This window comes from Fulvivirga sedimenti (assembly GCF_020328055.1).
Genome location: NZ_JAIXNE010000010.1, coordinates 1 through 57671 on the forward strand (window position 1 = coordinate 1; position 57671 = coordinate 57671).

Consider the following 57671-nt stretch of genomic DNA (forward strand, 5'->3'; position numbering starts at 1 on the left):
GGTCTGCTGAACTATTCCATATCTTACGTATGCGACCCCTGTTGCACAGGGGTCATTCTGACTAACCATCATTTGCTCACATATGCGACCCCCGTTGCACAGGGGTTGGTCTGCTGAACTATTCCATATCTTGCGTATACGACCCCCGTTGCACAGGGGTCGTTCTGACTTACGATCATTTGCTCACATATGCGACCCCCGCTACGCCGGGGGCGGTCTGCTGAACTATTCCATATCTTGCGTATACGACCTCTGTTGCACAGGGGTCGTTTGTCATTAACGCACCTGTTTGGAAAAACATGCCGGGAAATAAGAAGCAGAAGAAGTCCCTGCATTTTTGAATTATCCCAGGATTTCTGCAATGACACATGCGTGAGCGTGGGTCAAATATGTGAGCTCGTGGGTAAAATAAAGAACGACCCCTGCAAAGCGGGGGTCGCATAAAGAATGTGATGGTTATCAGGAAAGGCGTGCCGCAGGTACGCCAAATGTGTAGATTTGATTACCCCTTATTATCAAAAATCTCCGCCAGCTTTTGCCTCAACGCTGCTCCACGAAGGTTTTTGCCGATAATTCGCCCCTCAGGATCAAGGAGAATCGAAAACGGAATGGCTGTAATACCATATGTACGAGCGGCCTCACTGTTCCAGAACTTGAGATCAGAAACCTGGGTCCAGTGCAGTCCGTCTTCTTCAATGGCCTGGAGCCACTTTTCACGGGTCCTATCAAGGCTAACCCCATATACTTCAAATCCCAGGTCATTGTACTGCTGATACACTGCAACAACATTGGGGTTCTCCATCCGGCAAGGACGGCACCACTGTGCCCAGAAATCAACCAATACATACTTTCCGCGTAATGACGACAAAGGAACAATATCACCATCCGGATTGGGAAGTGAAATTTCAGGTGCCACAGCTCCGATCGACAATACTTCCATCGCTTTCACATTGTCGACAAATTCCATCGCAATGGGAGAATCTCCCATGTCCTTTTCCACGCGTGCAGCATAGGACTTCATGTATTCAAAGTGCTGATCAGGATCGATGAACTGCTTATTTTTCAAAATCTCAACGACACCCAGCGAGGTTTCCATGGTATCTGCCGATTTCAATAATTGAGATTTAAACTCAAAATCCATTTCCATATACCGAAGACGCAGTGAATCCATCGCCTCAGAATCATTTTGCTGCTGTGCAGCCACGAACGCCTCGTTCAAACTTCTTACCTGTGCCGATTGCTGAAATTGCTGAACAGCCATTTGTGCCCCTTGAATAAAGTCATGATCAGAGCTGCCATTAACCTCGGCATATCCCTGGGGTTGCTGACCATCGACGTTTACTTCCACATCGTCATTATCCAGAATCAGGTTAACTACCTGCCTTCCGTAAAAATCAAGTTTATAATATCCCGCAGCAGGAACATTTACGCGTTCTTCAAACGTCTTATCACTATTCAACGACAAGGTATCCAGCACTTCGGTCCCACCCGACTGATTCAGATACCTCGATAATATTATATGCCCGTTTTGCTGGGGATTTACCACTCTCCCGGTCAATGTAATCGATCTCCCGTTTGATTCCTGTGAATTGGATTCGGAGGAACACGAATACAGAATCGCCACCGCCACAAGTAAAATGTTCATTTTTTTCATATCGGACTAACCTAGTTTTTTTATTAATAGTTCATTCGCCACTTTTGGATTCACTTTGCCCTTACCACGCCGCATAACTTCTCCCATAAACATGCCAAGTAATCCTTTCTGGCCGCTTTTATATGCCTTCACCTTATCAGGCAGATCCAAAAGCACCTCACTTACCAACGCATCGATCTCATCTTCTCCGGTACTCTGGATCAGATTCAATTCCCCTGCCAGTTTTTCGGCCGGCTGATCCGGTCGCTTAATCATTTCGGGAAAAAGATTCTGTGATGCGATTGAAAAGCTGATTTTGCCCGACTGCACGAGGTCAATTAACCCTGCCAGGGCTTTAGCTTTCAGGGGAAGTTCATTGATTTCAATCGACTTGTCATTCAAATATGACTTCACCGGGCCCATAATCCAGTTGGAGGCCGCTTTATAATGATGTGTCAGGGCAATCACATCTTCAAAATAAAGTGCAATTTCCCTGCTATCGGTAAGAACCTGCGCGTCGTAGGCAGGAAGTTGATATTCCCCAACGTATTTCTCATACAATTCACGGGGCAATACCGGCATATTTGCCGCGATCCTGTTGAGCCATTCCTGTGAAATATGAAGCGGACTCAGATCAGGATCAGGAAAATACCTGTAATCATTTAATTCTTCCTTCGTCCGCATTCCCGACGTTACTCCGGTTGCGGCATCAAAGGTCCGTGTCTCCGACATAATGGTTTCCCCGTTTTCAGCCATCCTTACCTGACGCTCTATCTCGTGATCAATCGCGCGCTGCACATTTCGGATGGAATTCATATTCTTCACCTCGACTTTTTTTCCGTAGGTTTCAGAGCCTTTGGGCATTATCGAAATATTGGCATCACATCGCATGGAGCCCTCTTCCATATTCCCGTCACAGATTCCCAGATACCTGACCAGCCGTCTGATTTCAGTGAGAAAAGCAGATGCCTCCTCCGATGACCTGAGATCAGGTTCTGTTACAATCTCGATGAGCGGCACACCTGCCCTGTTGAAATCAACCAGCGTATCCGTCTCACCGGAAAGGTGAATTGATTTTCCCGCATCCTCTTCAATATGAATACGGTTAAGGTGAACAAGACCCTCCTTACCGTCTTTAAGTGTTATCGGAACCTGTCCGCCTACACAAATCGGTGTTCTGTCCTGCGTGATCTGATAGCCTTTCGGTAAATCCGGATAAAAATAATTCTTGCGGTCAAAGATGTTCACTCGTGAAATTTCAGACTTACATGCTAATCCCATCCGAATGGCATATTCGACCACTTTCCTGTTCAATACCGGCAAGGTTCCCGGATGCCCGAGGGTTATCACACTCACATTGGTATTGGGAGCACTTCCAAATTCCGTGCTGTCGGAATTATATATCTTTGTTTCCGTCTGAAGTTGTGCGTGTACTTCCAGACCGATAACTGCCGTATATTTTTCCCCGGAAGATATCATCCCAGGATTTCCTTTATCATTTCGGTTGCCTTTGAAACCACATTCTTCAGACCACTCAAATCCTTTCCACCTGCGGTCGCATAAAATGGCTGTCCGCCACCACCTCCCTGTATTTCCCGGGCGAGCTCCCTTACCATCGTTCCAGCATGGATCTTACCTTCTGATATGAGAGAATCAGGCGCCATAACAGCAATTTGCGGCTTCCCGGCCACATCCGCTGCCAGTACCAGTACCAACTCGGGGACTTCATTCTTTAACTCAAACGCAAGCTTTTTCAGGGTATCCGCATTCGGAATTTCAACTTCTTCAATGATCACCTTAAATGATGCCAAATCAACCGCCTTATCCTTAAGACTTGATTTAAGGTTGCCGGCCTTATCCTGATGTAATTTCTGAATTTCCTTTTCAAGCTGGTTACGCTGCTCGACGAGTTGCTCCACGGCATGTCGAATATCCTGCGCGCCCTTTAGCAGGCTCTGAATGTCCTTGTTAAGTTGAACCTGATCCTCAACAAACTGCTCTGCCACTTCACCGGTAATGGCTTCAATTCTCCGGATGCCTGCAGAAATAGACGATTCGGAAACGATTTTGAAAAATCCGATGTTTCCGGTGGCATTCACATGCGTGCCCCCGCAAAGTTCAACTGAATAGTCCGGATCGAAGCTGATCACACGAACCAGATCCCCATATTTTTCACCAAAAAGAGCCATGGCACCCATGGCCTTGGCTTCCGCAATGGGAACCGCCCGGTTTTCAACGCGCTGTATGTCTTCACGGACTTTCTCATTCACCCGATGTTCCACTTTCAGAATCTCTTCATCGGTCATCTTCTGAAAATGCGAAAAATCAAACCGAAGTACATCTTCATTTACCAGGGATCCGCGCTGTTCCACATGGGCACCCAATACCTCGCGCAGGGCGGCATGCAAGAGGTGTGTGGCACTGTGGTTTGCCATGATCCTGCTTCGGCGCTTTACGTCAACCTGAGCGCTGAAAATCCCCTTCATATCTTCGGGAAGCTTATCTACCAAATGAACGATTAGATCATTTTCCTTCCTGGTGTCCAGAACACGAATTTCAGCCCTGTCATTTTTCAAGGTCCCGGTATCTCCTACCTGACCGCCGCTCTCTGCATAAAAAGGAGTTTTATCCAGCACAACCTGGTAGATATTTTTTCCTTTTTGCTTTAGAGTTCGGTAACGAAGTATGTGAGATTTGGTTTCAGTGGTATCATACCCAACAAATTCCACGTCCGTATCCGGTGAGAGTATTTCCCAGTCGCCCGTTTCCCGTGCCGCATCGGCTTTGGAACGGTTCTTCTGGATTTTCATAGCTTCCTGAAAGCCCTTTTCATCCACAGCCATGCCATTCTCACGGGCAATCAGTGAAGTAAGGTCGAATGGAAAACCGTATGTATCGTATAATTCAAAGGCAAGATCCCCCGGAATGATTTTATCCCCGGCATGATCAGCCCGGATAATCTCCAGTCTCTTCAACCCGTTCTCCAGGGTATGCAAAAAAGACTCTTCCTCCTTTTTCATGACCTGAATAATAAAGTCTTTCTGTTCCACGATCGAAGGGAATACACCGTCGAACTGATGCGTAAGAATCGGCACCAGTGTATACATAAAGGGCTCATTGAATCCCAGGAATGTATAACCGTACCTCACAGCCCTCCTTAAAATGCGTCTGATCACATATCCAGCCCCGTTGTTGGACGGTAATTGCCCGTCAGCAATCGCAAAAGCAATCGCGCGAACATGATCCGATATTACACGCATAGCAATATCCTTCTGATTATCAGACCCATATGAAACACCGGAGCGGGCGCTGATATGATCAATCAGCGGGGTGAATACGTCGGTATCGTAGTTGGACGTCTTGCCCTGAATCGCCATGCACAGTCGCTCAAAACCCATCCCGGTATCAACATGACGGGCAGGAAGTGAAACAAGTTTACCGGAAGCCTGCCGGTTAAATTCCATAAATACCAGGTTCCATATCTCTACAACCAGCGGATGATCCTGGTTCACAAGTTCCTTGCCTGGCAACTTCTTTAGTTCGCTTTCCGGGCGCAGGTCAATATGAATTTCTGAACACGGTCCGCATGGCCCGGTATCTCCCATTTCCCAGAAGTTGTCTTTCTTACTTCCATTCAGAATACGCCCTGAATCAATGAATTCTTTCCAGTAGGCACGAGCTTCATTGTCCTCCTCCAGGTTATCCCCTTCATCGCCGCCAAACACGGTTACGTACAGTCTGTCCTTTGGCAACTGGTATACTTCGGTAAGTAGTTCCCATGCCCATGCGATGGCTTCCTTCTTGAAATAATCCCCGAATGACCAGTTACCCAGCATTTCGAACATTGTGTGGTGATAGGTATCAAGCCCCACTTCCTCGAGGTCATTGTGTTTTCCGGAAACCCGCAAGCATTTCTGCGTATCTGCGGCACGTTCATAGGGAGCCGGACGGGTTCCAAGGAAATAATCCTTGAACTGATTCATTCCGGCATTGGTGAACATCAAAGTAGGATCATCTTTATTAACCATGGGGGCCGACGGAACGATGGCGTGTCGGCGCTCTTCAAAGAAGTCTAAAAATTTCTGACGTATTATTTTGGATTCCATTATTGGCAAAAATGCTTAAATATCTTACAGGGTACCTGATTTTTTGTAACTAACTCCTATATTCCCGATCTGGAGTCACGAATTACCTACGGGGTTCGAGCCATATTTTTTTACTAATTCGCAATAAAAGCACAAAAATAGCAGTTTTTAGCGAACCTGATTCATGGCAAGAATAAAATATACATACGATACGCAGACATGCCGTTATGAACGTGTGAAACGTACATGGATGGATGTTTTCCTGAATTTTGCGGGTTACCTCGCCACCGCTGCCGTCGTAGCGACCTTTGTCGTACTCATCCGGAATGCCTATTACGAAACGCCACAAACACGGTCATTGACCCGGGAGAATGAATCACTCCGCGAACATCATGAAAACCTCAGGGCAGAACTTTTCGAGGTTTCATCGGTAATCGATGCACTCAACCAGCGTAACAACAATATTTACAGGAAGATCTACGAAGCAGAGCCGCTGCAAAACGGGGCATCAACAACCCGAAGCAATTTCAGTAAGCACTATAAAACAATTCTTCAAAATGGCTGGGATAATGAGGATTATGTGGAAGATGCCGTAGATAAGATTGAAAAGATCCGCAAAGCATCATCCAAACGATCCATGGAAGAAGTAATTCGTCTGGCTCGTGACAATAGTGAAATTTTAACTTCACTTCCTGCCATTCAACCAGTTGAAAATAAGGATCTTAAAAAACTCGCATCGGGATTTGGTATGCGAATAAATCCGTTCCACAAAGCGCGGGTGATGCATTTCGGAATCGATTTTGCTACCCACCGCGGAGACAATGTCCTGGCAACGGGCGACGGCCGTGTGAAGCTGGTAAAATCCAACAGCAAGCTTGAAACGGGTTATGGCAACTATATAGAAATTGATCATGGAAACGGGTATGTTACCCGGTATGCTCACCTGGGAGAAATTGAAGTAGGTCAGGGTGACCGGGTAAAACGCGGCGACACCATTGCCAAAGCCGGTAACAGTGGCGGGTCGATTGCCCCGCATGTTCATTATGAAATTATTAAAGATGGTAATCAGATAGATCCTTTGAATTTTATGATTCAGGGACTTGATGATCATATGTTCAGAACGCTGCGACAGGTAGCGGGACGTGAAAACCAATCATTGGATTGATCATTATGGCGAAGGTTCATTTTTACTACAATACTGAAACCTGCAACTACGAGCGCTACAAGGCGTCCCGGAAAGAAATTATATTGAATATCCTGGGATTCCTGAGCGTTACCGCGATCATCGCAATCGGCATCATATACGTGTATCAGTCAAATTTCAAATCGTTGAAGGAATCCAGGCTGGAAGCTGAAAATCAGCAGCTCCTCCTCGACTGGAATATATTGAAAAAGGAAATTGAAACAGCGCATGCCACAGTTGGTGAGCTGGAATTTACCGATGACGAGATATTTCGTGTAATCCTGGATACCGAACCGATTCCGGCTTCGGTGCGTGATGGTGGTACTGGTGGACACGACAAATACAGTGATTTGGTAGACCGCTCTCTGGAAAAAGCTCCAATGATCCTGTCAACCTATCGTCAGCTGGACGTTTTGCGCAAGCGGCTGTACATTCAGAGTAAATCCTACGACCAGATTTCGGAAATACTTTCCGAAAAAGAGAAGATGTGGTCTTCACGTCCGGCCATTCAACCTATCAACAATAAAGAACTTGTTCGAATTGCCAGTGGATTTAAGCCTAAGCGATTCAATCCGGTACTGAAACGCTGGATGCCGCATAAAGGAATTGATTTCACCGCGTCCAAGGGCACCCCGGTCTATGCAACTGGTGACGGCCGCATTGAACAGATGTACCGATCGTCGAGCTATGGCAATGTTATTTTCGTGGATCACGGATACGGTTATGAGACACGCTATGCCCACCTGAATGAGTTTAATGTTAAACGGGGAGAAACTGTAAAGCGCGGCCAGATCATAGGTTATGTGGGAAATACAGGCAGGTCAGTGAGTGCCCATTTACATTATGAGGTAGTCTACAAGGGTCAGCATATTAACCCGATCAATTTCTTTCAGCGTGACCTGAGTAATGAGGCGTATGAGAAACTTATCGAAATTTCACAGCAATCCAATGAAGTACTGGATTAACCGTTCCATGGGATTATCTTTGCAGGCATGAGCAAATACCTCCGGAACCTTATCATTCTACTGATCCTGACTGTAACAGGTTGTAAAACTGCGCAGCAAACAACCAAAACACCTGACATTCAGCCTACAAAGGTTGACTCCACCTTTACACGCATTGATACCCTTGGTGTTAAAGCTGATACACTGATTATCCTGAAACAAGATTCCGTAGAAATTGGAATTCACAGGATCTTTAAAGATACGGTCCGGATCATTGGTGTCGGAGACATTATGATGGGAACCAATTTTCCGGATGAAAGTTATCTGCCTTCCAACAGGGGCAAAGACCTGCTCCGGGAGGTCACCCCTATTCTGCAGGATGCTGATATTACTTTCGGCAATCTGGAGGGAGTGATCCTGAACGAAGGGGGCGATGAAAAAAAATGCAAGGATCCCAAACTATGTTATATATTCAGGTCTCCTGAATACCTCGCCCAGAACCTGGTGGATGCCGGATTTGATGTGATGAGCACCGCGAATAACCATGCCGGTGATTTTGGGGATCCGGGCCGAAAGAACACACAACGTGTTTTGGATTCGTTAGGACTCTATCATGCCGGGCAGGTGAACACACCATATGTCACGTTTATGCGCGATGGGATGCGATATGGGTTTGCCGCCTTTTCCCCCAACAGCAATACCATGAGTATCAATGACCACGAAGCGGCGGCAGCGATTGTACAACACTTAGATTCGATCAGTGATATTGTTATCGTTTCATTTCATGGTGGAGCAGAAGGAAGCAAATATCAGACTGTTCCGAGGCAGGAAGAAATGTTCTATGGGGAAAACCGCGGCGACGTCTATGCCTTTTCCCATGCAATGATCGATGCCGGTGCAGATGTCATCTTTGGTCATGGTCCGCACGTGACCCGCGCAATAGATATATATAAAAACCGCTTCATCGCCTATTCACTTGGAAATTTCTGCACCTATGCCCGTTTCAACCTGCGGGATGAGAACGGTCTTGCCCCTATTGTGAAGGTTTATACCGGGCCGGATGGTGCTTTTTTATTCGGCGAGATTATCCCTACCATACAGACCGGTGCGGGCGGACCCAGTATCGATGAAAAAGGACGCGTAATTAACACAATTCGTTCACTTACAGAAAAAGACTTCCCCGAGGTTCAAGTATCTATTGATGATTCTGGAAGAATTAATTATCTTCATGGTGAATAACCACTATGCCCTACAAAGAAAAAACCATAGAGAAAAAGTACTTCGCCATCGGTGAGGTAGCAGAAATGTTCGATGTAGCCCCTTCCCTGATCCGTTTCTGGGAGAGCGAGTTTGAAATAATCGCTCCTAAGAAAAACAGAAAAGGAAACCGGCAATTTACCCGGGATGATATTGAGAATGTCCGTCTCATTTATCATCTAGTAAAGGAAAAGGGGTTTACACTGCAAGGAGCCAAGGAAATGCTTAAAAAGGACAGCGGAAAAGTGAAAAGTGATCTGGATATGATCGATTCGCTTAAGCAGGTCCGTTCCTTTCTGGTTGAACTCCGTCAGCAGTTAGGATAATCGAACAATTACCATATGGATCAGAACCGGCTGGACCAGCTGGCCCTGCACTGTATTCCCGGAATCGGAAGCGTAACCATCCGGCAACTGATTGCGCATTGCGGATCCGCCAGTGCTGTATGGGCAGCCCCCAAAAAGAAAATAACGGCAATCCCGGGAATCGGTCCTTACACGTATTCCCTTCTATCCCATCGAAATACCGCCTGTCACAAAGCTGAGAAAATTGCAGAAGCGCTGCCCGGGGAAGAGGTTCGTCTATTATTCCATACCGACGATACATTTCCGGTCAGGCTGCGACAAATTCCTGATGCGCCTTCCCTGCTGTATTTTAGGGGAACTGCAGATCTGAATCAGAAGAAGATCATTGCTATCGTGGGGACCCGGCGGGCCACCAGGTACGGGCTTGACTTCACTTCCGAGCTGATTCTAAATTTATCTCACCACAAACCTCTGATAATAAGTGGCTTAGCCTATGGCATTGATATCTGTGCTCACAAATGTGCGATACGTGAAGGATTAGCAACTATAGGAATTCTGGCAGGCGGGCTGAACAGGATTTACCCGGCGGGCCATAGTGCTACTGCATTTAAAATGATACATAACGGAGGGCTGCTATCTGAACATGCGTTGGATATTGCTCCGGAAGCACACTTGTTCCCCGCACGTAACCGCATTATTGCGGGTATTGCAGATGCCGTTATAATTGTGGAGGCAGCAGCAAAAGGAGGTGCACTGATCACCGCACGTCTTGCCAATGATTACAACCGGGATGTCTTCGCTTTACCAGGCCCGGTAAATGCTCCCTACTCTACAGGATGCAACAACCTGATCAAACGCAATCAGGCACATTTGCTAACCAGTGCGGCAGATATCGAGTATATCCTTGACTGGCAAACAAAAGAGGCTAGTTCAGCACATTTTCGAATTGTTATCGAAAATTTATCGGTTCCGGAAAATCGGATTCTCACTTTGCTTGAAACGGAAAAATATCCGGTGCAACTGGATCATTTAAGCTGGGCAACAAACCTGACGGTATACGAAACCGCCACTGCGCTTCTCCAACTTGAATTTAAGGGGTTGATACGTGCATTGCCTGGAAACCGTTATTGTCTTCCGCAGGAATCTTTATCCAAACACATCTACTGATTTTTTCATCGCAGATTCCAGGGCTGGCTGATCAATGGCCAGGGATACACCTGCATCCTGAAGACATTCAATGATCGTCTCGGTGGCAACATTACCAACAAGATCATCCTTGGCCATGGGACAACCACCAAACCCGCGCAGTGCACCATCAAATCTTCGGCAACCCGCCTTGAAGGCCGACTGAATACGGGAATATGCATCCTGCGGACGTGCATGGAGATGAACTCCAAGCTCCAGGTCGGGGAATTCCAACCGAACACGGGTGAAAGTTGATGAGATAAGTTGATCGGAAGCATTCCCGATCGTATCGCTGAGAGAAAGTATTTGCACTCCTCGCGTGGTAAGTGCACGTATGTGTTCCAGCACGATATCTTCAGAGTATGGATCACCATACGGATTTCCAAAGCCCATGGAAAGATAGGCCACCAGCTGCCTTTCTTTTTTTGCACAAATTTCAAGGATGGTATCCACGGTATCATATGCCTGATCGATTCGCTGATTGGTATTTCGTAACTGAAATGTTTCTGATATCGAAAATGGAAAACCCAGGAATTCTATTTCATTATGCATTGCCGCCTCTTCGGCACCTCGAACATTTGCAATAATCGCCAGAAGTTTGGTAGAGGTAGATGAAAGATCAAGCTGGGCCAGCACTTCTGCGGTATCCTTCATCTGGGGTATGGCCTTTGGTGATACAAAACTCCCGAAATCCAGCGTGTCAAATCCAACTCTCAGGAGGCTGTTCAGATAACTAACCTTCTGAAAAGTAGGAACAAATGACTCCAAACCTTGCATGGCATCACGGGGACACTCAATGAGCTTTACCATAGTATTTCCTTTAATGAACACACCAAATATAGACAAATTAGACCTTTGGTCGGTGAAATCCGCAACTCATCCTTCTTTGCTTTTTGTTAGGAATGTTCTGCCATTGGTTTAATGATGTAGTATTCTTTTTTAATGAAAATACGATGCCTTTATTACCTCTAAATGGAACACTAGGACAACACCGCGCAGCACACCTGTTAAGGCGTGCAGCTTTTGGCGGGACTAAAGCGGATATAGATGCTTTTGCCGGACTGAGTGCCGCACAAGCAACTGCTCAGCTTTTTGTAAACTCGGCTTTTCCGGCTCCCCCTGTAAATCCTGATACAGGGGCAACCTGGATTGGTACGCCCAGAACAGATGGTGAAGGCGATGACCGGCTGTCAATGCTTTTTATCCAGTGGTTTCTGGGAAGAATGATGGGTGTAGACAATCTGCCGATAAATGATATCGTACGGGAGAAACTGGTTTTCTTCCTTCATTCCTATTTTACCACCATGAATTCCAAGGTGAGCAACAGCAGGGCGCTCTACTATCAGAATGAGCTTTTCCGCCGTTTTGCATTTGATGAGAATGATGATGTTCTCGGACCAAGAGACTTCAGAACACTCGTTAAAAAGGTATCACTGGATAACGCCATGATGCTTTTCCTTGATGGACAGCAAAATGTTAAGGGAAGTCCGAATGAAAACTACGCCCGCGAAATGCTGGAATTGTATACGATTGGCCGCGGACTGGAAGGCAATGTGCCTTCAACAGGTATCCCCGGAGACTATTATAATTTTACTGAACAGGACGTTCGTGCGGCAGCCAATGTCCTTACAGGTTATGACTTTGACGAGACATTCACGAACCTGGATCCTGAGACGGGGTTACCCACTGCCATCATCAAAGGGGGCCTTTCCCCTTCCCAGCATGAATCAGATTCCGGTCTGAAGCAATTCAGCAACCGATTCAATAATGCCGTTATCGCTGCAGATCCTGCTTTGATGATTAACGGCGACCCTACCCCGGAGAGTATGGCCGATGAACTTGACCAGTTGATCAACATGATCTTTGGGCAGGAAGAAACGGCGCGTCACATCTGCCGTAAACTTTACCGTTTCTATGTTCATTACGAAATTACTCCTGAGCTGGACAATGATATCATTGCCGATATGGCGTCCAGGTTTATCGCAGGTGGATTCAAAATTCAACCGGTACTGGAAGCCCTTTTTACCAGCAGCCATTTTTATGAGGCAATTGGCGGGGTTGATGATGACAAGTTCGGAGCAATCATTAAATCACCGCTCGACCTGGTTGTCACTACTTTCACATTCTTTGAGATCAGTGTACCATCCTATCAAAGCGACACTGCCCGGTTCTATGAAGCTACAGGTGAACTGTTAAAAGCAATGGAATCGCAGGGGATGACGCTGTATGAACCCATCGAGGTTGCGGGATATCCTGCTTATCACCAATTCCCGAGATATAACAGGAACTGGATATCCACCAACTACCTGGTACGCCGTTACCAGTTTATCAGAGAATTACTTGATGGAAATGAGATGTTCTATTTTAATGTGCGCTCATTTCTGTCACAGCGGTTTGCCATCCAATGGACAGACGCCCGCCAACTGATACTGGCTTTATGTCCGTACATTTTTCCTATGGCTCAAAACCTCAGTTTTACTGCCGGAACCAGTCATTTGACGGCAGAAAGGCTTAATTATTTTCTGTATGCGTTCCTAACGGCAAATCAGTACACCGAGGCTGAATGGACAACGCTTACCGCAGATCCTAATACGAACTACCTGGAGATTGAATCACTGTTAACGAGCCTGCTTAATTCCACGCTCCAAACTCCGGAATACCAACTTTTTTAATCATGAAACGCAGAAGCTTTTTAAATAGAATTCCCCTTATGGCCGGTGCATCCTTCGCGTTGCAGCATGTGCCTATACGTGTAATGAGTCAGCACAGTCCGTTTATGAGATTGGCCGGTCAAAGCACGAATGACCGGGTTATCATCATCCTGCAGATGCACGGAGGTAATGATGGTCTGAATACGTTTATACCTGTGGAGCAATACGACCTGTATTACAGTCGCCGAGCGAACATTGCGATACCGGCTAAAAACAGTATCCGCAGCATGATTCCACTTGACAGTACTCTTCCTTACGCCGACCAGGTAGGCCTTCACCCCGATCTGATTGGAATGAAAGATATGTACGACCGCGGAAGAATGGCTATTGTTCAGGGTGTGTCCTATCCAAATAATAACGGTTCACATTTCAGGGGCCGGGATATATGGCATATGGGCGGAGGTCCTGACGATTACTTCAGCTCAGGATGGGTAGGACGTTACCTGCAGCAGGATATAGCGCCGATGCAATATCCGGATGAATTTCCGAATGCGGCTTGTCCGGATCCGCTTGCCATCGAAATGGGATCGGATGTATCACTCATTTTTCATCAGAATAATAACATTCCGTTATCCATATCCCTGGGAAGCAACCCGGAAGCACTGGCAAATCTCGTTGGTGAGCTGGAAGGATTCACCGATGAAGGATTCGACCCAAGAGGAAAACCGCCTTCATTCCTGGATGATTCACCCTACGGTAAAGAAATGAACTGGATCCTGGGACTCGAAGATAAATCGGAGGATTATGCGGCCAGGCTTTATGAGATCTACAGCCGATCATCTCCTACCCAGGTGTCCTATCCCGAGGTATATCCATTCAATGCCCCCGCCTCGAGCCTGCGCAACAGACTGACGCCACAGCTTCAGATGATCGCACGTCTTCTTGACGGCGGTGGAGCCGGACAAGGCGTAAAAACCAAAGTCTTCCTGGTGAAGATAGGAGGCTTTGATACACATGCCTCACAGGTGGAAAGCTATGATCCTACCATGGGTTCCCATGCGGCACTGCTTTATCATATATCCTCCGCGATGCGGGCATTCCAGGAGGACCTGCGTGTACGCGGACTTGAGAACAAGGTTCTTACCTTAACCACTTCAGAATTCGGACGACGAATCGGATCAAACGGAAGCTATGGTACTGATCATGGTACGGGTGCCCCAATGATGCTGTTCGGAGCGGGTGTGAACCCGGGCGTTTACGGAACAAATCCGGATGTCACCCAGAATAATGTTCAGATGCAATTTGACTATCGTCAGATCTATGCCAATATCCTTAAGGACTGGATGCAGGTGGATGAACAGGTTATCAACAATGACATTTTCTTTGGTGACTTTATCCAGGGCCCTAAACCGGATGGCGGCAATTATGAACCTATTCCGCTTGCCCGGCAGGAAATCACCAGCAATGAAGCATTTTTCTCTGAGAGATTCCGACTGGAAAAGGCGTATCCGAATCCGGCAAGGGATTATACAAATATCCGGTACAGAATCAACTCGCCTGCCGATGTCAAGCTCACACTGTATGATATCCAGGGACGACCTGTAAAAATACTCGTTGATGAACATCGTGAACCGGGAGACCATGAGGTGAAGGTTCATCTCGATGATGTGCCTGCAGGAATTTACATTTATGAAATTGCCGCGGGAATATTGAAGGATTCAAAACGATTGATTGTAAGGAAATAAGCCATGAAAAAACTACTATTTTTTATCCTTTGCGCCCTGCTATTTTTAGGTGCGGAAACGATGGCCCAAAAGAGCCCTTACCCTAAGAAGAAGGGTGAAGGGTATGGTAAAAGGCCGGACCGGAAAAGCCAGTTCCTCAAAACACAATGGTGGCTGGGATTCATTGCCGGTGGTAATTTCACCCAGGCCATATCGCAGGAAAGTTACAGCGGATATGTACCTGTAAATTACCATCCGTCAGACCTGGAGAAGTCGTACGACAGCTTTCTGGGTGGCGGTCAGGCAGGTATTTCTGTGACTTTCTATCACAGGGGCTTTTCATTTGTATTCGAACCGCAGTTCCGGATCCAGAAGTTTGGTTATGAAAATAATTATCTCTGGACATCTGAAACGGATGGATCCAACACACTTGAGTTGAACTATCATCACCTTCACCAACTCCAGTATGTTGATATGCCCGTTTTTGTCCGTTATGACCTTATGTCCGGTAAATTTCGGCCCTACGTGCAGTTTGGGGGGTATTACAGTCACCTGATTGATGCCAAAAAAACGGTATCCAACAATGGTACTGACATGGCTTCCGGAGGAACAGGGCCTTTTGAAAATCAGGAGGTTACGTTCGGTGTGGATGACCTCTTCATCAAGTCAAACCTTGGCTGGGCGGCCGGTGCCGGTGTGAATTACGATGTCTGGAATGTTCGTCTCACACTCAATATTGTATACAGGAGCGGAATCAACGTAATCACCAATGCGGGAAATCGCTACAGTGAAAATCCCGTTGCCGGAACAGGCGACGCCATGGATGATATCACGCTGCAAAGTGTAGATATAAGTATCGGTTGCGTATTCCCGCTTCGATTTATCAGTTCAAACTTAAAAGCAGTAGAATAATGAACAGGCTGTACAACATAAAACTAATTTGGGTTCTGCTGTTTGCTGTATTTACCTCATGCGACCTGGCAGACAATACCGCAGATCCTACCCTGTCATTTACCAGGGTATATGACGATAACAGGTTTGAAGCTTCCTATCAACCTATAGATATCATTCAAACCACAGATAATGGCTTTCTCATTCTTGCCAGCAGGCAGACGGAGAATTCTGATTTTCCTGCGGCATATGTGATGAAAATCGATGAAAAAGGGAATTTTGTCAAGGAAAATGATTTCCTGAACGCGCTATCCAATCCATTGGATAACTTCATCCTTGTTGGTGGTAATGTGTATTTCGTAGCAATGGATGGGATTAATCTCAATACACTGCTCGTTCCGGTTAATGAAGATGGAAGCTCGGGCGATCCGATAGCCCTGGGCGGACTAACTTATCCGCTTCATGCCGCAGCAGATGGGAACAACATCCTGGTTCAAAGCTATAATCACGAGGACAAACGAACCGTTTTGTCTGTCGTAAGCACTTCAGGTGCGATTTCACGACAGGCGACTTTTGATATCGGCCCGGGCAGTGAAACTGAGGCTCCTTTAATTGCCCATTTTACGCGTACAGGAAAAAAACTTCCTTTCCGGGTAGGTAAAACCAGTACAGGACTTTATTATTTCAATGGATTTTTCAATTACACCTTTTCATTGGTATTCACCGATCTTTCAGACGGGGCTCCATTGGGTGTAACACAGGGCCAGCATGAAGATGGTGGAATCAGTGCCGTTCTTCCGCTTGACCAGGGGTACTTCGCCCTTTCGAGTTTTAATTTCGGAACCAACTACCTGATGCCGAAAACACAGCTTCAGGTGAACGGTATTACTTCGACTGTTGACCTGGTGGGCAACCCGTTCCCGGAACTTGTGCCCGATGCGCCGGTTCAACTCAAAAGTCTTTCACTGGACGGAGCCAACGTAATCACGTTCGGAAGTCATACCCGAAACGGACAGATTGTACTCCACGCTTTTGAAAGTTCTACCGGAAGTCTCATCGGTTCCGAATACCTGGGATATGGTGATCAGAACGAGTTGGCGGGCTTTATTTCGACCTCAGATGGCGGAATGGCGGTTGTGGGAACGACCTATGTTGCCGGGCGTTTTGGCCGGGTTACCCTCTATAAACTATCGGCTGGTCAGGTAAGTGATTTTATAAATTAAAAAAAGAATTCGGTATTTTCGGAAAATGAAAATTGCCGTATTCAGCTCGAAAAAATATGATGTTGATAGTTTCAATAAACTGGAGCACAACCATACGATTCATTATTTCGAAACTACCCTATCTGAATCGACTGTGGCACTTGCTGCGAAGCACGACGCGATTTGCGCGTTTGTAAATGATCATCTGAATGATGATGTGCTGCAACGGCTGAATGAGTTGAACATAAAGGCTGTATTCCTCAGATGTGCCGGATTTAATAATGCAGATATTACAGCTGCTGAAAAATATGGGATCGCGATTTATCGCGTTCCCGCATATTCTCCGGAAGCGGTGGCAGAACATGCCATGGCGCTGGTGCTTTGCCTCAGCCGAAAAATCCATAAAGCATACAATCGTATCCGGGATAATAATTTTTCCCTTGAACGGTTAACAGGCTTCACTCTGAATGGAAAGATTATTGGCGTAGTCGGAACCGGCAACATTGGTAAATGCTTTTGCCGGATCGCTCTTGGTTTCGGGTGCCGGGTAATTGCCTATGACGTAAGAGAGGATGAGGAGCTTGTAAAGATGGGTGTGGAATATCACTCCCTTGATAAGGTCCTTGAGCATTCTCACATAATATCGCTGCATGTTCCGTTATTTCCGGAAACCCATCATATGATTCGTAAGGAGTCCATAAAAAAAATGAGAGATGGGGTAATGATCATCAATACCAGCCGGGGAGCGCTCATCAAGACCAGGGATGTCATTAAAGCTTTAAAATCAGGAAAGATCGGCTACCTGGGAATCGATGTTTATGAACAGGAGGAAAACCTCTTTTTTGAAGATTTGTCGGAAAAAATTATTCAGGATGATCTGGTTTCAAGACTCATGACATTCCCGAATGTACTGATCACATCGCACCAGGCATTCCTGACAAGCGAGGCCTTGCAGGAGATCGCTGAGGTTACCCTTCAAAATGTAGAAGACCACCTTAACGGTGTATCTACGAAGAATCGGATTATTTAAATAACTGTCGGTCAACCTGAATCTTATGGTTTATGGCAGTTATGCATTGAATGAACTTTTCATTTGTATCGGGTGAAACATAAATCAGGTCTGAGCTGCCATAGTATATTATGATCCCGCCGGTAGCGAGTGCCGGACGAACCCCAACCCACAGTGTGCGGCCTACCTCCAGTTTTCGAATTGAATTTATGGGGATCACTCCCCTCACCGGTCCGGAATAATAATACAATTTTTCTTCCCGTACGACGTAACGAGTTCCCAACCAGATCCATATGATAAGTCCGGCACTCAGCGACATCATGACTATGGCAAATACTTTGATCCATATATTTTCTTCCGATCCCTTCAAAAGGACCATCACAATGGCAAAAATCGAAACGCCGATTGTAAACCAATAAATAAGCAAAACCCAAAAGGTTTGCTTCGATTTAAACTTGTACTCCTGATGATTCATTAATAGGTTGAGGTCATATCCTCGTCTACGCAAATTATGTAATCTGCCTTCCCGTGAAATTCTTCCTCAAGACGGGAAAGGTCAGCTTGCTTCACCGTTGAAATAGTAACAATTTTCAAACCCGGCTTTGCCCGCTTCAGGTACCAAATGATACCTTCCTTGTCATCCGAATGATACGCCCCGTTATAATGAATGAAAAGTTTCCCTGTTTCATAATTCTCGGAAATAAACCAGGCCATGGTCGCGTCCTTTGAGGCTTGTGCCATGGGCATTGTGGGTGAAGCATGATCACCCATCATAGTCATCATCGCTTTATATGAAGGGAGTTCTGAATCGTAATCAAAGGGCAACGGAGCAATCCAGGATTTCTCCTCGTCACTCAGACTGTCCAGTGCAGAAAATCCTTTGCGGTAAACCAGGTTTGCATATCGCCGGGGAATGTTAGTAGCCACAAACGGAATCTTTTGTTCACGCGCATAATCAACCAGGGGCGCATAATCCGTCTTAAAATTCGGCCAGAGACGCGCTGTACTATCGAGCCCCTTTCTGTCTACCTTCCCCTGCAGGTACGCATTGAGTGCTTCCTGATTATCTGCCTCAAACATTTCCGCACCCAGGATAAGTGAACGGGATTTCCCAAGATCCTGTGTGAGCTCCAGCTGCAGCCAGTGCGTGATCGGGTTGTCGTGGAATTCACCGATAAAAAGAACATCGGCATCGGAGATGCTCTTCAGCATTTTATTATAGTTTGTCTTCTTGCCACTGGAAGAAAACAACTGATACGCCTGCAAATCCTGTGCGTTGGCTGAATTCAGGATACCGCTTGCAAGAAAGAGAATGAATAAGAATCGCATAAGATCAATGTTAGTCAGGCGAAATTAGGTAAAATCAGATAATTGCCGCTACAAAAAAACCAATATAGGTGCCCAATGCATTCCCCAGTGAACCAATAATTACGGCAGGAAGCACCAGTTCATGCCTGTTAAAACTCTGTGCGAGGGCCATCGCTGTGGTTGAACCGCCAATATTCGCCTGGGATGCAATAGCCGCCAGGTCCCAGTCTCTGACCATCCATTTTCCCGCAATAAACATAAAGAGGCCATGAACCAGCATGATGATGGCAACAAACCCCACCAGTCGCAGTGCCAGTTGTCCTGCATCGTAAAGTGCGCCAATATCACAAAAGGCTCCCACCACAGCAAGAAACAAATACACCAGCCAGGTGCCTGTCATGCGGGTACCGGGTAAACGCGAAATAGCAGGTATTTGCGCCAAAATAAGTGCAATGGTAGTTATGATCAATATGGATGGCACACGGATTCCCAAAGTGTCAAACCACTGAGCCGACCACTCTGAAATCAGAAGGGCGGAAGTGGTAAGGAAGATAAGTGCGGAGAAGTTTTTAAGACCAATAGGTTTTGCCAGTGATTGCTCCTTTTCCTTTACGGAAGAGATTGAAACCTTTGCTTTCTGCCGGCCGTGAAGTTTATTAAGAATGGCCGGCGCGGCGATTGTAACGAACATCCATACGGTGGTGATAATATTATCAACGGCAATGGTGCTTGCATACACCATTCCATTCTCCATTACTCCGTAATGCAGCGCGACTGCGTTAAAATTCAAGGCTCCCCCGGTATATGTTCCGGCAAACATGCCGGCAATTGGTGCATAGAACCCCGAATAGAGCGGGCCATCGCTAAAAACAGAAGTAGCAAAAATCACTCCTGCTGTCGTCCCCAGCATACCGACGATGAACAGGATCAGCATGGGTAATCCTACTTTTTTCAATTCGGCCAGATTCACATCCAGCAGTAAAATGAATATGGCCGCTGGAGCGATATAATCAAAAATGGCAGAATATGTTGGGTTATCACCAGATGGAATGGCTCCCAGATTAGCGAATACTGCCGTAATTACAATCACCAGTAAGGCAGCTCCTGCAAACCGAAATACCCTGAAGCGCATCAGCCATTCCGAAATCAGAATGATCCCTGTAAGAACAACCAGAATGTATATAGCGCTATCTGTCGATATTTGCATACATTGAAAGATACAAAAAAAGACTTGGCTGGTTATATCTGAATCTAAAAATGAAAAAGCCGGCATGTGCCGGCTTTGATTTATACATTAAAAATGTGATGATTAATCCTTTGTTATATTGATCTCCCTGCGATATCCGGATGTAAAATCCGAAAGGGGCAGTCTTACCTCCAACAACCCATCATTATAATCGGCTGTAATTCTGCTATGATCAATATCAAGTGACAGCGGGCATGCAGCAAGTACGTGCGGTACTACCACTTTCTTTCCATCCTGAAGTTCGAATTCCAGCTGATGTGAAACGATCAGGTGCTTCTCGACAATTTCCACTTTCAGATGCTCCTCGCTTATACCCGGGGCGGTGACCTTCACATGATACTCATGCAGGTTTCGAACCACACTGATCTGCGATTCTACCATACCACCGTTCATGGTATTCAGAACATTGGCACTTGTAAGAATGCGATGAACTTCATTTTTGCTGATCTCGTATTTCATATTACCTCCTGGTGTTTGCATCAATAGAACAATTCGGATGCCAGTATTTAGAAATTACGAAAAAATACTGACTTATTGTCTATTATCGACCAGAATTATGCCATAATGACCGGTAATTTTAAAATAGTTTGCTGGCTATCTGATAAATCGAAGTTGATTTTCCCATAGAATAGTAATGAAGCACGGGAACTCCAAAATCCATCAGTTCCTTGGATTGTTTGATGGCCCATTCCACACCTACTTCACGCACATCCTCGTTGGATTTACATTTTTCAACTTCATCAGCCAGTTCCTCAGGGATATCAATGTAAAACACACGCGGGAGCACGTTCAGCTGCCGTTTGGTGGTAATGGGCTTCAGCCCCGGGATGATTGGTACATTGATGCCATTTTTTCGACAGTCCTCCACAAACCGGAAGAATTGCCGGTTATCAAAAAACATCTGGGTCACGATATAATCGGCACCCATGTCAACCTTCATCTTGAGATATTTAAGATCTGTTTTCAGATTGGGTGCGGCAAAGTGTTTTTCAGGATACCCGGCTACGCCGATACAAAAGTTGGTCGGGGTGGCATTGAGCAGCTCATCATCAAGGTAAATTCCATTATTCATGTTTTTTACCTGTTCAAGTAATTCTGAGGCATACTGATGTCCCCCTTCTTCAGGAACAAACGTCCCTTCTGTTTTAATGGCATCACCCTGCAGGACGAGTACATTATCGATTCCCAGGAAGTTCAGATCGATCAGCGCGTTTTCGGTTTCTTCCTTATTAAAGCCTCCGCAAATAATATGGGGTACCGCATCCACATCGTACTTATTTTTGATTGCAGCACACATACCTACGGTTCCAGGGCGTTTTCTGATTGATTTCTTCTCGAGCAGACCATTCTCATGTTTTTTATACACAAACTCCTCCCGATGATAGGTAACATCGATAAACGGAGGGTTGAATTCCATGAGAGGGTCTATGTTATGATAGAGGTTTGCAATATTCTCCCCCTTTAGTGGCGGTAGAATTTCAAAGGAAAAAAGCGTTTTCCCCTTAGCGTTATTTAAATGTTCAGTAACCTTCATTTTAAAATATTATTTATACGAGAGTACCGGCGCCAGCCATTTCTCAATCTCCTCAACCGGCATCTTTTTTCTCGATGCATAGTTTTCTACCTGGTCCTTTTCGATTTTTCCAAGGCCAAAATAGCGTGAATCCGGATGTGCAAAATAAAAACCGCAAACAGATGCCGCCGGAAACATAGCCAGGGATTCTGTAAGAGTGACGTTTGTCTTATTAGTTGCATCCAGAAGCTCAAACAGAAAGCGTTTTTCTGTGTGATCCGGACAAGCCGGATACCCGGGTGCCGGTCGAATTCCCTGGTATTTTTCCCTGATGAGGGATTCATTATCGAGTACCTCATCAGCCGCGTATCCCCAGTACTCCTTACGAACCCTTTCATGCAGGTACTCCGCAAGGGCCTCTGCAAGACGATCAGCAAGTGCCTTGGCCATTATTTCGCTGTAATCATCATGTTGTTTTCGGAACCCTTCGATGATAGGCTGCAAACCATGACCTGTTGTAACTACAAAAGCACCCATATAGTCCTTTTTACCTTCGGCCACAAAGTCCACCAGCGACAGGTTGGGAATATCAGATCCCTTCTTTCCCTGCTGACGGAGAAAATGGAATTTGCCTTTCTTTTCACCATCCAGAATCACTTCGACATCTTCCCCTTTTCGTTCCACTTCAAAAATCGCATAAACCGCTTTTGGCTGCAGCTTTTCATTGGCAACGAAATCATCCAGCATGGCCTGTGCATCATTGAATAACTTCAGGGCCTCATCGCCTACATACTCGTCCTTGAAAATTGCCGGATATTTACCCTTCAACATCCAGGTTTGAAAGAACGGTGTCCAGTCGATGTAATTACGTAAAACTTCCAGCGAAATGTCTTCTTCGATGAAAACACCCAGTTCGCGCGGTTGTTTGATCTCGGCTTCGTTTAATTTCAGGCTGTTCTGTCTCGCCAGATCGTAGCTGATATATTTCTTGTCGGACTGTCGTTGGCTATGCTGCTCGCGCATCTCCCGGTATTCTTCCTTGATTTTCTTATGGAATGCCGGGCCTGTCTCCTTGTGTATCATTTCGCCTGCTACAGGCACACTTCTGGATGCATCCAGCACATGAACTACAGGTCCGGAATAAACCGGATCTATTTTAACAGCGGTATGAATTCTTGATGTGGTTGCTCCACCAATCAGCAGTGGTAGTTTGCTGCCAATACGTTCAAGTTCACTGGCCACATGAACCATTTCATCAAGTGAGGGCGTAATGAGTCCGCTCAGTCCAATAGCTGATACATTTTCCCTGATTGCGGTTTCAATGATTTTTTCTGCCGGCACCATTACCCCGAGATCGATGATCTCATAGCTGTTACATGCCAGTACCACACCTACAATATTTTTTCCGATATCGTGCACATCTCCTTTTACGGTAGCCAGAAGGACTTTTGCTACCGCTGTGGAAGTGGCATTCCTGCGTTTTTCCTCTTCCATGTAGGGCTCCAGGTAGGCCACACCCTTTTTCATAACCCGTGCGCTTTTAACCACCTGGGGCAGGAACATCTTACCAGCCCCGAAAAGGTCACCTACCACATTCATACCATCCATGAGCGGACCTTCAATTACCTGAAGAGGACTACCGTATTTCACCCTTGCCTCCTCAACATCCTCCTCGATAAAGTCGATAATGCCCTTCACCAGGGAATGGCTTAACCGCGACTCAACACTTTCAGAGCGCCACGCAATATCTTTTTCCTTTTTCCTCGCTCCTCCCTTTACTTTTTCTGCGAAGTCCAGAAGACGCTCCGTAGCATCATCACGACGATCCAGGAGTACATCCTCAACATGTTCAAGAAGATCCTTGGGGATTTCATCATAAACCTCCAGCATAGTGGGATTCACAATACCCATATTCATTCCATGCTGAATCGCATGATACAGAAATGCCGCATGCATTGCCTCACGTACGGCCTGATTACCCCTGAAGGAGAAAGATACATTACTTACCCCACCACTCACCTGAACGCCAGGAAGGTTTTTACGTATCCATTTGGTCGCCTTAAAAAAGTCCAGCGCATTACGACGATGCTCTTCCATCCCTGTTGCGACAGGGAAAATGTTGGGATCGAAGATAATATCCTGTGGGGGAAAATGGATTTTATTCACCAGTAATTGGTATGAACGCTTACAAATTTCAATGCGCCGTTCCAGGTTATCCGCCTGTCCCTGTTCATCAAATGCCATCACAACTACCGCTGCGCCGTACATTTTAATCTTTTTTGCCTGTTCCAGGAATGGCCCTTCACCTTCCTTCAGGCTAATGCTGTTTACGATACCCTTTCCCTGAATACACTTCAGGCCAGCCTCGATAATATGCCATTTTGAGGAATCGATCATTACCGGTACGCGTGCGATTTCGGGCTCGGCTGCCATCAGGTTCAGGAAACGTACCATCGCATCCTTCCCATCAATCATACCCTCATCCATATTCACATCAATGATCTGGGCACCACCCTCTACCTGATCTCTTGCGACCGCAAGGGCATCTTCAAATTTCTCCTCCTGAATGAGACGAAGAAACTGTCGGGATCCCGTTACGTTCGTTCGCTCACCAATGTTAACAAAATTGGATTCCGGTGTGATGATTAGTGGCTCCAAACCACTTAAATGCAAATAGGGTACTTTGGGTTCTGACATAATATAAATTCAATCGGTGAAATAACATGAGTATCAAATAAATAACAAGTTTAGAGAATGTTATTTCACCATTTTCCTTACAATGCTTATTTTGCGGTCAAACGTTCATCTTTAATACTATGTACAGCGAAGAAGTTACCGCACAATTATTAAATTTTTTAGCCGGCAAGGAGTATGATTCCTTTCTTTCAACGGTTTCATCCTATACAGAAAATGAGATCGTTGGAGCCCAAATGAGTAACATCCTCGATGAATGGCGTAAACTTCAGCTGGCCAGGAAAAACGGACTCATGGATGATGAACAGGTTCACCTTGCCATGACGGCCTATTTCAACAAGCGTAGCCGTGAAATACCCGAGCTACTGAAAGAGGCTGATCGTGAAGGATCAGGAAACCTTGATGCCTAACTTTTCGCCAAGACGAACAAACTCCTGCTTCCAGTCAGCCGTCGTACCTGACATCAGTTCCTTATTGATAGAAAGCTCAAAATAAAGGTTTTGGGATTTATAAATTCCTGGCTTTAGTTTGAATTTCTCAAGGTAATCGAAAAATGTATTCAGACGAATCAGTCGGTTTATATCGTCCGGAGATTTCTGGATGCGCAACAGGGCCTTCTCAATCATTTCCGAGGCATGTTGCTCAATGTATAACGAATCATCCAGGGTAAGATCCCATTTTTCAAATTCATCTGCAATTCGGCCGAGTTCCTCCAGATCGATCTGCTTGTCCAGCAGTGCGTTTCTCAGGTCGGCATTCAATACATATTGCAATGTGGTGCGATATGCACTTGGAATCGGGATATTATCGTTCTTGAGCGAATTGATCAGCTGATAATCGCGATTATAAATTCTCCTGAATGAGGTTTCGACCTGGGATAAGCTGCGATCCATGATCATATTAAGAACTTTCCTTTTCTCATCCTTGAACAGGTACCAGAGATTATACTTTTCAGCTCCAAAATACTTCATTGTCAGACTGATCATCAGTCCGAGATTGCTTTCCTCGAAAGCTGCCAGGAGTTTTTCTGACATTTCCTTGAATACCTCGGCCGACATATCGATGGAAATATTCCCAATGATGTTTTGCTGACCCAGGTACAGCACTGCAAAGCTAAATTGCCGCTCAGACAGTGTTACACGGCTTTTTACACGGGTGTTACCCAATGCAAGCCGCTGTGTTCCTGCTTCCCTGCGTTCAAGGTAATCGCTTTGTGCGATGTAGTTGAAAACAGGCAGGGATTCGGGATCTTCTTCAAAAATGCTGGCCACAGCATAGTGAATTCCAACCCGTTCCAGGGTAAGACGTGTAGGAATAACGATATCCTTATAAATCTCTGCCCCGTTCCTGTATTGTGGCAAATTGCTTTTCGCCTTCGATAGTCTTGATATAAACTGTTCCTCAAAGGATTTTTTACTTTCCTGCTCTGCCAGCTGAATTGCCCGACATGCATATTGCATAATCTGGGTTGTTTCAATTCCGGAGATCTCATCAAAGAACCAGCCACAGCTCGTGTACATCAGCAGCGCGTTCCGCTGCATTTCCATTAACCTCAAAGCAGAATTCTGATTTTTAGCGGATATCCCCTGCTCTTCCAAAAACTTTTGCTGTGATCCGTTTCTGTCCAGAATTACATCGATATATGCGTTACGTGCGTCCCACGGGTCCTTAAAGAGTTTTGAGGCCTTCTCCTCAAATACAGCAATAACCTCATCCCTGAGCCAGTCAAGCGACTCCCTCAGGGGTTTTCTCCAATCCTGGTTCCAGTCAGGCCTTCCACCCGTATGGCAACCACAATTCGCCCGCCATCTTTCAATGCCGTGAACACAGCTCCAGCTCGAATTATTGCGGATTTCCACCTCATGGGAGACCACAAATTTCTCCAGCACTTCGCCATAATTCGTCAGGGTAACATGTTTGTCTTTCTGAATGTATTCAAGACAGAATGCCAACGCCATATCGCCATGTTTGTGATGATGGCCATAACTTTCCCCATCCGTCGCAATGTGTACAAGCTGCTTCTCCCGGTCTGTTCCAAACCCGGTGTACAGTTTATTGGCAAATTCCATCCCGTTATTCAATAAACCATTAAATGCCACAGATTGCGACAGGTCACCATGATAAAAGAAAAGATGGATCTTTTTTCCTGAAGGAAGATTGCATACATACGGTACGCGTGTATCGATCCGTTCGCCGACTTCCTTCCATTCGGATTCGCCTCCAAGTTTGCGCACGCGCCAGGCCTGCCTTGGTGCCAGAACCGTAAATTTGATATCATTTTCGGCCAGTACCTCAAGGGTCTCCAGGTCAACGGCCGTTTCTGCCAGCCACATCCCTTCAGGCTTGCGATTGAACCTGCTTTCAAAATCACGGATTCCCCAGATAACCTGGGTTTCCTTGTCTCGACGGTTCGCAAGGGGCATTATTATGTGATTATAAACCTGGGCCAGGGCAGAGCCATGTCCGGAGAAATTCTCCATACTCAACCGGTCGGCCTCAATGATAGCCTCATAGGTGAGTGGATCATTCTCCTGCATCCAGGATAAAAGCGTCGCACCAAAGTTGAATGAAATCTTTGAATAATTATTGGTGATCTTTTTTATAACACCCTGATCATCAAGTATTCTAGATGCAGTATTTGGAGCATAACATTCAGATGATATCCGCTCATTCCAATCATGAAACGGGTATGCTGAATCCTGTAATTCAATCACTTCAAGCCATGCATTTTCACGCGGCGGCTGATAAAAATGTCCGTGAATACAAATATATTTTTCCATGGGAAATTACGCTCTGATAAAATCAAGCGACAATAATAAGATATTTAGAAGACTTAATTTGGATCTGTTGCTCAGGACTTCAGTTTTAACAAGATGATGGCCAGAGGCGGAAGCTTAAGGACTACCGATTGATCTTTGCCATGGGATTGGGTAGATGTAGTTTCCACACTTCCGTTTGTTAAACCGGTGCCGGAATATTTCTTATCATCACTATTAAATATCTCTATCCATTCACCTGTAGCAGACACACCCACCCGGTATTCATGATGCAACTGTGGCGTAAAATTACACACCGCCAGTACAGCGTCTTTATCCGGATTCATTCCATACCGGGCAAATACGATGACACTGTTCTCCGTATCAGAGTAATCAATCCATTCAAACCCTTCCTTTTCAAAAGGACGCTCATACAGCGCTTTTGTGGTTTGATACAGCTTATTGATATCCCGTACCAGGTTTTGCACCCCGCTGTGGAAGCCAAATTGAAGCAAGTGCCACTCAAGACCGTGATCATGGCGCCATTCTGAAGTCTGTGCGAATTCAGAGCCCATAAACAACAACTTTGTGCCAGGATGCGCATACATATACCCCAGCATCAGGCGCATGTTGGCAAACCGCTGCCACTCATCGCCTGGCATCCGGGCCATCAGAGGCCCCTTTCCGTGAACCACTTCATCGTGGGACAACGGCAGCATAAAGTTTTCGGTAAAAGCGTACATAATACTGAACGTGATCTCATTCATGTGCCATCTTCGATACATAGGATCATGTTTGAAGAACTCAAGGGTATCATGCATCCATCCCATCATCCATTTCTGACCGAAACCAAGTCCTCCCAGAAACGTGGGTTTGGATACGCCGGGCCATGCTGTGGATTCCTCAGCGATGGTAATAACATCCGGGAATTTACCATAAACGGTTTCATTCATTTCTTTCAAAAACCGGATCGCCTCGATATTCTCATTACCTCCAAATTCATTAGGTATCCACTCCCCGGCCTTCCTCGAGTAATCCAGGTAAAGCATCGAGGCTACCGCATCCACCCGGAGGCCGTCTACATGGAATTCCTCCAGCCAGAAAACGGCATTCGAGATCAGTATTGATTTTACTTCAAATCTGCCATAATTGAATATTGAGCTTTTCCAATCGGGATGAAACCCCTTTCTGGGATCTGAATGCTCATACAAATGTGTACCGTCGAATTTATACAGTCCATGGGCATCATTGGGGAAATGAGAAGGCACCCAGTCTAGGATTACACCAATTCCTGCCTGGTGCAGCGCATCAATCATAAACTTAAAATCCTGCGGATTTCCATAACGGCTCGTCGGAGCGAAATAACCCGTAATCTGATACCCCCAGGAACCATAAAAAGGATGTTCCATCACCGGCATAAATTCCACATGGGTGTAATTCATGTCCTTCACGTAGTCTACCAGCTCTTCAGCAAGCTCACGGTAGGAAAGTGACCTACCCCCTTCTTCCATTTTCCGCTTCCATGAACCCATATGTACTTCGTAAACCGCATAAGGCTTTGGTTCTTCGCGTTCCTTCATACGCTTCTTCATCCATTTGCTGTCCTTCCATTTATAAGAAGGATCCCAAATGATACTGGCTGTTTTTGGAGGCTCTTCCCAGTACCTGGCAAAAGGATCGCCCTTCTCCAGGCGAAAGCCTTCCTGGGTTTCAATGGAATATTTATACACTTCTCCATGGCCGATTCCGGGAATAAAGCCTTCCCAGATCCCCGAGCTGTCCCAGCGGGGCGTTAAATTATGGGCATGCACATCCCAATAATTAAAATTTCCGATCACAGAAACCTGTTTAGCTGAGGGCGCCCAGACAGCAAAATAACATCCGGCCTCGCCATTGTGCTCTACAGGGTGGGAACCCAATTTATCATGCAATTGATAATGCTTTCCCGAACGAAACAGATGAATATCAAAATCAGTCAACCGACTGTAAAAAGAAGGATTTTCTGAGGTATTCTGATTTGCTCCAGCCATAAAAAGAAGTTAAATGCTTAATTCATTGGTAAGTTAACAAAAAGTCCCTTACTCATTCATTCCTCAATAGAAATTTAACAAAACTCAGCTTTCTGAAAAGTCCCTAATCAGCTCATTCATTGCATGCTCAAGCCAGAACCTGGGTTTCAACATGGCAGCATGGGAGGATCCTGCCAGTGCCGAAAGGGAGTATATCGCGTCAAATTCCTGCGATTTGCCCGGAACAGCCTCATAGCTTCCAACAATGGCAGCGACCTTTTTACCCCTTTTACGGGCAAGCTGACAAATTCGCGCGGGCGCTTTTCCGTATTGGGTCTGATGATCCATCCGTCCCTCCCCTGTCACCACAAGATCCGCCCAGCTTACCATGGCATCCAGATTCACCAATTCAGATAATATATCAAACCCCGAAGTGAGTTGCGCATTCAAACAGGCACATAACGCAAACCCTGTACCGCCAGCCGCACCCGACCCCTTTACACCTGAATGATCAACCCCTATCGCATTTTGTGTAGCCCTCGCAAAGCACTCCATCCATTGTTCAAATGAATCCTGCAATGAGCTATTCACACCCTTTTGCCGGCCGAAAATACGTGTCGCTCCAAATTCACCCAGCAACGGATTATTAACGTCAGTTGCCCCAATAATCGACTTACCATCAATAAGATAAGTGATCTTATCTAAATTTATAGTTGTTATCCTGCAGGCTTGCTGAAATGATTCGATCAGGTTTCCGTTGTCATCCCTGAATTCAGCACCCATGGCCCTGAGCATTCCCATACCGCCATCATTCGTAGCACTTCCGCCGAGACTTACAATTACGGTTGAAACATCTTCCTGCAGGGCATTATGGATCAGCTGCCCCGTTCCATAAGTAGAACTTTGAAGTACATCTCTTTCGGCAGGCGGAACAAGTTCAAGCCCGGAGGCTCGGGCCATTTCGATGATGGCTGTATCGTTACAGATCACATAATCAGCTTCAATAAGCTTTCCAACAGGGTTAAAAACCCTGGCTTTGCGAAGTTCTCCCCCCACTGAAAGGAACACATCAAGAAACCCCTCACCTCCATCAGAAATGGCCTGCTCACGGCAAACCCACCCGTGACTCCGACCCGCCTGGGCCATTAAACGAGCGGCGTCCGTAGCGGCAATGGTTTCTTTGAATTGCGCCGGTACAAACAATACATTCAATTCCTGCCCTTTTTAAACAGAAACCAAATGGCCGCAATTACAATCCACATACCGAAAAATTCCCGGGTCTCTTCAATATAGGGTTTTTCGGCCTTCATCGTTTCCACAATTGCCGCAGGTTGGCCCATACCGATATAATCAATCACGCCACCAAGGTAGGTCAGACTGTAAAGCACTCCCAGCACCAGAAAAACCAGCAAAACTGTTTTGTTGTACCATCCCCAAATGTTTGCAATGAAAAGCCCGGCAGTGATACCATAAATCGCAATCCATAACCACGGATCCGGATCATTGTACTGCACCACGGCAAACAACAGGAACAATAATGCAAGAATAATCTTGATCGCCTTCATATACTGTATTTCAAGCAGTTACATTAATAACTTTACTTGAGTTAATTAAATAAACTGCTGAACATTCGAATAACTCGTCACAATACTCTCCTTTACATCACCGGAAATCTGATCCTGCTCCACAAAAAAATGATCCAGTCCGGCCACCTTGCTTGCCTTGAAAATAGATTTGAAATCAATGTTGCCGGTACCAACTTCTGTGAAATTTCCCGCATCATTAATATCCTTGACATGCCAGAGCGGAAATCTGCCTGGATTCTTTTCAAAGAGCTCAACCGGCTTATACCCGGCCTTCACAGTCCAGAAGAGGTCAAGCTCCATTTTAACCAGGTTCGCATCTGTTTCCGATAACAACAGGTCGTAAGGAACTACTCCTTCCACCGACATGAATTCAAAATCATGATTATGATACGCGAATTGCACCCCGTAATCTTTGCAGATCCGTGCGCAGTCGGCAATCAACTTTACCAGGCTGTTATATTGCTCCAGCGTTTTTCGTTCTCCTTCGTGCAAATATGCCAGCACCATATATTTCTGCCCAACCGCTGCAGCATCCTTCACTGCCTGCAGCCAGCCATTGGTAAGTGTCCCCTTCTGATCAGGCATGGTAATACCGGTTTGATAATGCCCACTGGGCATTGAAAGCTTGTTCTTTTTAAGCAGTTCCTTAAACGCAGACGGACTCATGCCGTAGAACTTCCCGTCACCATATCCGGCGCACTCAACTTCCCTGTATCCAATCTGGGCAAGCATCGACAATGTCATTCCAGGATCCTTTTCCATCATGGAACGGACAGTATACAGCTGGATACCGGTTCTTGATTTCATCATCATAACATCTTTGGGAAACATGAGCATCCCTGCACCCAGGGCAGCTGTTTGTTTCATGAAAGTTCTTCGTTGTGTGGTTTTCATATCGTTAAGGTATAAATTCAATCCATTCAATTTCGGGTATCACTGTGCTACCCTCACTCAAAATCTCCAGAGACCAGGTATGGAAGCCTGCAGAATCGGTGATTGGCAGTGAAATAACATTTCCAGTCCTCATTTTTCCTTCTGAGCTCACACTGTTGCCGTCAGGATCGTCTAAATGTAATTTATAATTTATTTCCGACGAAGGCGATGATGTGAGTTGAATTTTAACCGTTCGGATACCTGTAAAATCAATTTCCGAAAAAGAGAGGCGTGAACCATGGCTCAGATTTCCAACCACTTCCCTGTTATCACGATTCATTATCTCTGCCTTGACCAATTCCTTCGCTTCCGTTGCCCGTATCCGGGGTGATCTCAGCACAATCTGTTCTGTGCCAGTTAACCGGCCAAACTCACTTCCTGAATCCGTATATGAAGCCGTGAGTACATACATGGCATTGTAATTCCCTTCCTTGTGCCGGTTGGTTTGCAATATTCCGCTAAGTGGCAAACGGTCTGCTTTGTGGGTAGCCTCCGAATCCAAAGACATGATATAGCTGACAATTCTTCTTGCATCTTCCCTGGATAAGTCGGGGTGTGCCGACATAGCCTGCTCTCCCCATACTCCACCTCCGCCAGCAATAATTTTTTCAGATAAATAATCCATGGCGTCGTCTCTTCCCGAATACCGGACGGCAATACTCGAATAGGATGGTCCGATTGACTTTTCATTTACCTTATGACAACCCTTACAATCCTGAGCATCAATAAGCTGCTGCCCCAGTGCAGAGGGACTAGGAACCTGATGTCCCCGGGCAATCTCTGTCAGGTCAAAACCCTGCTCCAGGTAATCAAAATTGAAAAGCACAGTTCCGGCATCAATCGAGCCATCCTTGAGGTTACCATCTTCAGCATCAGTGACCAGCACATTATAGCTTATTTCTTTTCCAGGCCAATAAAAACTTCGGTTCCCCGCAATGGCAATATCCACTTCAGGTAATTCATTTCCTGATTTGACAATCACATAATCCCTGCTTTTGGCACCCTGGTTATCCTCAGCTTCCAGGTAGACAAAATAGTAACCCGGCTTATCAAATGAATGGTTGAAATACTTCCCGCTTCCAACCCGATCCCTGCCAATGAACCAGGTTAGCTCTATAGGGTCGCCATCGGGATCAATAGTACCCTCTGCACTTAGAGATACCTCCAGCGGTATTCTACCTACGGTACCGGTTGACTGTGTTAGATTGATCACAGGCGGCCTGTTGCCTGCATAATAGGTAATTCGCGAAAGTCGGGCATCCTCATTGCGGGTATACCAGCCGGCACCATATTCCAGTGTATACATGACTCCGTTCCGTGAAAAATCCACGTCAATCAGGTTGCTGAATTCAATATTATCCAGGAAAGGCTCAAGATGAATCAGATCACCATCGGCCGACATGGTTGCCAATAACACGATATCCCGAATCCAATCATAAATAATCAATTTCCCATTCAGGTATGGCGGAAATGTCTCGTTTGAAATATTAAACAGTTCACGATAAAAAACCGGGCCCGCCATCGCATTTCTTCCCCCTGATCCCAGCAATGGAAACTCCTCGGAACTGGCATACGGATACCAGACAAAGGCAGGTCTGGCCGGCGGTAAATTTTGAATTCCTGTATTGTTCGGCGAATTGTTTACCGGTTTGTCCGGATTGAAATAAGGCCCGCTTTGTCCCGTTTCAAAATCATATTCCCTGTAAGCCTTATTGTTACCCACAAACATCGGCCATCCGTGGAAACCAGGTGTTCTTGCCTGATTGATCTCATCGTGGCCGCGCGGACCCCGAAGACTGTCGTCATCCGCCGCATCCGGGCCAACATCACCCCAGTACAGGTAGCCTGTTTTCTGGTCGACAGATATCCGGTATGGATTCCGGCAACCCATCACATAAATTTCCGGTCGTGTACCGGCCATTCCCTCCGGAAACAGATTACCCTCAGGAATACTATAGGTACCATCTTCCAGTGGCTTGATTCTCAATATTTTACCTCGTAAATCATTCGTGTTGGCTGATGACTTTCTCGCATCCCAGGCACTTCGGCCGGTTCTTCCGTCCATCGGACCATACCCGTTTGAGGCGAAGGGATTTGTATCATCTCCGGTTGACAGGAAGAGATTACCTTCGGCATCAAAGGCGAGTGATCCGCCTGTATGGCAGCACTCCTCTCGCTGTACGTCTACCTCGAGAATGACCTTTTCCGTATCCGGGTAAAATTGATTTCCAATCAGCTGAAAGCGTGACAAATAATTAACAGGTCTTTCAATGTTTGGCGAATAGTACAAGTAGATCCTGTTATTCTCCTCAAATTCAGGATCAATCGCCAACCCCATCAGACCATATTCAAATTTGGTGAAAACGTTCATTTCTCCGATTTGAAATACACTGTCCTTTTCGGGAACATATAATTTAATTGCACCCCTTCTCTCAATGAACAAGACACGGTCGTCAGGTAAAACGGCCATTTCAGTAGGTTCATACAGGTTGCTTGCCAAAACGACTTTTCCAAACCTGTCATTATCGGGTACCGGCTCAGTTCGCACCTTCGTATAGTCAAGAAAATCCGCCTGAAGGTAGGCAATGGCATTCTTCAGAAGGTATTGAAAACCCACCTCATCAAATGAAGAGGATGTATGTCCCATTCCGGTATAGAATGCTTTTCCTCCGTCATAATCATGATACCAGGTGATCGGATGATCGTTATCCATGGTGCCTCCTTCATAGGAGTTTTCATCAAGGTACTGCAAGGGAATAATGGTTGAGTCCATACTCCTGTAATTGTACCATTCATCCTTACGAAGCCATTCTGAAGGAAGAGAATCCGTAGCGACATGTTCCTGCGCAGATTTTTTAACGAGTGCTTCCCGAACATTTGGATTATTGGGATGACTCTCAAAATAGCCACCCACTAAACCGTTATACCATGGCCAGTCATATTCGGTATCTGCGGCGGCATGGATTCCCATAAAGCTTCCTCCGGCCTGAATATAACGCTCAAAGGCATTCTGCTGACGAAAATCCAGGATATCACCGGTAGTACTCAGAAATATCACGAGGCTGAAGTGCCTGAGAGAATCTTCAGTAAATACATTCGGATCTTCGGAATGAATCACCTGTGACCCCGCAGCCTCACCAATCCGCCTCAGGACCTCCGAACCATGTTCGATGGATTCATGCCGATAGCCTTCTGTTTTACTGAACAGCAATATATTATTCCCCGGATTAATGCGCTTATCCGGCTTCACGGTACAGCCGGCCAGCATGGACAGCGCCAGAAGGCAGGGAAGGAAATTCCTGATAAAAAGAGACATCTACAATACTCTGATTTTTATATTTCGGAACCAAACCGGATTGCCATGATCCTGCAATGCGATATGGCCTTTGGTATATTTTCCAAAACCAGGCATTTGAGCAAACTTACTGCCCGCGACAAGTGCCGTCCATTCCGGCGAATTCATATCTGCTGAAACGATCTTTACACCATTCAGCCAGTGTTCAATTTTACCCTGGTTTGAAACGATTCGAACTGTATTCCATTCTCCCGGAGGATTAATGACTTTGTTCGTACCTTCAATCAGGTCATAAAGGTCTCCAACTCTGTGCTTGTCAATTTTGCCGTCCGGATGACGGTCATCATCCAGGATTTGCATTTCAGGTCCTGTTTGCCAAACATAATTGTACTCATCCCCTTCCTGTACGTGATAAATAATCCCGCTGTTTGCGCCGGTATCAATTTTCCATTGCAGGGACAGCTCATAATTCTCGTAAATTTCATCGGTTATAATATCGCCGCCATGTTTCACCTGCCATCCATCCTTTTCGGAAGTATCCAGGTAGAGTGTGCCGTCTTGTACCTGCCAGGCGGCCCCTATACTATCACTTTTGAAGTTTCTCCATCCATTGGTTGTGGCTCCATCGAAAAGCAACTTCCATCCGGCATTCTGCTCTTCCTCTGTAAGGGTATTTGGCGCTGTCATTACAACCTCCTCAGTTACGGGTTCTTCACTCATTTCTGATGATTCCGTTGAATCTGCAGACTTTCCACAGCTCCAGAACATGGTCATGGCTATCAGGCCAGACACTGCATTCGTTAAATTTTTCATTTATTTCAATCCGAGTATTTTCTTATTAAATTCTTCATCAGCACCAGTTCCGGCAAAATCATCAAAGGCTTTTTCTGTTACTTCAATGATATGGCTCGCGATGAACGGAGCCCCTTCCCGGGCACCTTGCTCAGCGCTTTTAATGGCGCATTCCCATTCCATAATAGCCCAGCCATCGAACCCATATTGGGAAAGCTTGGTGAAAATGGAGGAGAAATCAACCTGTCCGTCACCCAGGGATCTGAAGCGCCCGGGACGGTCCACCCAGCCCTGATACCCTCCGTAAACACCGCTTTTCCCGGAAGGATTGAATTCAGCATCCTTCACATGAAACATTTTGATGCGCTCATGATAGAAGTCGATGTACTGCAGGTAATCGAGTTGCTGCAGCACGAAATGACTCGGGTCATACAGCAGATTGCATCGTGAATGATTTCCGGTTGCCTCGAGGAAACGCTCAAAAGTAACCCCGTCATGCAGATCTTCACCCGGATGAATCTCATAGCAAACATCCACTCCCTGTTCGTCGAAGTAATCCAGGATGGGCTTCCAGCGTTTTGCCAACTCTTTAAATCCGGCTTCAACCAATCCTGCCGGACGTTGCGGCCATGGGTACATGGTATGCCACAACAGCGCCCCTGAAAACGTAGCGTGCACTTTAATACCAAAATTCCTGCTGGCTTTGGCGGCAAGTTTTAGTTGATTTACTGCCCATTCGGTTCTTGCAGCGGGGTTACCGCGCACTTCTGGCGGAGCAAACCCATCAAACATCTCATCATAGGCAGGATGGACAGCGACAAGCTGCCCCTGGAGGTGTGTTGAAAATTCTGCAATAACCACACCGGCGCTTTTGGCAATTTCCTGCATCTCCTGAACATAGTCAGCATCGTTTGCCGCACGCTCGAGGTTGATACACCGGGCATCCCATGTTGGGATCTGCACACCCTTATATCCAAGGCCTGCGGCCCATTCACATATGTTTTTAAAGTTGTCGAAGGGAGCGGCATCACCCATAAACTGGGCGAGAAATATCCCTGGTCCTTTAATTGTTTTCATATTGGTTTAATTGTTTTAATAGATAAAGGGAATCCATATGCCACCAGCATTGGAGGATTCCACTACTTTTTCAATAAATGCCATCCCCCGAACGCCATCTGAAACTGTTGGAACATCCAGCAAATCGGGATCTGGAGTTGTATTATTCAGACGTGCCCTGAGTTGATGCGCGAAATTTTTATAAAGATTGGCAAATGCTTCAATATATCCTTCCGGATGGCCCGCGGGAGTACGGATATTTTTCTGTGCAACCGGCGACAGTTCTCGATCGGCTCCGGCGCGCAGAAGTTCTGCGGGTCTGTCCAGCCATTTCAACCATAAAGAGTTGGGATCTGAATGGCTCCACTCCACACCTCCTTTTTCTCCATATGCGCGAATCTTAAGGTCATTTTCTTCTCCGGCAGCAATTTGGGATGCCGTTAACACACCAGTCGCGCCATTATCAAATTCCATTAGTACCGCGCCATCATCATCGATCGGCCGGCCTTCAACAACAATATTGAGCTGGGCACATAATCGCTGAATGCGCAGGCCGGTAACGAACTCCACCATATTCTCGGCATGTGTGCCGATATCTCCCATACAGCCACTGATACCACTTCTTGCCGGATCCGTTCGCCATGAAGCTCCCTTATGTCCAGTTTCTTCCTTTCTCCGGGAAAGCCAGCCCTGGGGATATTCCACATATACCTTGCGGATTTTTCCAAATTCACCAGATTTAATCATATGCCGGGCATGTTTAATCATAGGATATCCCGTGTAGGTATGTGTTAATCCAAGAAGCAAGCCACCTGATTCCACCTGGGATTCAAGGGATTTCGCCTCATCCATTGAAAGTGCGAGTGGTTTATCGATCATTACGTGAAACCCATGTTTCAGCGCCAGTGCTGCAGGAGCATAATGGACATGATTAGGGGTTACGATCGAAACAAAATCCATCCGCTCACCTTCAGGAAGGGCAGCTTCAGCCAGTATCATCTGTTCAAAATTCTCATATATTCTGTCGGAAGGCAGATAGAGGCTCTCACCAGTTTCCCGTGACTTTGCCGGGTTGCTGCTGAAGGCCCCGCAAACCAGCTCAATTTGTCCATCGAGATTCGCCGCCATACGATGAATGGCACCAATAAATGCATCCTTGCTGCCTCCCACCATTCCCATTTTTAACTTTCTGTTCATGAAAAAAGATCATAATTGGTTGATCATTTAAATTAACAAGAAATTACCTAAAGCTGCCATTATTTTATTTCGCAATCGTTTTCGGATGATGTAATGTTGTTCATTTGCGTTTTTTAAATCATATTGTGCAAAATTTTTAATCAACAATTTCCCGTACAACCTATGAACACTGAATTAAAAGAGAACAGGAATCGCTTGTTTATAGCCAGTTGCCTGGCGCTTGTGGTCACCTCACTTACATTTGCCCTTCGGGCGAAAATCGAATTCGTTTTCGGAGCAGATTACGGTCTTACAAAAGAAGAGGTGGGACGTGCATTCGGACCGGCATTCTGGGGCTTTACACTGGCCATGTTCGTTGGCGGGTTGATTATTGATCTTGTTAAGACAAAGACCGTGATCTGGTTTGCCTTCGCCATGCATCTGATCGGGCTCATCACACTTATTTTAGCCCGGGATTATACCATGCTCTTTCTGGCCAATGTTTTCATTGGACTTGGAAACGGAAGTGTGGAAGCGGCGTGTAATCCGCTCGTTGCCACTATCTTCCCTGATCAAAAGACCCGAATGCTTAACAGGTTCCATGTATGGTTTCCCGGCGGTATCGTAATTGGAGGTCTGCTGGCCTGGATCCTGATGGATAATCTCAACCTGAGCTGGCAATTACTCACCGGATTGTTATTCATTCCTCTGGCCCTGTACGGATTTCTGTTTTTTAAACAACGAATTCCGGAGACAGAACGGGTTATGTCTGGCGTTAGCTATAAGGAGATGCTTCGAAACGTTTCTGCCCCCTATACGATCATTGCCACTGTATTGCTCATGATCCTGATCGCAGCGGGATGGATTGATTTTGACCTTTCATCCAATACCACACTTGTTGCCCTGGGTGTAATTGTGATTCTTGTCTTCATTGAAGGAAAAGCCATCAATAAAATGAGTTTACTACTCCCCTTCATGGTGTTCTGTATGTTTCTCACGGCCTCCACTGAGTTGGGAACGAATCAGTGGATCAATGCATTGCTGGAAAGGAGTGGCATCAACCCAATGATCATCCTGGTTGTAATTACCGGACTGATGGCAGTTGGACGGTTTTTTGCCGGACCACTCGTACATCGCCTCAACCCAACGGGAGTTCTGCTGGGTTCAGCCATCATTTCACTGGGTGGATTATACGCATTAAGTGTTTCTGAGGGAGCACTGATGACCATGTCTTCAGCGATCATCTTTGCTATTGGCGTTTGTTATTTCTGGCCAACCATGCTTGGCTTTGTTGCCGAGTATGTTCCTGATTCAGGCGCGCTCGGTCTGGCGATCATGGGAGGTGCCGGAATGGTCGCCACTTCACTTGTTTTACCTATCATGGGTGAATCCATCGATACGGCCGGCCCTCAAATGACACTTCGTTATATGACTGTCCTTCCTGCCATTCTCGTTGTGCTTTTCATTGGCTTATTAATCTACATGCGGCGGAAAAAAGCCGAATAAATCACTTTACAGAAGGGAAACTGAATCTGGCCAGAATCAATGCTAAAAATGTGAGGAACATCAGCAGCATAAAGCTTCTGGTCAGATCCTGGAATTCCGCGACAATACCTATCGCTACGGGACCCAGTAAAAATCCCGCGTATCCTGCGCTGCCAACAGAGGCAATCCCATAGGAAGAGGATACTCCGGGCATGGAACCTGAAATACTGAATAAAACAGGCACCACTGAAGAAAACCCGACACCTATCAGTGCAAAGCCTCCCAAAGTAGCGATCAGTCCTCCCGTAAGAGTCAGGAAGAATCCACCCAATGCGATCAGACATCCGAGGATCAATACCTTCTGTTGTCCCAAAATGGAGGAAAGTTCATCTCCATAAAAGCGTCCTATCGTCATCGTGAATGAAAAGGCGGCATATCCAAATCCGAGAAGGTGGGCTGGAGCATGTACCACATCATCCAGAAATATAGCACTCCAGTCGGCAATTGATCCTTCTGCCATCATAATGCAAAATCCGATGATCGCCAGTGGCAACAGTGGGCCTTTAGGAATGGCAAACAAGGCTTCATTTTCATTATTATGATCATCCCTTTCATTTTTAATTACTGGTCTGATGACCAACAAATCAATGAGGATGACCACGGCTGCTGTGGCTACCATCTGGGTAGCCATTCCAATTCCAACGCCGGCGATCAAACTTCCGAGTGAAGCCCCGATGATGCCCCCGAGACTAAAAAATCCGTGGGTTGTTGACATGATTTTTACCTTGTCCCTTTTCTCGAATATACTCACCACAGAATTCATGGATATATCTGTAAAACCCATCGTAAAGCCAAAAAAGAAGAGACTGACACACAGTGAGATATAGGTAGTTGCGAGTAATGGAAAAATGGAGGTGACAGAAAGCAGCAGCAGGCTGATTGTCATTATCCTTCCTTCTCCGAACCTCCGGTTCACGCTATGACTCATGAGCATAGCGGCGAGTGCTCCGGAGGGAATAAAGAAAAGAGCCAGACCGATCTGGCCTTCGGAAAGACCAAGTTTATCGCGCACATCAGGCAGACGGGTAACCCAGAAGGCGAAGAGTATACTCATCAATAAAAACGTGAGCCCCACACTCCGGTATTTCGCAGAACGAATGTATCGCAACAGTTTTCTGAGCATCTTAGGCTGACTTTTTGCTGAAAATATACCTATCTTGCAAATTCATGATGAGCATCGAAATTCTAGGACTTACTGCTGGTTTTCTCACTACTGTCGCTTTCGTTCCACAAGTGATTAAAACATGGAAAACACGTTCCACAAAGGATATTAGCCTTAACATGTTTCTTCTTTTTTGTACTGGTGTATCCCTCTGGCTCATTTATGGCATCATGATTGGTAGTATCTCCATAATAATTTCGAATATACTTACATTGATATTGGCATTATCAATTTTGTTTTTTAAAATCCGCTATCGCGATTAACTTGACAGGTATATTCATGAATGTTTAGATTGTCTTAATTTGTTGTGCTTTATGAAACGTTTTATTTTCACCCTTCCTGTCCTGATGTTTGTCTCATCGGTACTGAATGCACAGGATTGCAATCCTTGCGTGGCTATCGACAAACTCCAGATCATCTCTCCCATAAATTCTGCGGATACTCTTGCCCAGTTGAACGCAGGGACTAGAGTTGGTATGTATATCCAGATCGACAATGCCTCCATTTTGGGAATATCCCCGGATTATACCCGCATACTTGACTTCTCTGATGACAAAAAGGCGAATTTACTGCGAAAAGGAGAAACCATTGAAAACTATTTTGAAGATTATATTGCACAGCATTCAAAGAAGGATAAAGTGCTGGATTTTGTGAAAAATGGTTTTGATTTCAGTACAACTTCATTAAGCGACGATCATCACTCCATCGCCATTGATATTAAATCATTGGCAAAGCCCACAAATGGGGCGCAAACATTATATCTTGAAGGTCAGGTTGGTTTGTATATCGACGCCAACGCAACCGAGGAAGTACTCGCAAAAAATGTTACCCTGAAAAAGGATCAGCCCACCACGATCACCGTGCGCGACCGTGAAATAACCTTTTCTTATATGCGCTCAGAGACGTCGGGGCCATTAACCACGCACATCTTCAGATACGATTCAAACCTGCCCGTACTAGGCATTTCGGAAAGCGCTTCACGTACACCCGCAGAGCAAATTGCCGTACAACAAGTGGAAGTATCAGGCTTTGATAATATTCAGCTGATGGTTGAGGTGCCAAAAGTGGACATCAAAGAAATCCCTTTCACCATTCGATTCGGTTTGGGTCTTTAAAAACGCTTCCCCACACCCAGTCCGAACGAAAATGTATCATATGCATTCCGACGGACATCGTGAAAAAACACAGGGTGAAGATCCCAGTTATTTCCGATCTCAACCTCGTATTCAATGCCAATCCTGGTAACAAAGAAATTTTCATGGGATTCCAGCTCTGCACCCGGACCAAAGTATACTGTTAATCCCTTATACACATTAAAGATCAGATCGAATGTCACCAATACCGGGTAGTCCCGTTCTATAATAATATCGTTTTGCTCCACTACCTGAAAGTGCAACAGTTCCAGGTCATTATGTAATCCGACGGCAAACCTTCTGCTGAACCAATACTCAATATCCAAACCGAATGATGGCAGAATAGCTACGTCTTTACCCACACGGGTATCTTTCGGGAGATATGTATGACCAATCGACGCAGTTAACCGCAATGGACGTCGCCTCGCTTCCCCTGATTCCTCCTGGGAAACCGCCGGGAAGGAGCCGTAAAACAAAAAAATGGATATGAAAACCCCCTTAATTAACCGGATAATCTGATTATTCATGCAACAAAGCTACCGTCAATTGGAATCTTGCAGTGTTACATGAGTTACATAACGCGGGATCGGGATTAAATTGTTAGCAGTGCTGCCCCGAACACTCCGGCACTATCCCCAAGCTTTGGCCTCACAATCCGCGTTTCCAGGTAAGTATTAAAAGCAAACTTTGTGGCCGACTTTACTCCGCGGTCATAGATATCATCAATGTTTCCAACTCCGCCTCCGATCACAATCACTTCCGGATCCAGGATATTGATCACCGACGCTATGCCTTTACCAAAAAAATGTACCAGTCGGTCAATGGTTTTCTCAGCGAAGGGATCATTCAGTCTGTTTGCAACGATATCACGCAATCGCTTTTTTTCTCCCGAGATGGATTCATAGTATCGTTCCAGAGACGGACCAGCAAGAATCTTCTCAACACATCCTGAGTTTCCGCAATAACATGCACCCCCGGACTCGTCAAGAAAATTATGCCCCCATTCGCCGGCTATTCCCTGATGACCATTGATCACCCTGCCGTTGACAACGACACCTCCGCCAACGCCGGTACCCATAATCACACCGAATACGATCTGTGCGTCCGGCTTAACGTCCTGAACTATACCTAGCCGTGCCTCAGCCAGTGCGAAACAGTTCGCATCATTTGCCATAACAAATTTCACCCCTTCCCTCCTTTCCAGATCCTTCCAGAGAGGTTTCCCATTTAAATGAGTAGAGTTACTGTTCTTTAGCAAATGGGTATACGGGTCTGTGGTACCTGGTGTTCCGATTCCAACCGCATCAGGTTCAAGACCAGTCTCACTTTTCATTTTTTCAAGCAGGTGCAATATTCTGCTTACCACATGCTCATATCCCTGCTCTGCTTCCGTATCGATTCTAATGCGGCACAAGGGTTCTGTGAGTTTGTCCCTGTCAAGAACAACACCTTCAATCTTGGTACCTCCAAGATCAATACCCCAAATATGTGATTTATTCGACATGTTGAATTTTCAGATTACACCCGGTGCCTGACAAAGCAAGGCATCCCTGATGCATAATATAAATTATCGGTGCGTTTCTAAAGATAGAAAGAAATACCTAAAGGAAAATCAAATCAACCCTCTGTGGATTCAACTGGAACACTCTTTTTGAGCCAGAGAATGTCATAGGGAGCAAGTATGAACCCCTGTTCACTTACCGCCGGTTCCTTTTCGGTAAGGCAATCGATCAAACCATACAGATCCATTCGCAAATAATGCAGGATACCAGCGTTAACGATCTGCTCGTGTTCAGTAAGGTTCGCAATTACCAGCAATTTATCATCACCCTGCCCTTTACGCGAATAGGCCAGTACATGCTCATTGGATGGGTCTATCAATTCAAGATTACTATGATCTGCGAGTATTTCCAGTCCACCGCGTACGCGAATCTGGTGTTGAATGCCATGGAAAATCCGCCCTTCATCAGTAGAAATATCCCTCCGCTTCTCTGATCTTTCCCAATCAATCACCGGACGATGTACCCAACGGTTATCATCCATCTTTTCGGGTTGGGTAAGAAAGGAATAATCATTCAGAGTAGCCAGTTCATCCCCATAATATAGCATCGGAATACCTCCCCAGGCCATGATAACTCCGTGCATCATAAGTATTCTTCGAATAGCGAGATCCCTAAGTGATTCGTCCTTCAGCTCTATTGCCGCTTCCAGGCCGGCCAAAGAAGCCAGACTTCCGGATATCCGGGCATCATTTGTTTTGGGGTTTACCATGAAAGGCAACCCTTTCGCAAAAGAACCCTCAAATTTTCCGGTATAGAAATTCACCATAAATTCCCGGTGCGGCGTTGGTGAGAATCCGGAAAGTTCAATATGCCGGTTATCGTATCCTAACCCGATATCATCATGACAACGCAAATAGTTGATCCAGCTGGTTCCGTTTGGTTTAACCGGAATATCATGAACGGCATGATATAAAATCTTATTGCTGCGTGTGGCAACTGCATCCCACAGCAGGGCCATCAGGCTGGCGTTATACGCCATATCGCATTCATTGCTCCAGACATCACTTTCTCCAAAATATTTCATGATTTCCTGGGGAGCCACAATGGCTTCTGCCAGGAAGGCTACACCGGGAGCAACTGCCTGGGTACAAATTTTAAACAGTTTAAGAATCGCATGCGCCATCGGGAGATTTTGGGAATTTGTCCCCATCTGTTTCCACAGGAATGCAACTGCATCCAGCCGAAATATATCAACTCCCCAGTTGGCCTGGACCAGCAGAATATCCAACATCTCCCTGAAAACATCCGGATTGGTATAATTGAGATCCCACTGATAGGAATTGAATACCGTCATCACCCATCTTTTCATTTCCTCCGACCAGGTAAAATTCCCAGGCGCATTTTCAGGAAATACTTCCGGCAGACTTTGTTCGAAGAGATCCGGAACAGTACGTTCTTCAAATGTATAATAATAGTTGCGGTAATGCTTATCTCCCGATTTCGCCTTCTCTGCCCACTCATGTTCATCGGAGGTATGATTTACCACCAGGTCAACCATCAGGTACTTGTTGCGTTTACGCATGGCAGACGCCAGGTGTATGAGCTCTTTATTCGATCCAAAGCGCGGATCAACCGTCCGGTAATCACTTACGGCATAACCTCCATCGTTCTTCACTTGAGGAGCAGTCAGGAAGGGCATCAGATGAATGAGATTTACATTTAATTCATCAAAATAATCCAGCTTTCCTTCAACCCCCCTGATATTTCCGGCGAATCGGTCAATATAGAGCATCATCCCGCAAAGATGAGGGTGCAGATACCAGTCCGGATTCTTTTCCCGGTTCTCATCAATTTTCTTCAGGGCATCGGGCCGTTCATTAAAACGGTCTGCCATTACCAGGATAAGTTCATAGAACTTCTTTTCGGCATCTTTATGGTTGCCATAAATATGCATGAAAGCCTCATGCAGATCCTGAAAAAGAATTGAAAGCCGGAATTCAAAGTCCTCCGAGGACCTGCCTGCTTTTCTCAACTTGCGCAGAACGCGGCGCAACAAGTGAAGTGCCAATGGGTTGTACATCAGGTAAAATTAGATACTTCCTCAATATTTCTGCGTATTTCCTGAATTTCCTCATTCAGCCTGTCATCATCCCAATTCAGATTTTTCGCCATGACCTCTGCAACCCATTCATATCCCTGGCGAACACTCCCGATATCGAAGTAAAGCCTGCCTGTCCTGCGAATAAAAAAATCACATAGCGTATGTGTAAGCTCAAATTCCATGCAATACCTGACCTCTGCTTCCAGCAATGCATGCAGCCCTTTGGAATTAGCTGATTTCAAATTTTCAATGATCGTATCTGTCTGTTTTCCATAGTTGCTGGTCAGATACCAGGCATCATATTCACCTAGCCCAAACGGTAAAATGGCATCACCAACCCTTCGCTGATAGATGTTTACTTCTTCCGCATTTTTGAATGCCGCCCCACCTAAGGGAATGTGATCCGTTTGAACATCGGCAAGGCCGGCATCCTCATGATCCTCTTCGAATTTTTTTACCAGGATATTAACAATCCGCTCTCCCATCTTCCTGTAACCGGTCAATTTTCCCCCGGCCATAGACAGCAATCCTGTTTCAGATTCAAAAATCTCATCCTTTCTTGATAATTCTGAAGCCGACTTTCCATCCTCATGGATCAACGGTCTCAATCCAGCCCAGCTGCTTACAACATCGGCGCTCGTTAAATGCACGGAAGGAAACGTATTATTCACCGCATCAAGCAGGTATTCCACGTCTTCCAGATTCGTTAATACATGATTTTTATCGCCGGAATAATCTGTATCGGTAGTACCCACGTAGGTCACCTGCCCCCTGGGAATCGCAAAGATCATACGACCATCAGGTACATCAAAATAAACTGCCTGACGAACCGGGAGCTTATCATGGGGAATTACGATATGAACCCCCTTGGTCAGGTGCAGACGCTTGCCCTCCAGGGAATCATCCTTATCACGTAGTTCATCCACCCACGGACCTGCCGCGCTTATTACATAGCGCGCGCTGATATCAAAAAGGTCCCCTGAAGCAACATCCCTAACATGAGCGCCGTTAATTGTACCTTCATCATAGGTGAAATCAAGTACCTGCACATAATTAATACAGTCGGCACCAAAAGCACAGGCAGTCTTGATAACTTCCACTGTAAGCCGTGCATCATCGGTACGGTATTCAGCGTAAATTCCGGACCCTTCCAGGACTTCCGGGTCAAGCAGCGGCTCTTTGAGAAGCGTTTCTTCCTTCGAAAGCATCTTTCTCTGATCAGCACTTTCTACACCCGCAAGCACATCATAAACCATTAGCCCGAGCGATGTGGCAAACTTCCCAAATGTTCCTCCCTGGATTAACGGCAGCAGCATTTTTTCTGAACGGACCAGGTGCGGCGCTAGTTTATGGACAATGGCTCTTTCTCTTCCCACTTCCCGTACCAGTGCAATTTCAAATTGTTTCAGATATCGGAGACCCCCATGTATGAGCTTCGTTGACCGGCTGCTGGTACCGGATGCAAAATCATTCATCTCAACCAGTGCTACTGAAAACCCGCGGCTGGCAGCATCGAGTGCAATCCCTGCACCGGTAATTCCACCGCCGATCACCAGCACATCATAATCGGTTGATTTCAAATTCCGGATAATCTCATCCCGATCCAGTCTTTCCAGTTCTATATCAGTCATCTTCAACCCAGTTCATGGTTCGTTTTACAGCTTTCTGCCATTGCCGGTATAGTTTGTCGGCCTGCTCCTTTTTCATCACAGGCTCAAATACAGCGTCCAGTTCGCGGTAAGCAGATAATTCATCGAGCGTCCATAACCCGCATCCAAGACCGGCAAGATATGCAGCACCCTGGGCGGTAGATTCAATTACAGCCGGCCGCTCGACATTTACCTGAAGAATGTCGGCCTGAAATTGCATGAGATAATTATTGGCTACAGCTCCCCCATCAACCTTCAGTGACTTAAGCTCATAACCTGCATCCTTCTGCATGGCAATGATAATGTCCCGGGTCTGATAGGCAAGCGATTCAAGCGTTGCCTTTACCAGATGCTTATAATTAGTATCTCTGGTAAGTCCGAATACAGCCCCCCTGGCGTACATATCCCAATATGGGGCACCCAGCCCAACGAATGCAGGAACCATCACAACGTCATGTGCTTCGATGACATCCTTTGCCAGTTGTTCTGTTTCAGAAGCTTTCTCGATTATTTTAAGACCGTCCCGAAGCCATTGTACTGCGGCACCTGCAACAAACACGCTGCCTTCCAGCGCATAGTTGAACTTTCCATCCAACGCGATCCCTACGGTGGTGATCAATCCGTTATCTGAAAGCTGCATCTCTTTTCCGATATTCATCAGCATGAAACACCCGGTGCCGTAGGTATTCTTGGCCATCCCGGCCTCAAAACATTGCTGCCCGAACAACGCGGCCTGCTGATCACCCGCAATACCTGTAATCGGGATCATATGTCCCTGATATTCGAAATCACCAAAATGTGCGGCACTGTTTTTCACCTCAGGCAAAAGTGAAGGCGGAATGTTAAGTACTTTTAGCAATGACTCATCCCAGCGATGATCCTGAATATTGTAAAACATTGTACGGCTGGCATTGGTCATATCCGTCACATGCTGCTTTTTACCCGTCAGGTTATACACAAGCCAGGAATCCATGGTCCCGAACATAAGCTCTCCCTTTTCGGCCCTTTCACGGGCACCTTCCACATTATCCAGAAGCCAAATTATTTTTGTTGCAGAAAAATAGGCATCGATCACGAGCCCAGTGGAATCCCTTACCTTGGTCTCTAAGCCTTTTCGCTTAAGTCTTTCACAGTAATCGGAAGTCCGGGTATCCTGCCACACCAGGGCATTATGGATGGGTTCACCTGTGTTCCTGTCCCAAATGAGTGTGGTCTCCCGCTGATTGGTAATCCCGATCGCGGCAATATCAGAAACGTTTTCAACATGCTTCGCAACGAGGTCTTCAAAAACCTTTAACTGGGTCTTCCAGATCTCATTGGCGTCATGCTCTACCCATCCGGCTTTTGGATAGATCTGACTGAATTCCTGCTGTTCAATTGCCACTACATTCGCGAGTGCATCAAAAAGAACTGCACGCGAACTAGTCGTGCCCTGATCAAGCGCAATAATGTACTTTCCTGATTTCATGTCTTTTAATCTAAATGAAACTTACCAGAACCAGATTACAATGAAGGCCGTCAGTATTAATAATAACACCGACAGAACTCTGTAGTTCTTATACCATGGAAGTCCTTCCAGTTCCTTGGTTTCTGCCGTATAAATTCTTCTGTTCCAGGTGAGATCATCCACTTTTTCAGCTGCCGGAGGAGCACCTGCGTTACTGATGATGAAATTTAATCCGGCACATATCACAAACAGAATAGGTACCTGGAGAAGGAAGTGAATATTGGTCAGACCGGGCGCAATGTCATTAGACTTCATGATGATTATTACGATTGCCAATCCATATGAAAGCAGCAGGCTGTAGAAGGCTCCATTCGCATTGGCGCGCTTGTAAAAAAGCCCCATCACAAAGGTCGCCACGATAGGAGGTGCAATATAAGTGAGTACCAGCTGGAGATATTCCCATAACGACGAAGCAACGGTTTCAATCATCGGCGCCCATGCGGCGGCAAGAATTACAAGTACCACAGTGGCAATCTGACCAACACGAACCAGTCCCTTGCTGCTCATGCCAGGTCTGATCTTGGATACAAAATCCATGGTTATGAGTGTCGATGCCGAGTTGAGGGTAGCTGATATACTTGATGACATGGCTGCAAGAAGTCCGGCAATCACCAGTCCGAGTATCCCCGTGGGCAATAATTTATAAATCAGCACTGGATAGGTCATATTCGGACAATCCTCAAGGTTTTCACAGATCACCTGTACACCAGCAGCATTATCAATTTTATAATTCAGGAAGCTGACATCCAGGTCCTGGAACAATACAATAGCCATTACACCGGGTATGACCATGATAAAGAGAACTGGCAGCTTCAAAAGACCCGCAAACAAGGCGCCCCATCGCCCATGATCCAGATTTTTTGCGGAAAGTACGCGTTGTACCATGAACTGGTTATTTGCCCAGAAATAGAATCCCAGCAAGGGCACACCGAGAATAAGGCCTGTCCAGGGCAAATCCGGATCGGAAGCCGGCTTAACAAGGCTCAAAACCTCCTCCGCATTTTTTCCTTCGGGGGCTAATGCATTCACCCCGTCTATCATTCCCTGCCATCCCCCTACTTCCACAAAACAGAAATAGGTAAGCAGCATCGAACCAAAAATCAGCAGGATGGCCTGAATTACCTCTGTATGAACCACCGAAGAAAGTCCCCCGGGAATGGTGTAAGCCGCTGCGGCAAATGCCAGGAAGGATATAATGATCCATGATTCCACTTCCGGAAAAATAATCTTCAATATCAGGTTGCCTGCATACAGACCTGATGCTGTATCGATAATCACATTTCCAATGATGGTAATGGTAGAAAAAAGATAGCGTGAACGTGAATCATAGCGACGTTCAAGAAATTCCGGCATGGTATATACCTTTGAACGCAGGTAAAATGGCAGAAAGAAAATTGAAAAGAATACGAGCACGACGGCCGCCATCCATTCATAGTTGTAGACTGCGACATTCGTCTGGTATGCATCTGATGCGAGCCCGATCAGCGTGTTACTTCCAATGTTGGCAGCAAATAAAGATATACCGACAATGGGCCAGACCATATCACGACCAGCCAGGAAATAATCCTCAGAACTCTCCTTTTTACCTTTACGGATACCGTACCATACGATTCCGACCAGATAAACGATAATAATTGTAAGGTCAATTCCACTCAGACCAATGCTTTCCATGTATTAGGGTTTTAATTCGACTTAGCTATTCATCTCCCCTCATTTCATCCACCATCTCTTTCTCTTCAAATATTTTCATCATGGCAAGCGCCACACCGTTTGTCCATCCAAACCCGTCCTGCAGCGCATATTCACCTCCGCCCGCCAGCAGACTGATATCTACAACATTATATTTCTCCATCATTTTACCGGTAGCCTTGAATACTTCCTCATTTCGGGACAGCCAGCGTTGTGCGCCTTCGTTTCCCAGGTCATTGTACTCATAATTGTACAGTCCATTGATGGTAATCCACTGTAACGGAGCCCACCCGTTGGGCCAGTCCCATTGCTGACCGGTTTTATTAAGGGTCGTGACAAAGCCGCCATCCTGCAGGAACTCTCCCTGAAGCCGCTCCATAACTTTCTTCGCCTTTGCTTTGTCTGCAATCTTAAAATAAAGCGGAAAAGATGCAGCGAGGGACAGTACTCCCGTACCCCTGTCATTTACAAAATCATAATCAATGTAAAAGCTGCTTTCATCATCCCATAAGTATTTGTTAATCGCCGCTTTTCGGTCAGTTGCCTTCCCCAGGTAGTATCTTGCCCGTTCCTGATCTCCTTGCCAGTCATATCCCTGTGCGAGTTTCAGTTCAAGGAAATAGAGCAGGGCATTCAGATCTACCGGCACGATATCAGTCGTATGAATGGTAGCAATTGAATTATGATCAGCAAACCAACGTGAACTGAAATCCCATCCACTCTCAGCACCGGCCCTCAGATGTCTGAACTTTTCCTCCGCTCCTGCCGACTCATTACCGGTCGAGACTATTTCTTTGGCTACAATCACGTCCTCCTTATAGGACTCAGGCCTGGGAAGTGGAAAGTCATCCCAATATCGATTTAATATGGTTCCATCCGGCATCTTCACGACACGCCTGACAGCCTTACCGGGTTTGGTAAGATTATCTGAACCCGACATCCAGAAATCATATTCCTTTTGCATTTCGGGAAGAAATGAAATATAAAGGTCGCGGTTATTACTCGCCAACAGGTCAACCATGCACGAAAAGAACGGCGGTTGTGATCTTCCAAGATAATACGCCCTGTTTCCGTTCGGAATAAAACCAATTGTATCAATAAGATAAGCAAAATTGCGAACCATATTTTCTGCCAGATCACGTCGCCCGGAAACCATCAGTCCCTCCATCGTAAAGAAACTGTCCCAGTAATAAATTTCGCGGAATCTGCCACCAGGCACTACATATGATTGGGGTAGTGCAATCAAAGAAGACAGGGATGAAACCTGGTCCGGCTCCCTTGTGAGATGCTCCCATAGGAGGTTTATGTGTTCCTTCATCGAGCGGGAAGTGTCTGACTCAAATGAGGACAGTACTCCACCAGGGATTTCAAAATTCTCTTCTAAAAAAGACTTTAAATTAAAGTCGGCGCTGCTTTTTTTCGAGTTGTAATCCGTCAGGATCTCAGACAATGGCCTTTTCGCCGTACAGTCGGTAAATGTCTTGGAATCCGGAAAAATGGATTCAGTCTGAACCTGAATAAAGAGATCTGATTTATAAAATTCACTCCACGAAACTTCTTTTTTTTCGGCTGTATCTGAAGTACAGCCGGATGTTATCAGTATTACCAGTAAAGCGAATTTGTATAATCTCATATATCTTACTATTGTACCTCCTGTTTCTTTCCGTCGGTTCTGAAGCTTAGTTTATCGACGATATAATTACCTAATGCCCGGCCTTGCTTTACGCCGTTATCAATGGCTGGCATATAGTGAATCCCTCCATAAAGCCGGCTGATTGCGGCTTCGCTTGATGCATCACGGAAAGAATCAAATTCACGCACCGGCAGGCCATATTTTGCTTCCGTGTCATCTACAAAATGAAAATTATCGCCATAAATAGAGGTCAGTGCCTCTCCTGCTGCGCCTGAAATTACACTATGTCCGCTGGTATATTCGGGAAACGGCGGGGTCTGAAGCATGGGGACCCACTCCTCATCAATATATCGGTTAATCACAGTTTCGGGGCGAATCAGGTTGCTTCTGTACTTTTCATCCCAGCAACTGATAAATCCGTCCGCCAATGCAATGGAAGTGAGCGCGTATGTCATAGTTGATTTCGCAAAATCGGCCTTTGCTGTTTCTGTGGCTATTTTTGCAATACCCATCCAGTGCCCGCCTGGCGTAATTTTTTTTGTGGCAAACATCACATGTCCGCGAACATTCATCACGTACGGGTTGCAGTCCCAGAAACTGGCAATCTCTTGTTGTTCCTCATTCAGGTTGTTGACTGTTTCGTAAACATGCATTACTTCCTGATAGAATTTACTGTCCTTGTCAGTCGAAAATTCGGTGGGTCGCTCCGGTGTGAACTGATCTGCAGAATCAATGGCAAACGGTCTGATCGAATTCCAATGGGGTTCGATGGCTTCCATATAGGCTGGCGGTGTTGGCTGCCAGGTTCCTTCCCGGTTAGAGATGGTATGCTTCATGAAGGTCCTCGATTGTTTATAATTATCTTCTGAAGACCAAAGCATTATATGCGCTGCTACGGCATCTCCGTATGCAATGGAATTATCATAAATCTCACCGGTAAGACCGTCATTTCGGATCAGCTGAAAAATACTGTCACGATAGGCAATAACCCGATCTTCAGAGAAAATCAGATTTTTACCTACCTCATTGAACGCTTCAAGTGCCGCAAGCTCAGGAATGATTTCACCCTGGGGCTGAGGTATCGGCTTAAGTCCTTTCAGCTGACCGGCAAGCGAGCGATAGGATGAATCAGATTGTGCCATTATTTCATAGGCTGCCACACTTGGATAAGCATAAATCCGGCTTGCAACCGGCGGCGAGAATATGTCATGCACGATTACATCTGTGAGGTTCTCCATTGAACCGTAGAGATATTCAAGTTTAATCACCTCCCGGCCCGTTTCTTGAGTCTCCTGGCATGCAAAAAAAAGCGTCATTAACGCCAGCATGCTGATTACCATTCTACACGTCTTCATTTCTATTCCTTTGATAAGTTTTTGTTGGTATTGTATTGATTGTTGGATATCTCTGAAAGATACGTTTTCCGCCTAAAATTACCGAAAAAAGAGTCCAGGAAATGTCATTTCGCCCAGAATATGGGTGATTTTCCCTGCTGAATAATCATGAGCAAAGAATCCCTTCCATTTAACTCCAGCATACTTTTTGCAACCCCCTGGTAGAACGGAGTATTCCAGGCTCTGGTAAAATGCATCGAGCCTTCCGAATAATTTAATTCCATAAGAGGAATCCCATCCAAAGGCCCCAGGTTTGTATTCCCTGCAAGGGAATTACCCGCCGCCAGGATACTCACCTCATCATTTTCCGCATAACTCACAAAAAAGTCATTAATACAGGTCCATTGGGCCCGATCCGGAAGCGCCTTACCAATGAATGTCAGCCCGCCTGAGTTCACGAAAGACATATGCGCAAAAGTGTCCAGTTGCCGTTCTTCCAGAACACCGCTGGCCATACCCGTTAAAATTTCCCTGATATTCCTGGCATCTGCATATGCCTTGTAGGAGGTAAATTCCTTCTTCATAGCAGGTACCTGCTTATCAAGTTCATCCTTGGATGCAAATGGGATTTCGATCCCGCTTTTATAATGAAGAATTACCGGATCCTTCTGACCGTTATCGTCAAAGTCAGCCAGCAATAATGACACTGGCTCATCAGGCGAAGTCTTCAGCGTATGATTCAATCCCATGTTCCCCGCCAGAATATCCGGTTTACCATCCTTATCCAGGTCAATTATTTCAAGGCTTCTCCACCATCCCCTGCTTTCAGGAATTTGATGCGCGATAAATTCGTCTCCATGATTTTCCATGATAGTCACCGCCATCCAGTCTCCTGCAACCACCAAATCCGGATCTCCATCACCATCCATATCTTCCCATTGGGCATCACTTACCATGCCCTTTAGCTTAAAGCCACTGAATACCTCAAACTGTAAACCACCGCGGTTCACAAGAATAATGTTTTCGGGAGCTGATCCATAGGAACCCGGGACCGACCTGGCGCCTACAAAGAGATCTGGCAACCCATCACCGTTCACATCAGCCATGCGAACAACGGAACCGTTCAGAGCCACTGCAGGAATACCTGCTACCCTCGAGAATTGCCCCTGACCATCATTGCGGAAAAGGCGATCACGCAGGAGGAAATTACCTTCAGCATACTGATTGCCACCACTCACAATGAATAAGTCCTGATCGCCATCCAGGTCTGCATCAAAAAACAACGCATCCACATCTTCATAGGGGACTTCATCCAGCCAGACCGTATTTCGCTGCAATTCAAATCCATTGGCACCGCCAATCCATAAGGTGGGCCTCACGCCATGTGCTCCTCCAATAAATACGTCATCATATGAATCGCCATTTACATCACCAACCGCAACAGCCGGTCCTTCGGATGAGAGGTTGTAGGGAATAAGGTGCTCCCGTTGGTAATCCACAAAGTTTTTGTTCTCGACTGGAACAAAATCTGACAAACCCTGCACCTCGACCTTCCTGTCCGCATGCGGACCTTCTTCAGGTAATTCATACGACTCCCCGTTACTCTGAATAAAAACAACAGTGTCAGTAGATATCTCCCTGATCGTTTGACGCGTAAAACCAGGCCAGAATATCACTACACTGTCGACAGCGGGATCATCACCAAGTCCAAAATGAATATCCTGAACAGCGCCCGACATAAATCCGTGCACAGCAGAAACTTCACGGTATTGAATTTGACCTCCGCTGTAGAGAAAGATCCTGGTACCGATACCATTAACATTCTTGTCAAGGTGTTTCAACCTGATCTTCAGGTAGTGATTATTGGTGAGTTCTTCGGTATGATTCTCCCAGATAAAAGCCTCGGCATTCACATTGTTAACGACCACATCAAGATCTCCGTCATTATCCAAATCAGTAAAAACCGAGCCGTGTGAATAGGAAGGAACAGAAACACCCCAATCGCTGGTAACATCTGTAAATATCGTCTCACCGCTGTTTCTAAAAAGATAATTTGAAATTTCTACCTGCGGCATTTTTTCTATCAGCTCTTCATCTGAGGCCTGCCTTCCCTTTCCGGCGGTGTTGGCAAAATACTGAATGTAATCAAGATCATTGGGTCTGCCGGCAATTCCATTCGTAATATAAATATCGTTCCATCCATCATTGTCAAGATCTCCGACCAGGGGAGCCCAACTCCAGTCGGTCGCAAAAATTCCCGCGAACGGTGCGATATCACTGAACTGACCATTTCCCCAGTTAAATTGCAGGCCGTTGCGAACCGATTGTGGCCCGTAGCCATATTGTGCCTTGATCGCACTAACCTCATTCCGGTCTTCGGCAGCTGATTTTCGTAAGATAACCGGGTCTGTAGGCAGCATATCAAGCGTTATAATTTCAGGAAGACCATCATTGTTAATATCACCCGCATCATTCCCCATGGAATACCGGCTCGTATGTCCGAAAGCTTCCTGTCCGCGCTCGATGAATGTACCATCGCCCTGATTTTCATAGAGATAGTCGTTCTCATGAAAATCATTGGAAACATAAATGTCAGAAAAGCCATCCTGGTTATAATCAAGAATATGTACGCCCAGGCCATATCCAATCTGACTGCTGTAAATCCCGGCCTCCTGTGTCACATCCACAAATGTGGAAGTTCCTTCATCGCTGAGGTTTCTAAAAAGCCTGTCGCCTGATTCAGGATCTTGTTCTTCACGAATGCTGGAAGGCCCATACGTATCTACACCATGAACGCTGTGATTCAGCAAATACATATCCAGGTCGCCGTCATTGTCATAATCAAAAAATGCCACCTGGGTTGAAAGCCCTGAAAAATCAAGTCCATAGGCATTTGCCTCATCCTTAAAAGTGCCATTCGTTTGATTGATATATAATTTATTTCGGCCGGTCTGGCCCTTGTAATTACCTACCTGACACACATAGATATCCAGCCAGCCGTCACCATTTACATCTGCCATAACGACACCAGTACTCCATCCATCGGATGCGAGACCTGCCTGGTCTGTTACATCGGTGAATTTCATTGCACCTTTATTCAGGTAGAGTTTGTTTGAACCCTGGTTGGAGGTGAAGAACAGATCAACCAGTCCGTCATTATTAATATCACCGGCAGCCACGCCCGCGCCGTTATAGAAATAAAGGTATTCTATGATATTCCAGTCCTCCGTGGAGACTAGTTGATTTGAAAAGCCGATTCCGCTATCCTCTGCCAGAACCCGGGTAAATTGGGTTTTTGGAAGGCTCTCCTCCCTTATTTCCCCACATGAAACAAGGAATGCCAGAAGACCGGTGAGAAAAATATAACTAAAACGAAAATACATCTGGAACATCATTATTCCGTATCACGATCAACCGACGTCCTGTAGATTTGATCAACAGAAAACCCCTGATCTCTCCCTCGACGATAAAGCCCGTCTCACGCCCGGGGATGGATTCGAATTTACCCTCACCCCGATTCATCAGCACCATACCACGGCTTCCATCATATCTGCCTGCTTCCGGTTTCGCCCGGTACTGATTGCCGCCTGCTATCAGATCAACCAACCCATCATTATCGATATCGGTAAAAATGAAAGCATATACCGGCGCAAGCTGGGCTTCCACGGGTAATGCCTTCCATGCAAATGACCCATCTCCTTTGTTTACGAGGACTGCCGAACGCAACTCCTTCACTTCTTTCTGCGTGGCAGCTTTTAGTTGTTCGGCTGAAAATATTTGTTCCACTGTCTGATCATTATAATCCTTGTATTTCAGATATCGCTTCTTTAGCCCTGGCATTTGCATCACCAACTCATGCTTCAATGCAAAAGGATATTCATTGCCGTCATCCTCCTTTTGGGCATAGATATGCTCAATAGCACCATTACGATCAAAGTCACTGATGTACAGGTGCACAGGCTTGTCGGCACTCGCCTGAAACC

At 45.9% G+C, this 57671-nt stretch carries 44 protein-coding genes (1 of these 44 running past the window's edge); 14 read left to right on the forward strand and 30 right to left on the reverse strand.

Features of this window, described 5'->3' with window-relative positions; genetic code table 11:
- Nucleotides 1–502 precede the first annotated feature (502 nt).
- Genes LDX50_RS29980 through alaS form a run of 3 tightly spaced genes read right to left on the reverse strand, consistent with a single transcriptional unit; the run spans nt 503 to nt 5739 of the window.
- On the reverse strand, nt 503–1654 hold the full coding sequence (locus tag LDX50_RS29980; protein ID WP_225699998.1) for a peroxiredoxin family protein: 1152 nt from the start codon (nt 1652–1654) through the stop codon (nt 503–505).
- Nucleotides 1655–1660: 6 nt separating this feature from the next.
- Nucleotides 1661–3112 carry an Asp-tRNA(Asn)/Glu-tRNA(Gln) amidotransferase subunit GatB gene (gene gatB / locus LDX50_RS29985; RefSeq protein ID WP_225699999.1) on the reverse strand — a complete coding sequence of 484 codons (1452 nt, stop codon included), beginning with the start codon at nt 3110–3112 and terminating at the stop codon, nt 1661–1663.
- Complete coding sequence (gene alaS, locus LDX50_RS29990; RefSeq protein WP_225700000.1) at nt 3109–5739, reverse strand: alanine--tRNA ligase; 2631 nt, start codon at nt 5737–5739, stop codon at nt 3109–3111. Before alaS ends, gatB begins: the two co-directional genes overlap by 4 nt.
- A gap of 163 nt (nt 5740–5902) precedes the next feature.
- On the opposite strand from alaS, the gene LDX50_RS29995 reads away from it, so the two are divergent.
- Genes LDX50_RS29995 through dprA form a run of 5 tightly spaced genes read left to right on the forward strand, consistent with a single transcriptional unit; the run spans nt 5903 to nt 10574 of the window.
- Entirely contained in the window at nt 5903–6883 is a 981-nt protein-coding gene (locus LDX50_RS29995) for a M23 family metallopeptidase (RefSeq protein ID WP_225700001.1), read from the forward strand.
- A gap of 5 nt (nt 6884–6888) precedes the next feature.
- Entirely contained in the window at nt 6889–7866 is a 978-nt protein-coding gene (locus tag LDX50_RS30000) for a M23 family metallopeptidase (protein ID WP_225700002.1), read from the forward strand.
- 27 nt (nt 7867–7893) lie between these two features.
- On the forward strand, nt 7894–9084 hold the full coding sequence (locus LDX50_RS30005; RefSeq protein WP_225700003.1) for a CapA family protein: 1191 nt from the start codon (nt 7894–7896) through the stop codon (nt 9082–9084).
- A gap of 5 nt (nt 9085–9089) precedes the next feature.
- Nucleotides 9090–9428 carry a MerR family transcriptional regulator gene (locus tag LDX50_RS30010; protein ID WP_225700004.1) on the forward strand — a complete coding sequence of 113 codons (339 nt, stop codon included), beginning with the start codon at nt 9090–9092 and terminating at the stop codon, nt 9426–9428.
- A gap of 15 nt (nt 9429–9443) precedes the next feature.
- Nucleotides 9444–10574, forward strand: a complete 1131-nt coding sequence (gene dprA / locus LDX50_RS30015; protein ID WP_225700005.1) for a DNA-processing protein DprA — start codon at nt 9444–9446, stop codon at nt 10572–10574.
- Here the strand turns inward: dprA and LDX50_RS30020 are convergent.
- On the reverse strand, nt 10554–11402 hold the full coding sequence (locus tag LDX50_RS30020) for a beta/alpha barrel domain-containing protein (RefSeq protein ID WP_225700006.1): 849 nt from the start codon (nt 11400–11402) through the stop codon (nt 10554–10556). The two genes, dprA and LDX50_RS30020, sit on opposite strands and share 21 nt — an antisense overlap.
- Nucleotides 11403–11545: 143 nt before the next feature.
- Between LDX50_RS30020 and LDX50_RS30025 the strand changes: the two genes are divergently transcribed.
- From LDX50_RS30025 to LDX50_RS30045, 5 genes are read left to right on the forward strand one after another with little or no spacing between them, the layout of a single operon-like run.
- The gene (locus LDX50_RS30025; protein WP_225700007.1) at nt 11546–13264 is read left to right on the forward strand and encodes a DUF1800 domain-containing protein; all 1719 of its coding nucleotides are present in this window, start codon (nt 11546–11548) and stop codon (nt 13262–13264) included.
- A gap of 2 nt (nt 13265–13266) precedes the next feature.
- The gene (locus LDX50_RS30030) at nt 13267–14988 is read left to right on the forward strand and encodes a DUF1501 domain-containing protein (RefSeq protein WP_225700008.1); all 1722 of its coding nucleotides are present in this window, start codon (nt 13267–13269) and stop codon (nt 14986–14988) included.
- Between the two features lie 3 nt (nt 14989–14991).
- Nucleotides 14992–15879, forward strand: a complete 888-nt coding sequence (locus LDX50_RS30035; RefSeq protein ID WP_225700009.1) for a PorT family protein — start codon at nt 14992–14994, stop codon at nt 15877–15879.
- The gene (locus LDX50_RS30040) at nt 15879–17081 is read left to right on the forward strand and encodes a hypothetical protein (protein WP_225700010.1); all 1203 of its coding nucleotides are present in this window, start codon (nt 15879–15881) and stop codon (nt 17079–17081) included. Before LDX50_RS30035 ends, LDX50_RS30040 begins: the two co-directional genes overlap by 1 nt.
- Nucleotides 17082–17106: 25 nt before the next feature.
- A complete protein-coding gene (locus LDX50_RS30045) occupies nt 17107–18090 on the forward strand; it encodes a 2-hydroxyacid dehydrogenase (RefSeq protein WP_225700011.1) in 984 nt (327 codons plus the stop codon).
- Here LDX50_RS30045 and LDX50_RS30050 read toward each other — a convergent pair.
- The 6 genes from LDX50_RS30050 to metH form a co-directional block, all read right to left on the reverse strand.
- A complete protein-coding gene (locus LDX50_RS30050; RefSeq protein WP_225700012.1) occupies nt 18083–18544 on the reverse strand; it encodes a PH domain-containing protein in 462 nt (153 codons plus the stop codon). The two genes, LDX50_RS30045 and LDX50_RS30050, sit on opposite strands and share 8 nt — an antisense overlap.
- Nucleotides 18544–19398, reverse strand: a complete 855-nt coding sequence (locus LDX50_RS30055) for a ChaN family lipoprotein (protein ID WP_225700013.1) — start codon at nt 19396–19398, stop codon at nt 18544–18546. The genes LDX50_RS30050 and LDX50_RS30055 overlap by 1 nt, the downstream gene beginning before the upstream one ends.
- Before the next feature lie 34 nt (nt 19399–19432).
- Nucleotides 19433–20584 carry a DUF819 family protein gene (locus LDX50_RS30060; protein WP_225700014.1) on the reverse strand — a complete coding sequence of 384 codons (1152 nt, stop codon included), beginning with the start codon at nt 20582–20584 and terminating at the stop codon, nt 19433–19435.
- A 102-nt stretch (nt 20585–20686) separates the two neighbouring features.
- Nucleotides 20687–21103, reverse strand: coding sequence for an Hsp20/alpha crystallin family protein (locus LDX50_RS30065; protein ID WP_225700015.1), 417 nt, complete (start codon nt 21101–21103; stop codon nt 20687–20689).
- Between the two features lie 97 nt (nt 21104–21200).
- Entirely contained in the window at nt 21201–22157 is a 957-nt protein-coding gene (gene metF, locus LDX50_RS30070; RefSeq protein WP_225700016.1) for a methylenetetrahydrofolate reductase [NAD(P)H], read from the reverse strand.
- A 9-nt stretch (nt 22158–22166) separates the two neighbouring features.
- Nucleotides 22167–24833, reverse strand: a complete 2667-nt coding sequence (metH, locus tag LDX50_RS30075) for a methionine synthase (protein ID WP_225700017.1) — start codon at nt 24831–24833, stop codon at nt 22167–22169.
- A gap of 119 nt (nt 24834–24952) precedes the next feature.
- Here metH and LDX50_RS30080 point away from each other — a divergent pair, with 119 nt between their 5' ends.
- On the forward strand, nt 24953–25240 hold the full coding sequence (locus LDX50_RS30080) for a hypothetical protein (RefSeq protein ID WP_225700018.1): 288 nt from the start codon (nt 24953–24955) through the stop codon (nt 25238–25240).
- On the opposite strand, the gene LDX50_RS30085 is transcribed toward LDX50_RS30080, so the two are convergent.
- From LDX50_RS30085 to LDX50_RS30125, 9 genes are all read right to left on the reverse strand, one after another.
- On the reverse strand, nt 25220–27610 hold the full coding sequence (locus LDX50_RS30085; protein WP_225700019.1) for a DUF3536 domain-containing protein: 2391 nt from the start codon (nt 27608–27610) through the stop codon (nt 25220–25222). The genes LDX50_RS30080 and LDX50_RS30085 overlap by 21 nt on opposite strands.
- Before the next feature lie 71 nt (nt 27611–27681).
- Complete coding sequence (gene glgB, locus LDX50_RS30090; protein WP_225700020.1) at nt 27682–29616, reverse strand: 1,4-alpha-glucan branching protein GlgB; 1935 nt, start codon at nt 29614–29616, stop codon at nt 27682–27684.
- Nucleotides 29617–29700: 84 nt separating this feature from the next.
- Nucleotides 29701–30807 (reverse strand): glycerate kinase, encoded by a 1107-nt coding sequence (locus tag LDX50_RS30095; RefSeq protein ID WP_225700021.1) that lies wholly within the window; start codon nt 30805–30807, stop codon nt 29701–29703.
- Nucleotides 30804–31160 carry a transmembrane 220 family protein gene (locus LDX50_RS30100; RefSeq protein WP_225700022.1) on the reverse strand — a complete coding sequence of 119 codons (357 nt, stop codon included), beginning with the start codon at nt 31158–31160 and terminating at the stop codon, nt 30804–30806. The genes LDX50_RS30095 and LDX50_RS30100 overlap by 4 nt, the downstream gene beginning before the upstream one ends.
- Nucleotides 31161–31205: 45 nt before the next feature.
- Nucleotides 31206–32075 (reverse strand): sugar phosphate isomerase/epimerase family protein, encoded by an 870-nt coding sequence (locus LDX50_RS30105; protein WP_225700023.1) that lies wholly within the window; start codon nt 32073–32075, stop codon nt 31206–31208.
- A 4-nt stretch (nt 32076–32079) separates the two neighbouring features.
- A complete protein-coding gene (locus tag LDX50_RS30110; RefSeq protein WP_225700024.1) occupies nt 32080–35430 on the reverse strand; it encodes a ThuA domain-containing protein in 3351 nt (1116 codons plus the stop codon).
- The gene (locus LDX50_RS30115) at nt 35431–36222 is read right to left on the reverse strand and encodes a 3-keto-disaccharide hydrolase (RefSeq protein ID WP_225700025.1); all 792 of its coding nucleotides are present in this window, start codon (nt 36220–36222) and stop codon (nt 35431–35433) included. It lies immediately after the preceding gene.
- Nucleotides 36223–37278 (reverse strand): sugar phosphate isomerase/epimerase family protein, encoded by a 1056-nt coding sequence (locus LDX50_RS30120; protein ID WP_225700026.1) that lies wholly within the window; start codon nt 37276–37278, stop codon nt 36223–36225. It abuts the gene before it with no gap.
- A gap of 15 nt (nt 37279–37293) precedes the next feature.
- On the reverse strand, nt 37294–38454 hold the full coding sequence (locus LDX50_RS30125) for a Gfo/Idh/MocA family protein (RefSeq protein ID WP_225700027.1): 1161 nt from the start codon (nt 38452–38454) through the stop codon (nt 37294–37296).
- 162 nt (nt 38455–38616) lie between these two features.
- On the opposite strand from LDX50_RS30125, the gene LDX50_RS30130 reads away from it, so the two are divergent.
- Nucleotides 38617–39939 (forward strand): MFS transporter, encoded by a 1323-nt coding sequence (locus LDX50_RS30130; protein ID WP_225700028.1) that lies wholly within the window; start codon nt 38617–38619, stop codon nt 39937–39939.
- Nucleotide 39940: 1 nt separating this feature from the next.
- Here LDX50_RS30130 and LDX50_RS30135 read toward each other — a convergent pair whose 3' ends face one another.
- Entirely contained in the window at nt 39941–41101 is a 1161-nt protein-coding gene (locus LDX50_RS30135; RefSeq protein ID WP_225700029.1) for an MFS transporter, read from the reverse strand.
- A 47-nt stretch (nt 41102–41148) separates the two neighbouring features.
- Between LDX50_RS30135 and LDX50_RS30140 the strand changes: the two genes are divergently transcribed.
- Nucleotides 41149–41403 carry a SemiSWEET transporter gene (locus LDX50_RS30140; RefSeq protein ID WP_225700050.1) on the forward strand — a complete coding sequence of 85 codons (255 nt, stop codon included), beginning with the start codon at nt 41149–41151 and terminating at the stop codon, nt 41401–41403.
- A 51-nt stretch (nt 41404–41454) separates the two neighbouring features.
- Nucleotides 41455–42255, forward strand: a complete 801-nt coding sequence (locus LDX50_RS30145) for a hypothetical protein (RefSeq protein ID WP_225700030.1) — start codon at nt 41455–41457, stop codon at nt 42253–42255.
- Here the strand turns inward: LDX50_RS30145 and LDX50_RS30150 are convergent.
- The 10 genes from LDX50_RS30150 to LDX50_RS30195 all read right to left on the reverse strand — a co-directional run.
- Nucleotides 42252–42800, reverse strand: coding sequence for a hypothetical protein (locus LDX50_RS30150; protein WP_225700031.1), 549 nt, complete (start codon nt 42798–42800; stop codon nt 42252–42254). The two genes, LDX50_RS30145 and LDX50_RS30150, sit on opposite strands and share 4 nt — an antisense overlap.
- Nucleotides 42801–42865: 65 nt before the next feature.
- Nucleotides 42866–43777 (reverse strand): ROK family protein, encoded by a 912-nt coding sequence (locus LDX50_RS30155; RefSeq protein ID WP_225700032.1) that lies wholly within the window; start codon nt 43775–43777, stop codon nt 42866–42868.
- Nucleotides 43778–43890: 113 nt separating this feature from the next.
- Nucleotides 43891–45855: an amylosucrase gene (locus tag LDX50_RS30160; protein ID WP_225700033.1), complete on the reverse strand. Its 1965-nt coding sequence runs from the start codon at nt 45853–45855 to the stop codon at nt 43891–43893.
- The gene (locus LDX50_RS30165) at nt 45855–47507 is read right to left on the reverse strand and encodes a glycerol-3-phosphate dehydrogenase/oxidase (protein WP_225700034.1); all 1653 of its coding nucleotides are present in this window, start codon (nt 47505–47507) and stop codon (nt 45855–45857) included. Before LDX50_RS30165 ends, LDX50_RS30160 begins: the two co-directional genes overlap by 1 nt.
- Entirely contained in the window at nt 47500–48993 is a 1494-nt protein-coding gene (gene glpK / locus LDX50_RS30170; RefSeq protein WP_225700035.1) for a glycerol kinase GlpK, read from the reverse strand. Before glpK ends, LDX50_RS30165 begins: the two co-directional genes overlap by 8 nt.
- 21 nt (nt 48994–49014) lie before the next feature.
- Entirely contained in the window at nt 49015–50703 is a 1689-nt protein-coding gene (locus LDX50_RS30175) for a sodium:solute symporter (protein WP_225700036.1), read from the reverse strand.
- A gap of 25 nt (nt 50704–50728) precedes the next feature.
- A complete protein-coding gene (gene treF, locus LDX50_RS30180) occupies nt 50729–52354 on the reverse strand; it encodes an alpha,alpha-trehalase TreF (RefSeq protein ID WP_225700037.1) in 1626 nt (541 codons plus the stop codon).
- An 8-nt stretch (nt 52355–52362) separates the two neighbouring features.
- Nucleotides 52363–53709, reverse strand: coding sequence for a vanadium-dependent haloperoxidase (locus LDX50_RS30185; protein WP_225700038.1), 1347 nt, complete (start codon nt 53707–53709; stop codon nt 52363–52365).
- A 104-nt stretch (nt 53710–53813) separates the two neighbouring features.
- Entirely contained in the window at nt 53814–57071 is a 3258-nt protein-coding gene (locus tag LDX50_RS30190) for a VCBS repeat-containing protein (protein ID WP_225700039.1), read from the reverse strand.
- Nucleotides 57055–57671, reverse strand: partial view of a VCBS repeat-containing protein gene (locus LDX50_RS30195; RefSeq protein ID WP_225700040.1) — the end only. It continues 2698 nt past the right edge of the window; the window shows 617 of its 3315 coding nt (coding positions 2699–3315); its start codon lies beyond the right edge, outside the window; it ends in the stop codon at nt 57055–57057. The genes LDX50_RS30190 and LDX50_RS30195 overlap by 17 nt, the downstream gene beginning before the upstream one ends.

What these genes read in the sequence shown, in the direction of transcription:
- LDX50_RS29980 (WP_225699998.1), bottom strand. Translation starts at nt 1,654, where the DNA reads ATGAAAAAAATGAACATTTTACTTGTGGCGGTGGCGATTCTGTATTCG.
- gatB (WP_225699999.1), bottom strand. Translation starts at nt 3,112, where the DNA reads ATGATATCTTCCGGGGAAAAATATACGGCAGTTATCGGTCTGGAAGTA.
- alaS (WP_225700000.1), bottom strand. Translation starts at nt 5,739, where the DNA reads ATGGAATCCAAAATAATACGTCAGAAATTTTTAGACTTCTTTGAAGAG.
- LDX50_RS29995 (WP_225700001.1), top strand. Translation starts at nt 5,903, where the DNA reads ATGGCAAGAATAAAATATACATACGATACGCAGACATGCCGTTATGAA.
- LDX50_RS30000 (WP_225700002.1), top strand. Translation starts at nt 6,889, where the DNA reads ATGGCGAAGGTTCATTTTTACTACAATACTGAAACCTGCAACTACGAG.
- LDX50_RS30005 (WP_225700003.1), top strand. Translation starts at nt 7,894, where the DNA reads ATGAGCAAATACCTCCGGAACCTTATCATTCTACTGATCCTGACTGTA.
- LDX50_RS30010 (WP_225700004.1), top strand. Translation starts at nt 9,090, where the DNA reads ATGCCCTACAAAGAAAAAACCATAGAGAAAAAGTACTTCGCCATCGGT.
- dprA (WP_225700005.1), top strand. Translation starts at nt 9,444, where the DNA reads ATGGATCAGAACCGGCTGGACCAGCTGGCCCTGCACTGTATTCCCGGA.
- LDX50_RS30020 (WP_225700006.1), bottom strand. Translation starts at nt 11,402, where the DNA reads ATGGTAAAGCTCATTGAGTGTCCCCGTGATGCCATGCAAGGTTTGGAG.
- LDX50_RS30025 (WP_225700007.1), top strand. Translation starts at nt 11,546, where the DNA reads ATGCCTTTATTACCTCTAAATGGAACACTAGGACAACACCGCGCAGCA.
- LDX50_RS30030 (WP_225700008.1), top strand. Translation starts at nt 13,267, where the DNA reads ATGAAACGCAGAAGCTTTTTAAATAGAATTCCCCTTATGGCCGGTGCA.
- LDX50_RS30035 (WP_225700009.1), top strand. Translation starts at nt 14,992, where the DNA reads ATGAAAAAACTACTATTTTTTATCCTTTGCGCCCTGCTATTTTTAGGT.
- LDX50_RS30040 (WP_225700010.1), top strand. Translation starts at nt 15,879, where the DNA reads ATGAACAGGCTGTACAACATAAAACTAATTTGGGTTCTGCTGTTTGCT.
- LDX50_RS30045 (WP_225700011.1), top strand. Translation starts at nt 17,107, where the DNA reads ATGAAAATTGCCGTATTCAGCTCGAAAAAATATGATGTTGATAGTTTC.
- LDX50_RS30050 (WP_225700012.1), bottom strand. Translation starts at nt 18,544, where the DNA reads ATGAATCATCAGGAGTACAAGTTTAAATCGAAGCAAACCTTTTGGGTT.
- LDX50_RS30055 (WP_225700013.1), bottom strand. Translation starts at nt 19,398, where the DNA reads ATGCGATTCTTATTCATTCTCTTTCTTGCAAGCGGTATCCTGAATTCA.
- LDX50_RS30060 (WP_225700014.1), bottom strand. Translation starts at nt 20,584, where the DNA reads ATGCAAATATCGACAGATAGCGCTATATACATTCTGGTTGTTCTTACA.
- LDX50_RS30065 (WP_225700015.1), bottom strand. Translation starts at nt 21,103, where the DNA reads ATGCAAACACCAGGAGGTAATATGAAATACGAGATCAGCAAAAATGAA.
- metF (WP_225700016.1), bottom strand. Translation starts at nt 22,157, where the DNA reads ATGAAGGTTACTGAACATTTAAATAACGCTAAGGGGAAAACGCTTTTT.
- metH (WP_225700017.1), bottom strand. Translation starts at nt 24,833, where the DNA reads ATGTCAGAACCCAAAGTACCCTATTTGCATTTAAGTGGTTTGGAGCCA.
- LDX50_RS30080 (WP_225700018.1), top strand. Translation starts at nt 24,953, where the DNA reads ATGTACAGCGAAGAAGTTACCGCACAATTATTAAATTTTTTAGCCGGC.
- LDX50_RS30085 (WP_225700019.1), bottom strand. Translation starts at nt 27,610, where the DNA reads ATGGAAAAATATATTTGTATTCACGGACATTTTTATCAGCCGCCGCGT.
- glgB (WP_225700020.1), bottom strand. Translation starts at nt 29,616, where the DNA reads ATGGCTGGAGCAAATCAGAATACCTCAGAAAATCCTTCTTTTTACAGT.
- LDX50_RS30100 (WP_225700022.1), bottom strand. Translation starts at nt 31,160, where the DNA reads ATGAAGGCGATCAAGATTATTCTTGCATTATTGTTCCTGTTGTTTGCC.
- LDX50_RS30105 (WP_225700023.1), bottom strand. Translation starts at nt 32,075, where the DNA reads ATGAAAACCACACAACGAAGAACTTTCATGAAACAAACAGCTGCCCTG.
- LDX50_RS30110 (WP_225700024.1), bottom strand. Translation starts at nt 35,430, where the DNA reads ATGTCTCTTTTTATCAGGAATTTCCTTCCCTGCCTTCTGGCGCTGTCC.
- LDX50_RS30115 (WP_225700025.1), bottom strand. Translation starts at nt 36,222, where the DNA reads ATGAAAAATTTAACGAATGCAGTGTCTGGCCTGATAGCCATGACCATG.
- LDX50_RS30120 (WP_225700026.1), bottom strand. Translation starts at nt 37,278, where the DNA reads ATGAAAACAATTAAAGGACCAGGGATATTTCTCGCCCAGTTTATGGGT.
- LDX50_RS30125 (WP_225700027.1), bottom strand. Translation starts at nt 38,454, where the DNA reads ATGAACAGAAAGTTAAAAATGGGAATGGTGGGAGGCAGCAAGGATGCA.
- LDX50_RS30130 (WP_225700028.1), top strand. Translation starts at nt 38,617, where the DNA reads ATGAACACTGAATTAAAAGAGAACAGGAATCGCTTGTTTATAGCCAGT.
- LDX50_RS30135 (WP_225700029.1), bottom strand. Translation starts at nt 41,101, where the DNA reads ATGCTCAGAAAACTGTTGCGATACATTCGTTCTGCGAAATACCGGAGT.
- LDX50_RS30140 (WP_225700050.1), top strand. Translation starts at nt 41,149, where the DNA reads ATGAGCATCGAAATTCTAGGACTTACTGCTGGTTTTCTCACTACTGTC.
- LDX50_RS30145 (WP_225700030.1), top strand. Translation starts at nt 41,455, where the DNA reads ATGAAACGTTTTATTTTCACCCTTCCTGTCCTGATGTTTGTCTCATCG.
- LDX50_RS30150 (WP_225700031.1), bottom strand. Translation starts at nt 42,800, where the DNA reads ATGAATAATCAGATTATCCGGTTAATTAAGGGGGTTTTCATATCCATT.
- LDX50_RS30155 (WP_225700032.1), bottom strand. Translation starts at nt 43,777, where the DNA reads ATGTCGAATAAATCACATATTTGGGGTATTGATCTTGGAGGTACCAAG.
- LDX50_RS30160 (WP_225700033.1), bottom strand. Translation starts at nt 45,855, where the DNA reads ATGTACAACCCATTGGCACTTCACTTGTTGCGCCGCGTTCTGCGCAAG.
- LDX50_RS30165 (WP_225700034.1), bottom strand. Translation starts at nt 47,507, where the DNA reads ATGACTGATATAGAACTGGAAAGACTGGATCGGGATGAGATTATCCGG.
- glpK (WP_225700035.1), bottom strand. Translation starts at nt 48,993, where the DNA reads ATGAAATCAGGAAAGTACATTATTGCGCTTGATCAGGGCACGACTAGT.
- LDX50_RS30175 (WP_225700036.1), bottom strand. Translation starts at nt 50,703, where the DNA reads ATGGAAAGCATTGGTCTGAGTGGAATTGACCTTACAATTATTATCGTT.
- treF (WP_225700037.1), bottom strand. Translation starts at nt 52,354, where the DNA reads ATGAGATTATACAAATTCGCTTTACTGGTAATACTGATAACATCCGGC.
- LDX50_RS30185 (WP_225700038.1), bottom strand. Translation starts at nt 53,709, where the DNA reads ATGAAGACGTGTAGAATGGTAATCAGCATGCTGGCGTTAATGACGCTT.
- LDX50_RS30190 (WP_225700039.1), bottom strand. Translation starts at nt 57,071, where the DNA reads ATGTATTTTCGTTTTAGTTATATTTTTCTCACCGGTCTTCTGGCATTC.